Origin of the sequence: Capnocytophaga sp. H2931, assembly GCF_002302535.1 — a bacterium.
In the GTDB taxonomy this organism is placed as follows: domain Bacteria; phylum Bacteroidota; class Bacteroidia; order Flavobacteriales; family Flavobacteriaceae; genus Capnocytophaga; species Capnocytophaga canis.
This window is the reverse complement of the sequence record NZ_CP022381.1, coordinates 1,101,201-1,158,871: the sequence shown is the minus strand read 5'-3', so window position 1 is coordinate 1,158,871 and position 57,671 is coordinate 1,101,201. Positions and strand designations below refer to the sequence as shown.

The 57,671-nt window shown below is 36.5% G+C and carries 47 protein-coding genes and 1 tRNA gene (2 of these 48 cut by a window edge); 38 read left to right on the top strand and 10 right to left on the bottom strand.

Features of this window, described 5'->3' with window-relative positions; translation table 11 throughout:
- Positions 1-83: the 3' portion of a hypothetical protein gene (locus CGC52_RS04920; RefSeq protein ID WP_095893611.1), read on the top strand. The gene continues 1,180 nt to the left of window position 1, outside the view; the window shows 83 of its 1,263 coding nt (coding positions 1,181-1,263); its start codon lies off the left edge, out of view; it ends in the stop codon at positions 81-83.
- 167 nt (positions 84-250) lie between these two features.
- Here CGC52_RS04920 and CGC52_RS04915 read toward each other — a convergent pair whose 3' ends face one another.
- A complete protein-coding gene (locus CGC52_RS04915) occupies positions 251-1,879 on the bottom strand; it encodes an acyl-CoA carboxylase subunit beta (RefSeq protein WP_095893610.1) in 1,629 nt (542 codons plus the stop codon).
- A 164-nt stretch (positions 1,880-2,043) separates the two neighbouring features.
- Here CGC52_RS04915 and CGC52_RS04910 point away from each other — a divergent pair, with 164 nt between their 5' ends.
- The 3 genes from CGC52_RS04910 to pdxA all read left to right on the top strand — a co-directional run bounded on the left by CGC52_RS04910 (position 2,044) and on the right by pdxA (position 6,588).
- The gene (locus CGC52_RS04910; RefSeq protein ID WP_095893609.1) at positions 2,044-3,729 is read left to right on the top strand and encodes a glutamine--tRNA ligase/YqeY domain fusion protein; all 1,686 of its coding nucleotides are present in this window, start codon (positions 2,044-2,046) and stop codon (positions 3,727-3,729) included.
- A 130-nt stretch (positions 3,730-3,859) separates the two neighbouring features.
- The gene (locus CGC52_RS04905) at positions 3,860-5,155 is read left to right on the top strand and encodes an erythromycin esterase family protein (protein WP_095893608.1); all 1,296 of its coding nucleotides are present in this window, start codon (positions 3,860-3,862) and stop codon (positions 5,153-5,155) included.
- A 383-nt stretch (positions 5,156-5,538) separates the two neighbouring features.
- Entirely contained in the window at positions 5,539-6,588 is a 1,050-nt protein-coding gene (pdxA, locus tag CGC52_RS04895; protein ID WP_095893606.1) for a 4-hydroxythreonine-4-phosphate dehydrogenase PdxA, read from the top strand.
- A gap of 117 nt (positions 6,589-6,705) precedes the next feature.
- Here pdxA and CGC52_RS04890 read toward each other — a convergent pair whose 3' ends face one another.
- Positions 6,706-7,161, bottom strand: coding sequence for a hypothetical protein (locus CGC52_RS04890; RefSeq protein WP_042343080.1), 456 nt, complete (start codon positions 7,159-7,161; stop codon positions 6,706-6,708).
- A gap of 460 nt (positions 7,162-7,621) precedes the next feature.
- On the opposite strand from CGC52_RS04890, the gene atpB reads away from it, so the two are divergent.
- From atpB to CGC52_RS04805, 17 genes are all read left to right on the top strand, one after another.
- A complete protein-coding gene (atpB, locus tag CGC52_RS04885) occupies positions 7,622-8,698 on the top strand; it encodes a F0F1 ATP synthase subunit A (protein ID WP_095893605.1) in 1,077 nt (358 codons plus the stop codon).
- Between the two features lie 79 nt (positions 8,699-8,777).
- Positions 8,778-8,978 carry an ATP synthase F0 subunit C gene (gene atpE, locus CGC52_RS04880; protein WP_042347689.1) on the top strand — a complete coding sequence of 67 codons (201 nt, stop codon included), beginning with the start codon at positions 8,778-8,780 and terminating at the stop codon, positions 8,976-8,978.
- 90 nt (positions 8,979-9,068) lie between these two features.
- Positions 9,069-9,560, top strand: coding sequence for a F0F1 ATP synthase subunit B (locus CGC52_RS04875; protein ID WP_042008542.1), 492 nt, complete (start codon positions 9,069-9,071; stop codon positions 9,558-9,560).
- A 6-nt stretch (positions 9,561-9,566) separates the two neighbouring features.
- On the top strand, positions 9,567-10,100 hold the full coding sequence (gene atpH, locus CGC52_RS04870) for an ATP synthase F1 subunit delta (RefSeq protein ID WP_095893604.1): 534 nt from the start codon (positions 9,567-9,569) through the stop codon (positions 10,098-10,100).
- Entirely contained in the window at positions 10,075-10,449 is a 375-nt protein-coding gene (locus CGC52_RS04865) for a C10 family peptidase (protein WP_082021469.1), read from the top strand. The genes atpH and CGC52_RS04865 overlap by 26 nt, the downstream gene beginning before the upstream one ends.
- Before the next feature lie 2 nt (positions 10,450-10,451).
- The gene (locus CGC52_RS04860; protein ID WP_095893603.1) at positions 10,452-10,958 is read left to right on the top strand and encodes a hypothetical protein; all 507 of its coding nucleotides are present in this window, start codon (positions 10,452-10,454) and stop codon (positions 10,956-10,958) included.
- Positions 10,959-11,002: 44 nt separating this feature from the next.
- Positions 11,003-12,583, top strand: a complete 1,581-nt coding sequence (gene atpA, locus CGC52_RS04855) for a F0F1 ATP synthase subunit alpha (RefSeq protein ID WP_095893602.1) — start codon at positions 11,003-11,005, stop codon at positions 12,581-12,583.
- Positions 12,584-12,605: 22 nt separating this feature from the next.
- Complete coding sequence (locus CGC52_RS04850; RefSeq protein ID WP_042008532.1) at positions 12,606-13,328, top strand: DUF1266 domain-containing protein; 723 nt, start codon at positions 12,606-12,608, stop codon at positions 13,326-13,328.
- A gap of 129 nt (positions 13,329-13,457) precedes the next feature.
- Positions 13,458-14,312 carry an ATP synthase F1 subunit gamma gene (gene atpG, locus CGC52_RS04845; protein WP_095893601.1) on the top strand — a complete coding sequence of 285 codons (855 nt, stop codon included), beginning with the start codon at positions 13,458-13,460 and terminating at the stop codon, positions 14,310-14,312.
- A 125-nt stretch (positions 14,313-14,437) separates the two neighbouring features.
- Positions 14,438-14,511: transfer RNA gene (locus CGC52_RS04840), tRNA-Asp, on the top strand.
- A gap of 332 nt (positions 14,512-14,843) precedes the next feature.
- On the top strand, positions 14,844-15,692 hold the full coding sequence (locus CGC52_RS04835) for a metallophosphoesterase (RefSeq protein ID WP_095894455.1): 849 nt from the start codon (positions 14,844-14,846) through the stop codon (positions 15,690-15,692).
- A 76-nt stretch (positions 15,693-15,768) separates the two neighbouring features.
- A complete protein-coding gene (locus CGC52_RS04830) occupies positions 15,769-16,449 on the top strand; it encodes a hypothetical protein (protein WP_232751842.1) in 681 nt (226 codons plus the stop codon).
- Positions 16,450-16,672: 223 nt separating this feature from the next.
- Positions 16,673-18,181 (top strand): F0F1 ATP synthase subunit beta, encoded by a 1,509-nt coding sequence (atpD, locus tag CGC52_RS04825; RefSeq protein WP_042008529.1) that lies wholly within the window; start codon positions 16,673-16,675, stop codon positions 18,179-18,181.
- Between the two features lie 21 nt (positions 18,182-18,202).
- On the top strand, positions 18,203-18,484 hold the full coding sequence (locus CGC52_RS04820) for a F0F1 ATP synthase subunit epsilon (protein WP_095893600.1): 282 nt from the start codon (positions 18,203-18,205) through the stop codon (positions 18,482-18,484).
- Between the two features lie 373 nt (positions 18,485-18,857).
- Positions 18,858-19,238 (top strand): fluoride efflux transporter CrcB, encoded by a 381-nt coding sequence (gene crcB, locus CGC52_RS04815; RefSeq protein ID WP_095893599.1) that lies wholly within the window; start codon positions 18,858-18,860, stop codon positions 19,236-19,238.
- Positions 19,239-19,263: 25 nt separating this feature from the next.
- On the top strand, positions 19,264-21,540 hold the full coding sequence (locus CGC52_RS04810; protein ID WP_095893598.1) for a GH92 family glycosyl hydrolase: 2,277 nt from the start codon (positions 19,264-19,266) through the stop codon (positions 21,538-21,540).
- A 181-nt stretch (positions 21,541-21,721) separates the two neighbouring features.
- Positions 21,722-22,924, top strand: coding sequence for an IS256 family transposase (locus tag CGC52_RS04805; RefSeq protein ID WP_095893597.1), 1,203 nt, complete (start codon positions 21,722-21,724; stop codon positions 22,922-22,924).
- Positions 22,925-23,423: 499 nt separating this feature from the next.
- On the opposite strand, the gene CGC52_RS04800 is transcribed toward CGC52_RS04805, so the two are convergent.
- Entirely contained in the window at positions 23,424-25,808 is a 2,385-nt protein-coding gene (locus CGC52_RS04800; RefSeq protein ID WP_095893596.1) for an outer membrane beta-barrel family protein, read from the bottom strand.
- Between the two features lie 621 nt (positions 25,809-26,429).
- On the opposite strand from CGC52_RS04800, the gene CGC52_RS04790 reads away from it, so the two are divergent.
- The 13 genes from CGC52_RS04790 to CGC52_RS04725 all read left to right on the top strand — a co-directional run bounded on the left by CGC52_RS04790 (position 26,430) and on the right by CGC52_RS04725 (position 44,218).
- A complete protein-coding gene (locus tag CGC52_RS04790; RefSeq protein WP_095893594.1) occupies positions 26,430-27,443 on the top strand; it encodes a TQO small subunit DoxD in 1,014 nt (337 codons plus the stop codon).
- A 135-nt stretch (positions 27,444-27,578) separates the two neighbouring features.
- Positions 27,579-29,921, top strand: coding sequence for an oligopeptide:H+ symporter (locus CGC52_RS04785; protein ID WP_095893593.1), 2,343 nt, complete (start codon positions 27,579-27,581; stop codon positions 29,919-29,921).
- A gap of 102 nt (positions 29,922-30,023) precedes the next feature.
- The gene (locus CGC52_RS04780) at positions 30,024-31,013 is read left to right on the top strand and encodes an aspartate-semialdehyde dehydrogenase (protein WP_095893592.1); all 990 of its coding nucleotides are present in this window, start codon (positions 30,024-30,026) and stop codon (positions 31,011-31,013) included.
- Between the two features lie 232 nt (positions 31,014-31,245).
- Entirely contained in the window at positions 31,246-31,467 is a 222-nt protein-coding gene (locus CGC52_RS04775) for a hypothetical protein (protein WP_095893591.1), read from the top strand.
- Positions 31,455-31,769, top strand: a complete 315-nt coding sequence (locus CGC52_RS04770; protein WP_042006324.1) for a type II toxin-antitoxin system RelE/ParE family toxin — start codon at positions 31,455-31,457, stop codon at positions 31,767-31,769. Before CGC52_RS04775 ends, CGC52_RS04770 begins: the two co-directional genes overlap by 13 nt.
- 913 nt (positions 31,770-32,682) lie before the next feature.
- Positions 32,683-34,455, top strand: a complete 1,773-nt coding sequence (locus tag CGC52_RS04760; RefSeq protein WP_095893589.1) for a hypothetical protein — start codon at positions 32,683-32,685, stop codon at positions 34,453-34,455.
- Positions 34,456-34,545: 90 nt separating this feature from the next.
- On the top strand, positions 34,546-35,310 hold the full coding sequence (locus CGC52_RS04755) for a BT1926 family outer membrane beta-barrel protein (protein ID WP_095893588.1): 765 nt from the start codon (positions 34,546-34,548) through the stop codon (positions 35,308-35,310).
- Between the two features lie 595 nt (positions 35,311-35,905).
- Positions 35,906-37,351 carry an ATP-binding protein gene (locus CGC52_RS04750; protein ID WP_095893587.1) on the top strand — a complete coding sequence of 482 codons (1,446 nt, stop codon included), beginning with the start codon at positions 35,906-35,908 and terminating at the stop codon, positions 37,349-37,351.
- Positions 37,352-37,618: 267 nt separating this feature from the next.
- Positions 37,619-38,914, top strand: a complete 1,296-nt coding sequence (locus tag CGC52_RS04745; protein ID WP_095893586.1) for an anthranilate synthase component I family protein — start codon at positions 37,619-37,621, stop codon at positions 38,912-38,914.
- Positions 38,915-38,957: 43 nt separating this feature from the next.
- Positions 38,958-39,551: a ribonuclease HII gene (locus tag CGC52_RS04740; protein ID WP_095893585.1), complete on the top strand. Its 594-nt coding sequence runs from the start codon at positions 38,958-38,960 to the stop codon at positions 39,549-39,551.
- A 177-nt stretch (positions 39,552-39,728) separates the two neighbouring features.
- Positions 39,729-40,775 carry an endonuclease/exonuclease/phosphatase family protein gene (locus tag CGC52_RS04735; RefSeq protein ID WP_042008949.1) on the top strand — a complete coding sequence of 349 codons (1,047 nt, stop codon included), beginning with the start codon at positions 39,729-39,731 and terminating at the stop codon, positions 40,773-40,775.
- 210 nt (positions 40,776-40,985) lie between these two features.
- Complete coding sequence (locus CGC52_RS04730; RefSeq protein WP_157909107.1) at positions 40,986-41,642, top strand: hypothetical protein; 657 nt, start codon at positions 40,986-40,988, stop codon at positions 41,640-41,642.
- 194 nt (positions 41,643-41,836) lie between these two features.
- Positions 41,837-44,218: an outer membrane beta-barrel family protein gene (locus CGC52_RS04725; protein ID WP_095894453.1), complete on the top strand. Its 2,382-nt coding sequence runs from the start codon at positions 41,837-41,839 to the stop codon at positions 44,216-44,218.
- A gap of 153 nt (positions 44,219-44,371) precedes the next feature.
- On the opposite strand, the gene CGC52_RS04720 is transcribed toward CGC52_RS04725, so the two are convergent.
- From CGC52_RS04720 to CGC52_RS04710, 3 genes are all read right to left on the bottom strand, one after another.
- Positions 44,372-45,136 (bottom strand): exodeoxyribonuclease III, encoded by a 765-nt coding sequence (locus tag CGC52_RS04720; protein WP_095893583.1) that lies wholly within the window; start codon positions 45,134-45,136, stop codon positions 44,372-44,374.
- Positions 45,137-45,256: 120 nt separating this feature from the next.
- Complete coding sequence (locus tag CGC52_RS04715; RefSeq protein WP_042008943.1) at positions 45,257-47,374, bottom strand: peptidylprolyl isomerase; 2,118 nt, start codon at positions 47,372-47,374, stop codon at positions 45,257-45,259.
- A 414-nt stretch (positions 47,375-47,788) separates the two neighbouring features.
- A complete protein-coding gene (locus tag CGC52_RS04710) occupies positions 47,789-47,992 on the bottom strand; it encodes a hypothetical protein (RefSeq protein WP_095893582.1) in 204 nt (67 codons plus the stop codon).
- Between the two features lie 279 nt (positions 47,993-48,271).
- Here CGC52_RS04710 and rpoN point away from each other — a divergent pair, with 279 nt between their 5' ends.
- Entirely contained in the window at positions 48,272-49,738 is a 1,467-nt protein-coding gene (rpoN, locus tag CGC52_RS04705) for an RNA polymerase factor sigma-54 (protein ID WP_095893581.1), read from the top strand.
- A gap of 212 nt (positions 49,739-49,950) precedes the next feature.
- Here rpoN and CGC52_RS04700 read toward each other — a convergent pair whose 3' ends face one another.
- Positions 49,951-50,610: a YceI family protein gene (locus CGC52_RS04700; RefSeq protein WP_042008932.1), complete on the bottom strand. Its 660-nt coding sequence runs from the start codon at positions 50,608-50,610 to the stop codon at positions 49,951-49,953.
- Between the two features lie 247 nt (positions 50,611-50,857).
- On the opposite strand from CGC52_RS04700, the gene CGC52_RS04695 reads away from it, so the two are divergent.
- Positions 50,858-51,124 carry a TM2 domain-containing protein gene (locus tag CGC52_RS04695; protein WP_042008976.1) on the top strand — a complete coding sequence of 89 codons (267 nt, stop codon included), beginning with the start codon at positions 50,858-50,860 and terminating at the stop codon, positions 51,122-51,124.
- Positions 51,125-51,213: 89 nt separating this feature from the next.
- Here the strand turns inward: CGC52_RS04695 and CGC52_RS04690 are convergent, their stop codons facing one another.
- Positions 51,214-51,909, bottom strand: a complete 696-nt coding sequence (locus tag CGC52_RS04690; protein WP_082021476.1) for a PAS domain-containing protein — start codon at positions 51,907-51,909, stop codon at positions 51,214-51,216.
- Between the two features lie 261 nt (positions 51,910-52,170).
- Positions 52,171-54,345 carry a DNA mismatch repair protein MutS gene (locus CGC52_RS04685; RefSeq protein WP_095894452.1) on the bottom strand — a complete coding sequence of 725 codons (2,175 nt, stop codon included), beginning with the start codon at positions 54,343-54,345 and terminating at the stop codon, positions 52,171-52,173.
- A 284-nt stretch (positions 54,346-54,629) separates the two neighbouring features.
- Here CGC52_RS04685 and CGC52_RS04680 point away from each other — a divergent pair, with 284 nt between their 5' ends.
- Complete coding sequence (locus CGC52_RS04680) at positions 54,630-55,295, top strand: uracil-DNA glycosylase (protein ID WP_042347834.1); 666 nt, start codon at positions 54,630-54,632, stop codon at positions 55,293-55,295.
- Positions 55,296-55,355: 60 nt separating this feature from the next.
- Here the strand turns inward: CGC52_RS04680 and CGC52_RS04675 are convergent, their stop codons facing one another.
- On the bottom strand, positions 55,356-55,907 hold the full coding sequence (locus tag CGC52_RS04675) for a hypothetical protein (RefSeq protein ID WP_095893580.1): 552 nt from the start codon (positions 55,905-55,907) through the stop codon (positions 55,356-55,358).
- Between the two features lie 516 nt (positions 55,908-56,423).
- Here CGC52_RS04675 and CGC52_RS04670 point away from each other — a divergent pair.
- Positions 56,424-57,671: the 5' portion of a M81 family metallopeptidase gene (locus tag CGC52_RS04670; protein ID WP_042008927.1), read on the top strand. Its footprint extends 324 nt past the window's final position; 1,248 of the gene's 1,572 nt are visible here — the first part of the coding sequence; the start codon lies at positions 56,424-56,426; its stop codon lies beyond the right edge, outside the window.

The following is a 57,671-nucleotide window of genomic DNA, read 5'->3' as shown; positions in this document are numbered from 1 at the left end:
ATCGTCCTATATTCGATGCTACCACCAAAAAAGTGGATTCCCGAAAGGGAACTTATGTCATTCAGTATCAAATAGAAATTTAATTAAAATACTGAGAAATAGTATTGTAAAGATGATATTGTGTAAAATCGAAGATTTTGGACAGAATCTGATACAAGCTATTGTGTTGAAAACTGCTAAGAATTATTTATCAAAATATTTTTAGCAGTTTTTTTGTTTACTATTGCTTGTGTGGGTTTGTCATCTTTTCTTAAACTTGTAAGACCCCCAAGCTAAAAGACTTTTCAATAGGAGCATGATTAGCGGCTTCAATACCCATTGAAATCCATTTTCGGGTTTCCAAAGGGTCAATAACGGCATCTGTCCATAAGCGGGCAGCTGCGTAGTAAGGGGAAATCTGCTCATCGTATTTTGATTTTATTTGATTGAACAACTCTTCTTCCTTTTCTTTTGAAATCGTTTCTCCTTTCTTTTTGAGAGATGCCGTTTCAATCTGTAAAAGCACTTTAGCAGCTTGAGCTCCACCCATTACGGCAATATTTCCACTTGGCCATGAGACAATAAACCGTGGGTCATACGCCTTGCCACACATCGCATAATTTCCTGCACCATACGAATTTCCGATAACAATGGTAAACTTAGGCACAACCGAATTTCCGACTGCGTTTACCATTTTAGCACCGTCCTTGATGATGCCCCCGTGTTCGGATTTTGAACCCACCATAAAGCCCGTAACATCTTGTAAAAACACCAATGGAATTTTCTTCTGATTGCAATTAGCTATGAATCGCGTAGCCTTATCGGCACTGTCCGAATAGATAACTCCTCCGAATTGTAATTCACCTTTTTTGTTTTTTACTACCTTACGTTGATTAGCAACAATACCCACCGCCCAACCATCAATACGAGCATAGCCCGTGATGAGTGTCTGCCCGTAACCTTCTTTATATTCGTCGAACTCTGAATTGTCCACCAAACGCAGGATAATTTCCTTCATGTCGAATTGTTCAGTGCGTGAAATGGGCAAAATTCCGTAGATTTCTTTCGGGTCTTTGAGCGGTTTTTGTGGTGTTTCGCGGTTGAATCCAGCCTTTTCGTAATTGCCTATTTTTGATATTGTTCGCTTAACTCGGTCTAAGGCATCTTTATCGTCCTTAGCCTTATAGTCGGTAACACCGCTTATTTCGCAGTGCGTAGTTGCTCCACCAAGAGTTTCATTATCAATATCTTCGCCTATGGCAGCTTTTACTAAATAGCTTCCTGCTAAAAAGATACTTCCCGTTTTATCCACGATCATAGCTTCATCGCTCATTATTGGCAGATAGGCTCCACCCGCCACACAACTTCCCATCACAACAGCGATTTGGGTGATTCCCATACTGCTCATTACCGCATTATTACGAAAAATGCGTCCAAAGTGTTCCTTATCAGGAAAAATTTCGTCTTGCATTGGCAAATACACTCCCGCACTATCCACCAAATAGATGATAGGCAATCGGTTTTCGATGGCTATTTCCTGAGCTCGTAGGTTTTTCTTTCCAGTGATTGGAAACCATGCTCCAGCCTTTACAGAAGCGTCATTAGCTACCACAACACATTGTTTCCCAGAAACATATCCAACAACTACGACCACACCTCCAGAAGGACAACCTCCGTGCTCAACATACATTCCCTCACCAACAAATGCTCCGATTTCAATAAAATCACGGTCTTTATCCAGCAAATAGTCGATACGTTCACGAGCCGAGAGCTTACCTTGATCGTGCAACCGTTGGATACTTTTCTCTCCGCCTCCTTTTCTGACTTTGGCTAATCGTTTGTGTAAATCACTTACTGACAGTTTATTAAAATCTTCGTTTTTGTTGAATTGAATATCCATATTCTATTCTTTTGAAATAGTGTTTGTTCTTAAATATTGCTTTTTCATTGCGTTTTTAACGCTTTTCAAATGTCTAAATTTCGGCTAAAATACGAAGAAAGTTTTAAATGACTATATAAGCAATCAAAAAATCCTTATTTTTGCATTTTAAAATTTGAAGTACGATGTCAGAAGAACAAAAATCAAATAATTTTATTGAAAATATTATTGAAGAAGATTTAGCAAATGGATTTTCTTCCAGCAAGTTGCGTTTTCGCTTTCCACCAGAGCCTAATGGCTATTTGCACATTGGTCACGCCAGTTCAATATGTTTGAACTTTGGATTGGGGTTGCGTTATCAATCGCCTGTAAATCTGCGGTTTGATGATACCAATCCGTCCAAAGAAGAACAAGAATACGTTGATGCTATCAAACGCGATGTGGAGTGGCTCGGATTTGAGTGGGACAGAGAGTGTTACGCTTCCGATTACTTCCAAGAATTGTACGATTGGGCGGTGCAGCTCATCAAGCAAGGAAAAGCCTATGTAGATGGACAAACTTCTGAAGAAATAGCCAAACAAAAAGGAACGCCTACCCAAGCGGGTACTGAAAGTCCGTATCGAAATACTTCCGTTGATGAAAATTTACAACTTTTCGAGCGAATGAAAAACGGCGAATTTGAAAACGGAAAATACGTACTTCGTGCCAAAATTGATATGGCGTCGCCTAATATGTTGATGCGTGACCCAATCATCTACCGAATTATGCATTCAAGTCATCATCGTACTGGAAATCAGTGGTGTATATACCCAATGTACGACTGGGCTCACGGCGAAAGCGATTATTTGGAGCAAATTTCGCACTCGATTTGTACGCTTGAATTTTTGCCACACCGCGAATTGTACGACTGGTTTTTAGACCAAATTATTGACAAGGATAAAGTCCGTCCCAAACAGCGTGAGTTTGCTCGTCGGAACCTATCGCATACCATTGTGAGCAAACGAAAATTGTTGCAATTGGTAAACGAAAAACACGTTTCGGGTTGGGACGACCCGCGTATGCCTACCATATCAGGCTTACGCAGAAGAGGTTACACGCCCGAGTCTATCCGAAAATTTGCCGATACTATCGGAATTGCCAAACGCGAAAATTTGATAGATGTTTCATTATTAGAGTTTTGCATCCGTGAGGATTTGAACAAAAAAGCCAATCGCGTAATGGCGGTGCTTGACCCTGTTAAAGTGTTGATTACCAATTATCCACAAGGGAAAGAAGAGTGGCTTGATGCTGAAAATAATCCTGAAGAGGAGATTTTGACATTCCGCAAAGTGCCTTTCTCTCGTGAAATTTACATCGAACGAGAAGATTTCAGAGAAGAAGCGAATAATAAGTTTTTCCGCTTGAAATTAGGAGGCGAAGTTCGCTTAAAAAATGCGTATATCATTAAGGCAGAAAGTGTTGTGAAAGATGAAAACGGAAATATCACCGAAATTCATTGTACGTACGACCCCGAAAGTCGTAGCGGAAGCGGAACCGAGGCCAGCAAACGCAAGGTGAAAGGAACTCTGCATTGGGTGTCTGTGCCACACGCCATTGAAGCCGAAGCACGCATTTACGACCGTTTGTTCACTGTTGCCGAGCCTGACCGCCAAGAAAAAGACTTTTTGGAATACGTAAATCCCGATTCACTTAAAGTGACAACCGCCTATGTAGAACCGAGTTTGAAAGATGCCAAAGTAGGTGAAGGTTTTCAATTCCAACGATTGGGTTATTTCAGTCTTGACCCTGATTCAACCCCCGAAAAATTGGTTTTCAATAAAACCGTTGGGCTAAAAGATACTTGGACGAAGGTTGAAAATGCTGACATATAATAAAATGAGATAAAAAAGCTGTCTTCAGAAGTTGTAAGGCAGCTTTTTTGGTTTTCAATATCTTTCTGTTAATAGAATTACTCATGATGGCTGTCATTTTGAATTGAAATGTTAATCTAAAAAATAAAAAATGAAAAGAATACTGTCGTTTATCACTCTCGTGTTTTTTGTAACTGCTTCTGCACAAGTACAAACCATTTCAAAGTCGGATTACGAAAAAGCCGATTTTACAAACTTAACAACCCTGCAAAACGATTTGAAAAACGTCCGTATTGTAGGGCTTGGTGAATCGAGCCACTATATGGGTGAAACCTATGTGTCTAAAATTAAAATGGTAAAATATATGCATCAACATTGCGGATTTGACGTAATAGCTATAGAATCACCTTTATATGATTTGAGAAAGTATTATAACGAAACGGTTAAAACCAATCAAGTTAAAACACCTTGGCATTTCACAGAAATTTCCAGTGTGTGGATAACCGATGATATGTACGAGCTTTTTGACTATATTTTAGAAACTCAAAAAACAGACAGACCGCTAATTTACACAGGGTTTGATGAAAAATTATTTTATAGGTCTGATTATAAACTCAACGATGATTACAATGAATTTCTCGAAAAACTAAATGCCGACACGGATTCAAACATCAAAACGGATTCGTTGTTCAAAAAAGCATTGGATTTTACGGCTGACTACTGTTATTATTTTACCAAAGTTCCTCCAAAAGACACGCTTGTTCTTCACAATACATTTAGTGAAGTTAAGAAAGCATTAAATAAATTAGAAACCAAAAACGGCTACTATTATTTTTGGGAACGAATGACCGAGAACATAAAGTCGTTATACAGATTCAATTATAAAAATCTATCAACAAATAGAGATGAGCAGATGGCTAAAAATGTGAGTTATTTAGCCAATCACGAATTTCCTGATAAAAAGATTATTTTATGGGCGGCTTCCATACATTTGATGGATAATATTACCAATATTGAAAACTATAAAAAGAATCCTAAAAATTCAACAATGGGCTATTTTCTTCGGGAAGAATTTAAAGACCAATACTATGTAATAGGCTTTGTGCCTGCCACAGGGGTTACGGGTTTCAAGGGATATTTGGGATTGGGAAAATTCAAACCCAAAGCTAAAAAAGGAAGTATTGAGCGGCATATTTTGGATAATTACAATCCCGATTACGCTTTTATTTCACTACGGAATGAACCTTCCCGAAAGGAAATAACAGAAAACAATATTAAAAAATCAAATCTTTTAGGATTAACTCCTTATGAAATGGATATGCTTTCTGTGGTCGATGCATTTTTTTATCTAAAAGAGGAACATTTGGTATCTTTCGAAAAACGAAAAGCGTATTTTAAAAAAGAACGCGAGGATTTGGAAAGAACAGCTGATACCTCAAACAAATGATTTATAAAATTATCCTTTCGTTAGTTGTAAGTATTGCGATATGTAGTATTTTTACAGTCCTATTTTACCAATTCTTGCTGTGGTTAAACCCTCCTTATGTAATTGTTGATGGTCAGATACGTTACACAATGCCTTTAGGAACAGTTATTTTTTCTCTGTTGTTTGGTGTAATAGTAGCGATTGTTACCTTTATACTTTGTCTGTGGAAACTAAAAAGACAGAATTGAGTAGATATTTTGAAAGTAGTTAATTTATTTGTAATTTTGGAGACTTAACGAGATGGTAGCGCAGCGTAAAGCTATAATTACCACTGCTTTAACATAGGAAAAGTGATGTTGAAGACAAAAATAACAAATCTAAAAAATATTTTACATAAGACATAAATGAAAGATGAATTAGTTAGAGTAGGTATTTCCATAGGAGATATCAATGGTATTGGAATGGAAGTGATCTTAAAAACTTTTGAAGATCCAAAGATTTTGGAATTATGCACACCTATCATTTTCGGTTCCAATAAAACGGTTTCATTTCAGCGAAAACATTTTGAGTTAAATACCAATTTTCAAGGTATAGACAAGATTGAAGATGCCATTGTAGGGAAGCTCAATGTGTTAAATTGTTGGAAGGATTCCCCCAGCATTGCTTTTGGACAAGTGACAGAAGAAGCTGGAAAATATGCTTTTTTATCGCTAAAAAGGGCTGTTGAAGCTCTCAAAAAAGGTGATGTAGATGTGTTGGTAACAGCTCCTATCAACAAAAATAATATTCAGTCTGAGGAATTTACATTTCCTGGACATACTGATTATTTAGCCAAAGAACTTAACGGAAAGAGTTTGATGTTTATGGTCAGTGAAGACCTTAAGGTAGGACTTTTCACAGATCATGTTCCGTTAAAAGAGGTTAGCTCACACATTACTGAAAGCCTTATTTTTGAGAAAATCAAAGCAATGAACGAATCGTTGCGTAAAGATTTTCGTTTACATCGACCGAAAATTGCGGTTTTAGGACTCAATCCGCACTGTGGTGACAATGGAGTCATAGGTAACGAAGACGATGAAGTGATTCGACCTGCCCTGAAAAAATTGTTTGAACAAGGAATATTGGTTTTTGGGCCTTTTTCAGCCGATAGCTTTTTCGCTACTCAAAACTATCGCAATTACGATGCAGTCATAGCTCCTTATCACGATCAAGGATTGATTCCTTTCAAAACACTTTCATTCGGAAGTGGCGTAAACTATACAGCAGGATTGAGTAGGGTACGCACCTCTCCCGATCATGGTACAGCTTATGAAATTGCAGGAAAAGGTATAGCCGATGCGGATTCGTTCCGACAAGCTGTTTTTACAGCGATCGATATTTTCAAAAATAGGATTGAGTACGATGAATTAAATCACAATCCACTGAAAATAAATGACCTGGAGGCTGAAAAATAGGTATTCTCATTTTTGGGAACAAACTGAAAAGACACGGCCGAGCCGTGCCTTTTCAGTTTTTCAAGCCTACCATAATAAAAAAGAACCGAGATAACATTTTTTACGGGGTTTAACTTTTTATTTTACTAAAAAATCGTTTTCAATTTTTACGCCATCGACTCTTATTTCTTTCACTTTAGCAACTGGGCAACATCCATTGTGGCTGACCATAGCTCCTTCTACTTCTATTTTGTACGTTCTTGAAGCGTTTTTGAGATAAAGGATTTCTTTTTTTCCCGTATAAACATCATTTATACGATCAAGATGAGTTCCTACTGAAAGGTAATTTTCCTGCAACAAAGGGGAAACCTGTGCTACTGGGTATTCTTTTTTTACGTTACCGTTCATGCGGTATAAAGAAACATTTTTTGTGTCAAACTTACCTTCTGAGTCCAAAAACTCTTTGTAGGAATCGGAACTTTTGTTTATATATAAATTAAAAATAGGAGGAGGAGAGCAACAAAGTTTCACGTCTTTTTCTTTGCTACAAGCCAATGCTCCCAGAAGTACACTTAAAAATAAAAACTTTTTCATAATATGATATTTTAGTGAATATTTACTGGATAATGTTTAAAATCAAAAATAGCACACAGACTTAGGTTCCGTCTTCTTCCAATTTTCAGAAATAATAGCATAGTTCAAAAAAATAAAAGCGAAAGTTTTAGTAATTTGAAAAAAACTAAAATTCTGAGTTTTTATGGTTTACATGATACCTAAGAGACTACGAATTTTCAGTTACAAAGGTATTGAAATAAGATGAAGAAATCAAGCAAAAAAATATTTTTAGACAAAATGTTTTTTCCTGCTGGTGTGAGTTTTAGAAATTAAGATAAAAATTTATAAGAACAAAAATAAACTTGATTATCAGTGTTTTATAAAAAAATATAAATTGGACTAAAAAAAAATACTCCAAAAATTTTCTTAATTCCGATTGAAAATGTAAATTTGCCCAAATAAGGAAAAATACAAATTTTATATTTTTTACAAAATAATAATGGTAGCTAAAAACATAATTCAGAAATTCGTTTTATTTTTGTTATTTTTCATTCCGTTTCAGGGATTTTCTTCTGATGCCAATAAAGACAAGGAAGAGGCTTTTGACCCTGTTTCGATGATTATGCACCACATCAGTAACTCGCACGAGTTTCACATTACCGACTTTCAAGGAAAATCTATTTCAATGCCACTTCCTGTAATTCTTTGGACGGATAACGGATTGATAACTTTTATGTCAAGTGAGTTTCACCATGACAATGATGGAAAGGTAGTGGTTGAGAAGAAGGGAATGAAGTTTGCTCGTTTTCATGAAGTAATTCACTACACAAACCCTGATGGAAGCCTTTCTTTTGATAAAGACGGACATGTGACTAATACTCGTCCGTTGAACTTCTCAATAACGAAAAACGTTTTTTCAATGATTTTAGTGTCGATTTTGTTGTTAGCAATCTTTATTCCAATGGCAAAATCTTACAAAAAGAATCCAAAAGCACCTAAGGGAATGGCAGGTTTCTTAGAGCCGTTGGTATTGTTTGTACGCGATGATATTGCTATTCCACAGATAGGAGAAGAAAAGTATGCTCGTTACATGCCTTATCTTTTGACGATTTTCTTCTTGATTTGGTTCGGAAACCTTTTCGGATTGATTCCGTTTTTCCCATTCGCTAGTACATTGACCAACGATATTTTGTTCACAGGATTTTTAGCGATTATAACATTTTTTGTAACTGTCTTTAGTAGCAACAAAAACTATTGGAAACATATTTTTGCGACTCCAGGAGTGCCATTTTGGTTATTGCCAATTATGATTCCGGTAGAAATTTTGGGTATGTTTACTAAGCCTTTTGCTTTGATGGTGCGTTTGTTTGCGAATATTACTGCAGGACACATCATTATCTTGAGTTTGATTTCTTTGATATTCATCTTTAAAACAGTATGGGTGTCTCCAGTGTCAATTGCTTTTGCTTTGTTCATTAACGTACTTGAATTGTTGGTAGCAGCTTTACAGGCCTATGTGTTTACTTTGCTATCAGCTTTGTTTATTGGACAAGCCGTGGAAGAACACCATCACTAATATCAAAAAGGCATATCGCAAATATTTGAAATTTAAATATTTAATTATAATTTTTTATTAACACTTAATTTTTTTTATTATGGTTTTAGGAGGAATTGGAGCTGCTATCGCAGCATTGGCAGCAGGTTTCGGCATCGGTAAAATTGGAGCAGCCGCAATGGAAGGTATTGCTCGTCAGCCGGAAGCAGCTTCGAAAATTCAAACTGCAATGATTATTGCAGCGGCACTTATCGAGGGTGTTGCCCTTTTCGCCGTGGTTGTTGCGTTAATCGCAAAATAATTAAGTTAAAATCATCTTACAGCGGTTGGCTGTAAGGTGGTTTTTTCGTAAAAAAGAAAAGTCGAATCATATTTAAATATATTTAGAACAATGAATTTTACAAATCCTGAAAGTTTTCTGTTTTGGGGAACGTTGATTTTTGGAGTTTTACTTTTTTTACTAGCAAAATTTGCTTGGAAACCGATTCTTTCAGCGGTTAAACAGCGCGAAGAGTCTATTAATAATGCTTTGGAAGCAGCAGAGGAGGCACGTAAGCAAATGGCAGATTTGAAAGCTGATAACGAGCGTTTGTTAGCAGAAGCAAAAGCAGAGCGAGACGCTATGTTAAAAGAAGCGAAAGAGTTAAAAGACAAAATCGTTGCTGAAGCTAAAGAAGAGGCTCAAAAAGAAGGACAAAAATTGATTGACCAAGCAAAACAAGCTATTGATAATGAGAAAAAAGTAGCGGTTGCTCAATTGAAAGATAAGGTTGCTTCGTTGTCAATTGAAATAGCTCAAAAAGTCATCAAAAACGAGCTTTCTGACAAGGAGAAGCAAACCACTCTGATTAATGAATATTTGAAAGGAGCTACTTTAAACTAATAAAATATGTACGGATTCAGAGCAGCTAACAGATATGCTAAGGCACTTTTGGAATATGCCCTACAGCAAAATGCTGTGGAGAGTGTTTTCCGCGATATGTCTTCGATTCATAAAACAATAGACGAAAATAAAGAACTGGACAATCTTTTGGTTTCGCCTGTCGTAAAAACTGTGGTTAAGAAAAATGTATTGGATAAAGTGTTTGTAGGAGTTTCACCAGAGGTACAACGCTTATTCACCTTGCTTATCGAAAATCGACGATTGCCGATTTTGAAACAAATTGCAGAGAAATTTGTAATTCATTATAATTCATATAAAAATAACCAAACGGCTGAGGTAACCACAGCAATCCCTCTTACGGAGGAAATGAAAAAACAAGTGTTACAAAAGGTAGAAAGTTTGAAACAAAGCCGAAATATTACCTTAGTGAATAAGGTAGATGAGAGCATCATCGGGGGATTTATATTGCGTATTGGCGATATTCAATACAACGCCAGTGTAGCTTTCAAACTCAATAAATTACGACAAGAGTTCCAATAGTTATAAATCAGCTATATATACAGAACATGATATCCTGTCCAAAATTGAGAATGAAATTAAAAATGGATATCCTGTTATTTTAAGAGGAGGAGAAGAATTTATTTTTAATGGACAATCTATATATACAGGGGGTCACGCATGGGTATGTGATGGATATCAAGAAGTTATGATTGAAATATGTATAAAAGTTGGTCGCTGGGGCTATGACTGTCATGATAAAATCGTACCTTCATACTATATGAATTTTGGCTGGGATGGACTTTGGAATGGGTGGTATTTATCTCCCTTTAAAGGAGATTATGGAACCTTTGATTACAAAAATGGAATAATTTATAATATACGAAAATAGCTATGAGAAAGAGTTTATTTATTATTATCATGGGAGCATTGTTTTTTTCTTGTAACAAAAATAATGAAAAAATAAACAATGAGGAAAATAGTGAAGTAGGTTGTTGTAAACACTTAAGTAGTAGTGCCTCCTTTTCTGTTGTAGATAATCAAGGGAATGATTTACTAAGTCCTTTTAATGAGAAATTTGACCCTAAAAATATTAAAATATATTACAAGGATAAAAACAATAAATTAGAACTGTTCGACAGACCAAATTTAGCTGAATCTAAGGGCTTTACATTCATAGCCCCAGAAAAAGAGGGTCAGAAGTATCTGATAAACGTGTTTATAAATTCTTTATATATCGAAGATAAAATTTCTCATACAGTTATTGACTTGGGGTATAAAAAATACGAAATCAAATCCGAATTCTCTGTAACCACAAACGCTATCGTATTACAAAAAATATACGTGGATAATAAATTGATGAATTTTCAAAACAATAGGATAGTTACTATTGTTGAGTAGTTATTACAAATAAAGATTTATAAATAAAAAAATATAAACTAAAAATGGCAGAAATAAAAGCGGCTGAAATTTCAGCAATTTTAAAAGAGCAATTAGCTAATTTTGATGCCACAGCTTCTTTGGAAGAAGTGGGGACGGTGTTACAAGTGGGAGACGGTATCGCTCGTATTTTTGGTCTGTCGAATGCGCAATACGGAGAATTGGTAAAGTTCGACAACGGACTTAAAGGTATCGTTTTGAACTTGGAAGAAGATAACGTAGGTATTACTTTATTAGGACCTTCAACAGATATTAAGGAGGGAGATACAGTTAAAAGAACTGGATTGATTGCTTCCATCAATGTAGGGGAAGGTATTGTAGGTCGTGTGGTAAACACTTTGGGTCAGCCAATTGACGGGAAAGGCCCTATCACAGGTCAGTTATACGAGATGCCATTGGAGCGTAAAGCACCGGGGGTAATTTTCCGTCAGCCAGTAAATGAGCCGTTGCAAACAGGTATCAAATCCGTAGACGCCATGATTCCTATTGGTCGTGGTCAGCGTGAGTTAGTTATTGGAGACCGTCAAACAGGAAAAACAACGGTTTGTATTGATACCATTCTTAACCAAAAAGAATTTTATGATGCAGGAAAACCTGTGTACTGTATATATGTAGCTATTGGGCAAAAAGCATCGACCGTAGCTGCAATTGCTAAAACATTAGAAGATAATGGAGCTTTGGCTTATACCACTATCGTAGCGGCAAATGCTTCTGATCCAGCACCAATGCAGGTATATGCGCCATTTGCAGGAGCTGCTATCGGGGAATATTTCCGTGACACGGGTCGTCCAGCTTTGATTATCTATGATGATTTGTCGAAACAAGCGGTGGCCTACCGTGAGGTGTCGTTATTGCTCAGAAGACCACCTGGACGTGAGGCTTACCCTGGGGACGTGTTCTACTTGCACTCTCGTTTGCTTGAGAGAGCAGCGAAAGTAATCGCTGACGATAGTATTGCTCGAAAAATGAACGATTTGCCGGAAAGCATCAAGCATTTGGTAAAAGGAGGCGGATCGCTTACTGCTTTGCCAATCATTGAAACTCAGGCAGGTGACGTTTCGGCATATATTCCAACGAACGTAATTTCAATTACAGATGGACAGATTTTCTTGGAGTCTGATTTGTTTAACTCTGGCGTACGTCCAGCGATTAACGTAGGAATCTCGGTATCACGTGTAGGAGGTTCGGCTCAAATCAAATCAATGAAAAAAGTTGCTGGGACATTGAAACTTGACCAAGCTCAATACCGTGAGTTAGAGGCATTTGCTAAATTCGGTTCAGATTTGGACGCAGCTACAATGAACGTTATCGAGAAAGGTAAACGTAACGTAGAAATTCTAAAACAATCGCAAAACGACCCATATACGGTTGAAAATCAAATTGCGATTATCTATGTAGGTTCTAAAAACTTGTTGCGTCAAGTGCCTGTAAATAAAGTGAAGGAATTTGAAAAAGAATATTTGGAATTCTTGAACTTACAACATCGCAACGTTTTGGATGAACTTAAAGCGGGACAGTTCAATGATAAAATTACAGCAACGCTTGAAGATGTAGCTAAGGAAATCGCAGAAAGATACACGAAATAATTAGTTTTAGGTATATAGTTTCATGACATCATCATACGTATACATACTCGTTGGAGTAGGAGCAGTCCTTTTAATTGGGTTACAGATTTTTATCAGTCGTAAGTACAGTAAAAATAGATTAGCCAAGCAAACGGGGCATATCAATCAAAACCCTCTGAATGAGGAACAAAAACGGTTGCTTACTTTTGGAGCAATTTTAGCTCATTACCGAGGTGAAAATCTTTTGAATTTGATGCCCAATGAAATATTGGATGTTTATCAGCAAGGATTGCGCCAACAATGGGAAATTACTAATAGAGAACAAGCTATACAAACCATTGGGGAGCTTTTGCATTTGAAATCAACCTTTCGGTTTGCTCCTATTTTCGAGCAAAAACCTGAGGAACTTTCCAAAATACAAAAAGCAATTGCTAAAGGGTTAGATGTAGAAGTTGAACAAGTTCAAGAGGTAAATTCTGTTTATGGATGGGACTTGTGTAGAGCGGCTTCTTTAGCCAAATGGTGCTATTGGTGCAATTTAATAACGGAAGATGAAATGTGGACAATATTGCAAAAAGTATCCGATATTGCTCATGAACACGGTAAAAGTTGGAAAGAATACACCATTTCTTTTCTATTAGGGAGAACTATACAAGGATTTGATTTGGATGACATCATTATTGAAACTGATCGTGTTTTCAATAGCAAAAATCCGATGTTAGGAAAAGTAGAGGGGATAGATGTTTATAAGACATACTCTTTTTAATTCTTAACAGAGGTATGTTTCCTCAGTTGAAGCACAGGAAGCATGCGTCCTAATCGCACTTCTTTTCATTTAAGGAAAGAATAACGTAAAAAATAAATAACAAAAAATAAACAATTTAGTCGTTTATTTATGGCAAATTTAAAAGAAATACGAAGTAGGATTTCATCGGTAAGTTCCACGATGCAAATTACTGGAGCGATGAAAATGGTGTCGGCAGCAAAACTCAAAAAGGCTCAAGATGCCATCATCGCGATGAAACCCTATGCTTATAAGCTAAAACAATTGTTGGAACAACTTAGTTCTGCTTTGGGTAACGACAGTATCTATAACGAACGTCCTCAAGTGGCTAAAAATATATTGATTGTTCCAATCACCTCTAATAGAGGTCTTTGCGGAGCTTTTAACTCTAATATTATCAAAAAAACATTAGAATTAGAAAGTACTGTTTATAAAAATCAAAAGGTGGAGTTTTACACCGTAGGAAAAAAAGGAAACGATGTTTTGAAAAAAACTGACAAAGTTTTCAGATATGAATCCCATATTTTTGATAACCTAAACTACGCGGATGCGGCTGAGTTGGCATCAGAATTGACGGAATTATATACATCAGGTCGATTTGATAAGGTTGTTTTGGTCTATAATAGTTTCAAAAATGCAGCAACACAAATCGTTATAGAGGAAACTTTCTTACCTATTCAGACTGTTGCAGAGGAACAAGAATCTTCAGTGGATTATATTTATGAGCCTTCCAAAGAAGAAATTGTTAAGGAATTGATTCCTCGTTCATTGAAAACGCAGGTGTTCAAGGCATTACGTGATTCGGTAGCTTCTGAACACGGAGCTCGAATGACAGCAATGCACAAAGCAACGGATAATGCGAGTGAACTTAGAAATCAATTGAAATTGACTTACAACAAAGCTCGTCAAGCAGCGATTACTGGCGAAATATTAGAAATCGTTGGAGGTGCAGAGGCTTTGAATTAGGAAAAAATTTAATATTTGAATTTGATTTTCAGCAACTTATAAATGAAGTTTAAAAAGAGTGCTAAAAAAAATATTTTTTCTTTGGAAAATATAAAGAAAATAGTATCTTTGCACTCGCAAAATGAGGTCTGGTAGTTCAGTTGGTTAGAATACCTGCCTGTCACGCAGGGGGTCGCGGGTTCGAGTCCCGTCCAGACCGCGAAATCAAAAGTGTTGCACATCTAAAAGCCTTTCTGTTAAGAAAGGCTTTTGTTTTTATCAAAGTTTTGATAATCATCTATCTGTATTAATTTACAGACTTTCGAATACAACTTTTTATGATAGTATGAGTAGGAGTCAAGAAAATCGTATCGATATTATAATTGATGTTTTTTGTTAATAATAATCTGGTACAGAGTTTTTTATGTCAAATAACTTTTGCTATATTTCTCCGAATAAATGTATAATTCTTGTAAACATTTCACTTTTTCTTTATGAGTCGTTTTACCGTTCAGTAAGAGAAATCAGTCGGAAGTGAAAATATTCAAAAGCATGAAGTCACGAAAAATCATAAAAAAAATCATTTTCATACCAACGGTGATATGTCTTTTTTTGGTTCTATATGCTTGGCAAATAGAGCGTCATTGGGTAGAAGTTGTTTCAATGAAAATGCCTATTGAGTATTTACCAAAACATTTGGAGGGGAAAACCTTGATGCAAATTAGTGACCTCCATACGGGACGTTGGGTAAGTAACGATTATCTGATTTCAACTTTTGAAGAAATGAGAAAATATGATCCTGATTTTGTGGTTTATACAGGCGATTATGTTACTTATAAAAACAAAAAAGTACTGTACGACAAATTGGAAGAGGCTTTGCAACATTGCGTGAAGGGAAGATTAGGAACGATAGCTGTTTTAGGGAATCATGATTACGGAGTGAATTGGCGTGAGCCTAAAGTGGCAGATAGTATTGTTCAGTTGATGCGTTCACACCAAATTGTTGTTTTGAGAAATGAACGTATTCAAATTGAGGGGTTGACCTTTATTGGATTAGACGATTTGTGGGCAGGTGAATTCAATGCGAGTAAGGCTTTTGAAAATTATGATGCAGCACAAGCTAATGTAGTTTTGAGTCACAATCCTGACACTTGTGATTTGGAGGTTTGGCAAAATTATCAAGGTTGGATTCTTTCGGGGCATACCCATGGAGGGCAGTGTAAACCTCCTTTTCTTACACCTCCCGTACTTCCCCTAAAAAATAAGGAATATGCGTCAGGAAAAATTGAATTATCCAATCAAAGAACGCTCTATGTCAACCGAGGAATAGGGCATTCCATTCCTGTTCGGTTTAATGTACGCCCTGAAATTACGATTTTTGAGCTGGAAAAGCGAAAATAGCAAGATTATTTGAAATTTCTGAAGGCTTTTTTATTTTGAAAAAATGGGTTATATTTGCCACAAAATTGATATGATTATGAAGCAAATCGGTATTTTATTAGGTATTTTATTGCTGTTTTCGTGCAAAAATAGTGTTGATGAAATCAAGGTTTCAGAAGAAGCTTTGTTGAATACACAACAAGCGGAGGCATTGTTACAAAGTAGCCAAAATTCATCTGTTTTTGATAAAAACTTAGGACTTCTGAATGCAACAAGTGCTTCTCAGTTGCCTACCACAGGTTCTTCGGGAGTGATTTTGAATCCTCCGCATGGTGCACCTGGTCATCGTTGTGATATTCCAGTAGGAGCACCGTTACCAAATTCATCAAATATATCACAGAATATTAGCCAACACATTCCAGTTTCGGAAAACGAGGCTTTGCCACAAGTGTCGTCTGAGGGTTTTGCAGTTCCTCAGCCCGCCTCATTATCGGTGGATTCCCGAGGTGTGAAATTAAATCCACCGCATGGTGAACCAGATCATCGTTGTGACATTCCAGTGGGGGCTCCATTAGATTCCAAGCCAATGGGACAAGTGGTTAACCAGCAAAATCAAAGTGTTGAACCTCAGGTTGCTCCTCAACAAATAGTTGTAGATCCTCAAAGCACACAGCAAAATGTAGGAGTTACTGCCGAAGGATTTTCAGGAAAACCTAATCCACCACATGGTGAATCAGGACATCGTTGTGACATTGCTGTCGGAGCAATTTTGCCATAGTTTATAACTGAGATGATTTTTCGAGAAAAATATTGTATTTATTTAATACACAATATGTTGAAAAAAATAAAATCTGTTTTAAAGGTTTTTAGTGAATAAATTTATACATTTTTTTTTCTTTTATTAAGAAAAATCATATATTTGCAGACAAACATAAAAACACTTTATGTTTTGCGTGAACAAAATATAAATCAAATAATTAAACATAACAATTATACAGAAAATGTCTCAAAAAGGTAAAGTATCACAGGTAATTGGACCAGTAGTGGATGTTGTTTTTGCTGCTGAGAGCGAACTTCCTAGGATTTATGATTCATTGGAAATTATTAAAGCTGATGGTTCAAAATTAGTTTTGGAAGTACAGTCACACATAGGTGAGGATGTTGTTAGAGCGATTTCAATGGACTCAACAGAGGGTTTAAGTCGTGATACAGAAGTAATTGCAACTGGGAATCCAATTCAAATGCCTATCGGGAAAGACATTTATGGGCGTTTATTCAATGTTATTGGAGATGGAATTGATGGTTTAGGAAACCTACCAAAGGAAGGTTCTAATGGACTACCGATTCACCGTGAAGCTCCGAAATTTGAAGATTTATCAACTTCAACAGAAGTGCTTTTCACAGGAATCAAGGTTATCGACCTTATTGAGCCATATGCTAAAGGAGGGAAAATTGGTTTGTTTGGAGGTGCGGGAGTAGGAAAAACCGTTTTGATCCAAGAGCTAATTAACAATATTGCCAAAGGTCACGGAGGACTTTCAGTTTTTGCTGGAGTGGGTGAGCGTACCCGTGAAGGGAATGACCTTTTGAGAGAAATGTTAGAATCTGGAATTATAAAATATGGTGATGAGTTCATGCACTCTATGGAAAATGGAGGATGGGACTTAACCAAAGTTGATAAAAAAGCAATGCAAGACTCTAAGGCGACATTCGTTTTCGGTCAGATGAATGAACCACCAGGAGCTCGTGCTCGTGTGGCACTTTCAGGACTTACCATTGCTGAATATTTCCGTGATGGGGCTGGAGATGGACAAGGAAAAGATGTTTTATTCTTCGTAGATAATATCTTCCGTTTTACCCAAGCAGGTTCTGAGGTATCGGCGTTGTTAGGTCGTATGCCATCAGCAGTAGGTTATCAGCCGACATTGGCAACTGAGATGGGGGCAATGCAAGAGCGTATTACCTCTACAAAGAGAGGTTCAATCACATCCGTGCAAGCAGTTTATGTTCCTGCCGACGACTTGACTGACCCTGCACCAGCGACAACCTTTGCTCACTTGGATGCAACTACCGTATTGTCACGTAAAATCGCTGAGTTGGGTATCTACCCTGCCGTTGACCCATTGGATTCTACTTCAAGAATTTTGACTCCTGAGATCTTAGGAAAAGAACATTACGAATGTGCTCAACGTGTTAAGAAATTATTACAGCACTATAAAGAACTTCAAGATATTATCGCCATCTTAGGTATGGAAGAACTTTCAGAAGAAGATAAATTGGCGGTAGCTCGTGCGCGTCGTGTACAGCGTTTCTTGTCACAGCCTTTCCACGTAGCTGAACAGTTTACAGGTATACCTGGAGTTTTGGTTGATATTAAAGACACGATAAAAGGCTTTAATATGATCATTGATGGAGAGTTAGATCATTTGCCAGAAGCTGCGTTCAACTTGAAAGGAACTATTGAGGATGCTATCCTTGCAGGAGAAAAAATGTTAGCTGAGGTTCAATAATATTGAAAATTCAATACGGATATGAAAGTAGAAATTGTCACCCCTGAGGAAATTTTGTTTAACGGAGAAGTGAATGCGGTTTCTGTTCCTGGAGTGAACGGAGAGTTCCAAATGTTGGAAAACCACGCACCTATCGTGTCAGTTTTGACGAAGGGATACGTGAAATTATACGGAAACATTGAACTTCGAGAAAGCGTTGCTTCTCGTTTTGAAAAAGGATATAAAAAAAATGAATTTTTATTGGCTATCAATGGCGGAACTTTAGAGTTAAATAACAATAGAGTAGTCATTTTAGCAGATTAAGATAGTTTTTTGATTTTAAATTTTATTATTGAATTAAAACGGCTGTAAGGGATTACGGCCGTTTTTTTATGATATCTGGATACTGCTCAGACTATTAAAATATGCCATTTATGTTTTAAATTTTTTGTTTTAAAAGCATATATACACATCGGTTTTTTTCATTACGAACTCTGAAAAAAATCACAATTCTAAGTATGTCTATAAACTTCTGAGAAGTAGATTGTAATTTTATTCTTCTATATTCGTTGGGATAAAAAATATAATCTGGTTTTAGACTACAATTTATACAACAATCTGTATTTTTTGACTTCCTAACTTCTTTGTTTTTATGATTATTTTTGCTACTTTTGTTGTGTTCGGTTAATCAATAAAAATGATAAGATCAATTATGTACGTAGGGTTAGGCAGTGCCATAGGAGGTATGTTTCGCTTTTTGTGCTATGGACTGATAAGCATACGAATAGTCAAAATGTTTCCTTTTAACACTCTTTTTGTCAACGTATTAGGTAGCTTTTTGATTGGGGCACTGTTTGTATTATTTCAGAAGAAAAACTTTTCTGCGGAATGGTTGTCTTTCTTTATTACAGGAGTATTGGGCGGATTTACTACCTTTTCGGCATTTTCCTTAGAAACCTTCCAACTTATCGAACAGAACCAAATTGGAAAAGCCTTTCTTTACGCTTTGTTGAGCGTGTTTTTAGGCTTGTTGGCTTGTTGGGGAGGGTATGTGGTGACATCTTTATTAAGCAAATGAAATTTTTAATAAAATATTTTAAACAATGATAAGAAAATACATTTCATCATTGGCGCTTTTAGGGCTGATGGTGACTTCGTGCCAAGAAGTAAAACAGCCTACAACAGAGCAAGAAACACAGCAAAAACCACTCACCACGTACGTTGATCCTTTCATCGGTACGGGCGGACACGGACATACCTACCCTGGAGCTACCGTTCCGTTCGGAATGTTGCAAGTGAGTCCTGTGAATGGCATCAGCGGTTGGGATTGGTGTTCGGGTTACCACCACAGTGACACTTTACTAATCGGTTTTGGACATTTGTCGCTCAGTGGAACAGGTATCGGTGATTTGAACGATATTTTGCTGATGCCTGTCAATAAAGAGTACGATTTATCGCAACTTTCTACTGGGAAAAAAGACCAATATCCGAAGGCTGCTTTGGACTTCCGCAATCAAGTCACGTACAAGTCACGTTACTCGCACCAAAACGAAAAAGCAGAACCTGGCTACTATCAAGTTTTCCTTGAAGACCCCAAAGTAAATGCAGAACTTACAGCAGACCAATACGTTGCTTACCACAAATATACCTACCAAAAAGGCGACACACAATCCGTTATTTTGAATTTAGGATTTGCCATCAATTGGGATAGCCCTACGGAAATGTTTATCCAACAATCCAATCGAAAGTTGGACGGACAAAACGACGGAAACATCATCACAGGACATCGATTCAGTACAGGTTGGGCAAAAAATCAAAAAGTGTTCTTCGCTATTGCATTTTCTAAACCTATTAAAGATTTACAACTTCAAAATAGTGGAAAACAAATCTCATCAGGGCAATTCTTCTTTGATAATTCCACAGGGGAGGAATTGGTGGTGCGCGTGGCGGTTTCTTCTGTAAGTGAAGAGAATGCGTTGGCGAATTTGGATTTATACGACAAACGCACCTTTGCCGAAGTACGCCAAAAAGCTCACGACACTTGGGAAAAACATCTTTCTTCTATCGAAATTGAAACGCCTATCGATTCGCTTAAAACGATTTTCTACACAGCTTTATATCACACGCAAGTAGCTCCCGTGACGTTTTCTGACAAGAACGGACAATTCCGTCAGCAAAACGATGAAATTTATTCCACCAAAGATTTTACAGCCTATTCTACCTTGTCACTGTGGGACACATTCCGTGCTGAAAATCCGCTAATTACTTTGCTTCAACCTAAAAAATCTTCGGATATTATTAGCTCAATGTTAGCGTATTCCGACGTTATCAATAAACTTCCTGTTTGGACGCTCTACGGCAACGAAACCGATTGTATGACCGGCTATCATTCTATCCCTGTGATTGTTGAGGCTTATCTCAAAGGCGTTCGTTCGTTCGACGCCGAAAAAGCCTTCGAAATGATGAAAAAAACGATGATGGGAGACGAACGCGGACTGAAATTCTACAAACAATACGGCTACATTCCGTACGACAAATGGGACGAATCGGTAACCATTACCTTGGAATATGCTTACGATGATTGGTGTGTAGCACAAATGGCAAAAGCCTTAGGAAAAACCGATGATTACGAGTTCTTTATGAAACGAAGCGAAGCATACAAACATTTGTTTGACCCCACAACAGGCTTTATGCGAGGCAAATCGGCAAGTGGTAAATGGCGTGAGCCTTTCGACCCGAAACACTCCAATCACCGCGAAGCTACCGATTACACTGAAGGAAATGCTTGGCAACATTCGTGGTTTGTTCCGCAAAATCCGCAAGGGCTTATTGAGGCTTTCGGCGGAAAAGAGAAATTCACAACACATTTGGAAAAACTATTTACCGAAAGTTCTGAAATTACGGGCGATAACGTTTCGGCGGACATTACGGGACTCATTGGGCAGTACGCTCACGGCAACGAACCGAGCCACCATATTGCGTATCTGTTTAACAAAGCAGGGAAGCCACATCGCACACAATATTGGATAAATGAAATTTTGAAAACGCAATACAATACCACACCTAACGGATATTCAGGAAATGAAGACTGCGGACAAATGTCGGCTTGGTATGTGTGGAGTTCCATTGGTTTGTATCCGATGAATCCTGTTTCGGGTGAGTATGAAATTGGGCGTCCGTTGTTCCCGAAAGCGAAAATCAATCTGCCTAACGGAAAAACTTTTACCATCATTGCTGAAAATGTGTCTGCGGAAAATATGTACATTCAGTCGGCAACACTTAACGGCAAACCACTCGACCGCACTTTTATCACTGATGAAGAACTTAAAAACGGCGGAGAGTTGAAATTCATAATGGGGTCGGCACCGATAAACAACTAATTTACAATGTAAGGAGGCTGTCCGAAAAGAGTTGTTTTGAGCAAAATATTAAAAATAAAGGGAGTATCCCATAATCTGTGTAAGTTAAAAAGTTATTCTGAAATTTTTTGAGCCCTTAAAAGCTCAAAAAAAATTTCGGAAATAACTTTTTAACTATTTTTGACCCATAATTTAAACAGATATGATTAACAAGGAAGAATTGCTCAACAGCAAAGAATTTTACAAGTCATTTAAGACTGCTGAGGACTTGACAGGTTTCTTTAAAGAACTCCACAAAAAAGCGGTGGAACATATGCTCAATGCCGAACTCGACGTTCACTTGGACAACGAAAAACACGACAAAACTAAAGATGGAAATTATCGTAACGGACACACTTCCAAGAAGATAAAAACTTCCTTTGGCGAAGAACAAATCCAAGTTCCTAGGGATAGAGACGGTAGTTTTAACCCAATGTTAGTCCCTAAACGCAAGAACGTTATCGATGGTTTGGAAAACATCATCGTATCGTTCTATGCCAAAGGAATGAGCGTGAGCGACATCGAAGAACAAATCCAAGAAATGTACGGCTTTGAAGTATCAACTTCCACAATATCAAGGATTACCAATGCGGTTACCAATGAAATGGTCGCTTGGCAGAACCGCCCGTTGGACGAGCTGTATCTGATTGTTTGGATGGACGGCATCGTTTTTAAAGTTCGTGAGAACTCAAAAGTTGTCAACAAAACCATTTACCTTGCTGTGGGCTTGAATCGAGAGGGAAAAAAGGAAGTTTTAGGAATGTGGCTCGGAAAGAATGAAAGTTCCGCCTTTTGGATGAGCGTTCTCACTGATTTAAAGGCTCGTGGAGTGGAAGATATTCTCATTACTGCCACCGATAATTTAAACGGATTTACGCAAACCATTCGCACGGTTTTTCCCCAATCACAAACGCAAATATGTGTGGTTCATCAGATTAGGAATGCTTGTAAGTATGTGGTTTACAAAGATAGAAAAGAATTTACAGCCGATATGAAACACATCTATACTGCCCCTAACAAGGAAGCTGCCAAGGTTGCTTTGGAAGATTTTGCCCAAAAATGGGAGTCAAAATACGGCTATGCTATCAAATCTTGGTATGACAATTGGGACGAATTGACCGTATTTTTCGATTTTCCGTTAGAGATAAGAAAAATTATTTACACAACCAATCTTATTGAGAATCTGAATGGTAAGATTCGGAAATACACCAAAAACAAGCTGTCTTTCCCAACAGACGAAGCTGTGCAAAAGTCCGTTTTCTTGGCTTTGAGAGAAGCTACCAAAAAGTGGAGTATGCCTATCCAAAATTGGGGGATTGTCTTAAACCAATTTATGCTTATATTTGCACAAAGACTCAAACTATAAAAACTTAACCCCAACTTTTTAACTTACACACTTAGAGGGATAGTGTCAAAATAAAATGCTTTTATTCAATAGATTAAGTTTTATGAAGTTGCTAAAAATTTGACTTTTCGGACAGTCTCTTTCTTATATCTTTCAGGTTATTATATTGAGTTCAATCTCGACTTTTTATTTTGTTTAAAACTTGTACTCTACGTCTGCTAAGCTCCTTTTTCACATAGTTTTGGTAATGTCTAAATGCAGTTTTTAGCATGAAATAGCTTCTGAAAATAAATGTTAAATAAATTTAACAACCTTATTAATAGGCAATTAAAGTTTAAATTCTCTTTTCCTTTTAGGTAAATACGAGATAGTTTTTTATTGGCTACTCTTAAACATTTTGTTAGTTCTACCCTATCTTTATACAGTATTACAAACAAGGTTTTAGGTTTTTATGCTTTTACCACAAAAATCATAATCCCTTGTTTGTTTTCAAAAATTTACCTTTATCAATTGAATGTAGCTAACTTCTTCCGCGTTCTTCTGCATTTCCTCCCTCTCTTTTTTGTACTGAAATTTTGTTATTTCCAAATTTATAGGTAAGCGAAAGACGTAGGTAACGCGTGTCGTAGTATTGACGATAGCTTTCTGTAATGCCTTGTTGTTTGATTTTTCGGGTATAAGTCATTATATTGGTTTTGAAGATGTCGTTTGCGTTGAGAGCAATAGTTAATTTTTTATCGAAAGCTAAATATTTGATACCCAAATCTAAACTTGAAACTTCCGAGCTTTTTGATGTGTCATTATCCCACGGAAACTGATATTCATACGATACACTTGCTTGTAAAGTTTTGTTTTCATTCAGCATAAAAGTATTTCCCAAATATTGATAACCTCCCCAACTTTTCATTGGGTCGGGAAATGCAGCAACATAAGGTTTTGCATTTTCGTAAGTTACAATCATATATGCCGAAAATTCCCACCACCAAAACAAACTTTTATTGACATTTACCGAAGCACTCCACTCATTACTATTAGCAAAATTTTCCCATTGCATTTTAGTTTCCTCCAAAGCAGGATTGTGATACGTAATTTGAGTTCGATTATCCTGTATGTTGGAATATGTTAGCTGGAATGTTAACCAATGTTTATAGGAATAGTTCAGCGTTGCTCCTAATAAATAGGTAGGTTGCAAAAATGGGTTGCCCACTACATACGATTTCGGATTCATATATAATCTTCCTGGGTTAAGTGAAAAGAATTGCGGACGATGAATGCGACGGTTTACATTTGCCGAAATGTTGTGGTTCTCATCAATTTTATATTGAATATATAATGTCGGGAAAAGCTTAAAGAAATTTCGTTTGTGTGTTTCATTATTTGCTAAAACGGAAACTCCTTTGGTCTGTGTATTTTCACCTCGAACACCTGCTTTTACGCTCCATTTCTTTCCGAAAGATTTCGCCCAATCGGCGTACAAGGCTTGGGTGTCTTCCGTATAGAGAAAATGGTCGTTGTGAGCAAGAGTTTGTATTTGATTTTCATCACGAAAATCGGATTCGGCTATATTATCAGTCTGTGTTCGGGCAATTTTCGCTCCGAAAGAAAGATTTCCCCACGAAACGGGTAGCTCCGCATCAGTTTTAAAGGAATAATTGTCTATTTTTTGTATAGAAAGCGAATTTACATACGACTTTGGTTGTGTGTTCAACTGATAATTATGGAAAATAGTATTTAAGTTGTCATTTCTATCTTTTTTATAATGGAAATAATCGGCATCAAAGGTGAGTTTTGCTCCTTTATCTCCGATTTTTTGTAAGAAATTCACATTGACAGACAAATTTTGAGTGTTTTCAGGTTCAATTTGATAGGTAATATATTCTTTCATCAATTTCGGATTATTGTACATATACGCACGATTTGCTGTCAAGCCATTGTTGATATTATCCGAAAAACTTCCCATAAATTGTACACCAAGCGTACTTTTTTTGGTTACATCGTAGTTCAAATTCACAAGGGGTACCCACGTTTTGCTTTTCCCTTCTATATCCAACCGATTGACCCAATATTCCTGTGGATACCAAAAATGAATGTCGTTTTCGTATTTCGATTTTCCGTCTGTATAGCCCAAATCAGCCAAAGCGGAGAACTTATTTTTTCGATAGGAAAAGTTTATGCCGTTGCGTAATTTCCCAACAATTCCCTGCTGATAGGAAGTTCGAAGTGTAGTGTTCCAATGATCTTCCTTGGCTTTTTTAAGTACGATGTTGATTAGCCCCGCATTGCCTTCGGCGTCGTATTTGGAAGGCGGTGTGGTGATAACTTCAATTTTTTGGATATTGTCGGATGCTATGGATTTCAGATAGTTAGTGAGTTCTTCGCCCGAAAGTTGTATTATTTTATCGTTGACCATTACGCGTAAACCATTTTTGCCAACAATAGAAATATCCTCGTTACGCACCTGAACTCCTGGGGTAGATTTTAGGGCGTCAAGGGCATCTCCACCACTTGCTTGAACAGAATTTTCTACGTTGAAAACAATTCTGTCCACTTTTTGTTCTACAAGTTTTTTACGACCTTCAACAGTTACGGCTTCCATCTGAATAGACTCATCAATTTTTATAACTCCTAAATCAGTATTTTTGGAAAGTGATACGTTTTTGCTGAAAAGTTCCGTTCCGAATTGTTCCAAGATGAGCGTATAATCACCTTTCGGGATTTTTACAGAAAATTTTCCCGAAACATCAGTAAGTGCTCCGTGTACGGGTTTTCCGTCTTTCTTTAAGATGACATTCAGAAATTCAGCGGGTTTTTGCTGTTGATTTTTCACTTCTCCCGAAAGGGTGATTTCTTGAGAGTAAAGAACAGTAGCAAAAAGTAAACATAAAAAGGATAACGTGGTTTTCATATGATATTGATTATTGGTTTCTACCCTTAAAGACGCAGAAAAACGGAAAATGTTACAAAAAATCAGAAATTTTATTCAAAAAAAATGTACATTTGCCCAATAACGCATTCTCAAAATCCGTGAAAGAGTTGTTGTTACATATCAAAAAAGTTAAACTCCTTTTTTGGGGAGTGTTCATTTTGTTTTCGCTTACGCCCTGTACTGCGAAAGGAGTTCTTTTTGATAGTGCTGAAATATCATTTTTTAAACCGCTTCATAAAAATAGAACGACTACCTCTTCATTTCAATGTCAAAATCTCGTCTCTGCGAATAAAAAACTTCGTACGGAATGTGTTCTAAATGTTTTTGATAATCAGGAGAATGATTTGCTTTGTTCTACTGAGATATTTGTTTTTGATGCGAAAATAAAAAAGGAGTATTTTTACCGAAATTCTTCAAATGCTCCTCCTAAGTATATTCTTTTTAGGTGTTTAAGGATTCATTTAAGCTAACTTTTTTAGATGGCAGGCATCGCAGATTGAAAATAACTGTGAGAAGCCTATTATGTTAATTATTTTTACTTTTCTGATTAGGAAAGTAAGCTATTTTTGTAATAAAATTTTAATATTAAAAAGAGTTTAAATGAAAAATAATACATATCAGGAGCAATTCTCCTCTTGGACAGGGTTGTTCGCTTTGTCTTTACGTTTGGTTATCGGTTGGACGTACTTTTCTGCCTTTTGGCGACGCGTGGTTTTAGAAGATAAACTTTCTCCAGAAGTGGCAGGTTATGTAGGTGAGAAGTTTAATCATTTTTTACCTAATGCATTGGGAATAAAACCTTTAATTGAATACTTAGTCTCTAATCCCGATAAATTAGAATTTGCTATGATAGCCTTTACCATAGTGGAAGCGATTGTGGGCTTGTTCATTATGTTAGGGCTATTCACACGCTTGATGAGCATTGGAGTTTTTTCTTTAGCAATGGGAATTTTGTTGGGTTCAGGATGGTTGGGAACCACTTGTTTAGACGAATGGCAAATCGGCGTTTTGGGCTTGGCAGGAGGTTTTACCATTTTCTTAACCGGTGGAGGATTTTATTCACTTGATGATTTCTTTATACGAAAAAAATACGAGTTTACCTCCAAAAAATGGTTTAACTACTTGGGTTCAGGTGTCTTGCCAACCGAAAAACTGAAGCCTTTTGTGTTGGTATTTTCGCTATTTATCTTCGCTATTACGTTATTCACAAATCAGTATTTTCACGGAGGCGTGTTTGGGAAACTTCATAATAAATCGGTAAAACCTAAAGTAGAAATTTCAAATGTGGTGTTAGCTGATAATGAACTCACTTTTGAAGTATTTCGGATAGAAGGAGCCGATGTGTATGGTTCTTTTTTAATTGAAGTACAAATTTTAAATGAAAAAGGAGAGGTTTCTAAAAGTTGGAATATGAACTATTTATCAAAATTCCCTCAGGAAAAAATCAATAACTATTATGTAGCAAAAGTGAAGCCAGGGAAGCATAGTTTGATATTGCCTTTGGGAGCAAAAGCAGATTTGTCAGTTTCGTTAGAAGGATTGCCTAAATCAGAAATTAAAACCTTGAAACTTATTGATATTAGTGGAGCTGAATGGACTGCCGAAATACATTGATAGCAATGAAATTAACTGTAAGTGATTGACTTTACTTCTGATAATAGAGACAAGCATGTTAAGTGATTCGTGTTTGTCTCTTGTTTTTTTCAAAAGAAATGGTATATTTGCCCTAATCAAAAATATTGACTAACAATGGAAAAAGCGAGATCGAACTTTTTTGACACGCAAGTGCTAGGGCATCCAGCAGGGTTGTTTGTGTTATTTTTCACCGAGATGTGGGAACGTTTTTCGTTCTACGGAATGCGAGTGTTGCTCATTAACTTCCTAACAATGGCAATGATAGGCTATAATCCTGGGTGGCAATGGACAACCGAAAACGCAGGAGCTTTGTTCGGCACGTATGTGATGTTGCTGTATTTGACTCCTATTGTGGGAGGGATCATCGCTGACCGATTTACTGGCTATCGATGGGCTATTGTCATTGGAGCAGTCATTATGACATTAGGACATGCTGCGATGGCGGTGGAAACCGAATTTTGGCTATATGTCGGACTGGGGTTATTGGTCGTTGGAACAGGTTTTTTTAAACCGAATATGACGTCCATTATCTCACACATGTATAAGGATTTACCAGAAAAAAAAGATGGAGCGTATACCATTTTCTATATGGGTGTGAACGCAGGGGCTTTTTTCGGGATGATGCTTTGTGGCTATATTGCTGAAAAAGTGGGCTGGAGTTGGGGATTTGGTTTAGCAGGTGTTTTTATGCTGTTGGGAACCTTGCAGTTTTGGTTGGCTCGTCCGCTATTTGGAACCGTAGGTGATGTGCCTTCGAAAGCTCGAAAGGAAATTTCTGAAAAACAGCATGTTAATAAAGAAATCAATGACCTCGAAAAGCGTAATCCATTTACGATGCTTGATAAAGTTTTGATAGCCATTGCAGCAATTATTGGGTTAGGGTATGCTATTAACGATCCACTATCAAGAATTGGTGGGATCGACTTATTTAAGTTTTTAGAAACTCAAAACATCAAAGGGCAATACATTGCTGTAGTCTTCGGGCTTTTTGTGTTTCTTTTTGTAGTCATCTCTCGTATTTCTCGTTACACGAAAATCGTTCGAAACAGAATGATTACTGTAATTATCTTTGCGTTTTTTACTGTATTTTTTTGGTTGTCGTTTGAGCAAGGAGCTTCATCTTTAATTATTTTTGCTCGTGATAACGTACAGCGTGAGCTGTTGGGTAGTCAGGCAGTTATTTTCAACGTGGTTAATGCGTTACTCACGGTTATTCCGTTGTTGTTAATCACGTATGTGTTGTATCTGTTAGGTAAGAAAACGTTTTCAAAGATATTTGCATCGAATATTGTACTTTTAGTATGCTTCGGTTTGGTGTGGGTAGTTGTTGGTTGGATGCTTAAACGCGATTTTAATACTGTTGCTTATAGCGTGAGTTACGATGCATTTCAGGTGTACGATAGCGATGGTAAGAATTTGAAAATCAATGCAGAAGGTGATTTTATCCTGAAGCATGTTCCTTTAGCGATCGATGATACTAAATTAGCATCGGAGGTGCATATTACCACCAAAACCCAGAAAATGTTCAAAATCACGGAAGTTGATGTATCTGGAAAAGCTATTACAAAGTATGTGCCGTTCACGGATAAAAACATCCCAAAAGGGAAATATGAAATTGTAGAAAAAGCAATTCCAACCATTGCAGTTCCACGAGTAAACCCTGAAACGGGAGCCATAGTTATGGATAAAAAAGGGGAAAAACTATATGATTTTTACGCTACTGAAAATAATACATATTCATTGGTAAGTAAAGAAACCATTATTGGTGAGACCGATGCTCGTTTTGAAATGGGGCAGGATATTTTTATGCTACCGCGAAATAATGATTTCTCATCGTTTGGGTATGTAGATGCTGAAAAAATGGAATGGGCAAAAGAACGTGCTGCAAGTCTTCATGCTAACAGTGGAGTGGTCAAGGCTGTGGTTCGCGAGGAAAAATCCAACTGGGTGGAAATCACTACCTCATGGTTTTCTATTCTTAATTCCTTTTTTATAATTGCGTTGGCAAACCTTTTCTCTCGTTGGTGGGATAGTCGTTACAATCCACCTGCGGCTGTGAAATACGGACTTGGACTAATCATCATGGCAATTGGTTTTGGATTGTTAGCCCTTGGAGCTCATGGCGTTACCGAGGGAGTTAAAGTAAGTATGGTTTGGTTGGTATTGGCGTACTTGTTCCATACTATGGGAGAGTTATGTATGTCGCCTGTAGGTCTATCCTATGTGTCGAAATTGGTTCCAGCTCGGATGATTGCCTTTATGTTTGGAGTATGGTACTTGGCAATTGCCATAGGCAATAAGGTTGCAGCCATCCTTGGGGGGCAAATTGAGAATATAACGAACCAGTATAGCTTGTCGACTTTCTTTCTTATATTTACCATAGTTCCTGTAGTTGCAGGATTGTTAATAATATCTCTTAACCCATTGATCAAGAAATTGATGCACGGAGTTAAGTAGGTAATAGGCTTACAGCTTATAGCTTACAGCTTATAGCTTATAGCTTACAGCTTATGGTTTGCCTTATCAAACTTTAAATTAATTTTTCAATATAAAAAAAGCATGAGAGTAGCAGTTGTAGGCGTTACGGGCATGGTCGGTAACGTGATGTTAGAGGTTTTGGAAGAGCGTAATTTTCCAGTAGCAGAATTGATTCCTGTGGCATCAGAGAAATCTGTAGGTAAGAAAATTACCTTTCGAGGTAAAGAATATGCAGTAGTTGGTATGCAACAAGCCGTTTCGTTGAAACCAGACATTGCGTTGTTTTCGGCAGGAGGAGGCACTTCTTTGGAGTGGGCTCCCAAGTTTGCACAAGTTGGTACTACAGTTATCGACAATTCCTCAGCTTGGCGTATGGACCCTACCAAAAAATTAGTTATCCCCGAAATAAATGCGGACGTGCTTACTAAAGAAGATAAAATCATAGCAAATCCCAATTGTTCTACCATTCAGATGTTAGTAGCTTTAGCACCTTTACAGCAAAAGTACGGCATCAAGCGTGTGGTGGTTTCCACCTATCAGTCTATCACAGGAACAGGAGTCAAGGCTGTAAAGCAACTTGAAAATGAATACAATGGAGTAGAAGGGGAGAAAGCATACCACTATCAGATTCACCGCAATGCTATTCCTCAATGTGATGTTTTTGAGGACAATGGCTACACCAAAGAAGAAATGAAATTAGTACGCGAAACGAAAAAGATTATGCGCGATGATTCCATTGCTGTAACGGCCACAGCCGTACGCATCCCAGTGGTTGGAGGGCATAGTGAGTCCTTAAATATTGAATTACGTGACGATTTCAACCTCGAAGAAGTCAAACAATTACTATCAACATCGGCAGGGATTCAAGTCTTAGATGATACCACTACGAACAGTTACCCTATGCCTCTTTACGCACAAGGTAAGGATGCCGTATTTGTGGGACGTATTCGTCGTGACGAATCACAGAAAAATACTTTGAATATGTGGGTTGTTGCCGATAACCTCCGCAAAGGAGCCGCTACCAACACCATTCAGATTGCTGAAGCCCTCATTCAAAAAGGACTTGTGTAGTATTAATTACGAATTACGAATTACAAAGAAAATTACGAATTTCAAAGAAAATTACGAATTTCAAATTACGAATTACGAAATTATCCAGTCCCGTAATTCGTAATTATTCCCGTAATTCGTAATTTGTAATTTATAATTTATAATTTATAATTTTTCATTCCCCATCGTAATTCGTAATTAATAATTAATCATTCGTAATTTATTTTTCTTACCTTTGCAGAAAACAGAAGTGATGAATACACATACCATACAATTCAAAAAAGCACTCTCTTTTGAACAGTATCAAATGGCAGTGAGAGTTTTAGAAGCCATTGGCTTAGAGGTTTATGATGAAACAAGACTTACTGAAAAACAAAGAGAAAATATTTTGCGAGGAATAAAACAAGCAGAAAAAGGAGAAGCCAAATCTTATTTAGAAGTAAGAGAAAAAGCAAGAAAAATATGCGGAGTATAAAGTGGTCTTATGTCGCAGAGCAGGAATATGTAGATGTTTTACAGTTTTGGATAAGCCATAATTCATCAAATACATATTCTCAAAAGATCATGAAAGCTGTAGAGGAAGCCGAAGATATGCTTATGAAAAATCCTTTTATAGCAGAAGAAAAAGAAGATCATAAAGATGGGAATGTGTTAAGGTATAGAAAATTAATTATTCTTCAAAACTTCTCTTTAATCTATATTGTCCGAGATATGATTGAAATTGTATCCTTTTGGGATAATCGACAAAATCCAAAACAATTAAAAAGCATTCTTTAACGCACACGTGGTGAAACAATTACGAATTACAAAGAAAATTACGAATTTCAAATTTCGAAGGTGATGTAAAAAGTATGATGCCCTTAAAAAAAGAAGTGTTTTTGTCAGGCTGAGCGTAGTCGAAGCCTTATCATTACAGGGCTTCGACTACGCTCAGCCTGACAATCAAAACCAGCATCATACTTTTTATAACACAACCCAAATTTCAAATTACGAAATTATCCAGTCCCGTAATTCGTAATTCGTAATTTATAGTTAACTTTGAATCTTTGAATCTTTGAATCTTTGAATCTTTGAATCTTTGAATCTTTGAATTTTTGAATTTTTGAATTTTTGAATTTTTGAATCTTTGAATCTTTGAATTTTTGAATCTTTGAATTTTTGAATCTTTGAATTTTTGAATCTTTGAATTTTTGAATCTTTGAATCTTTGAATCTTTGAATCTTTGAATTTTTGAATTTTTGAATCTTTAAACCTTGAACTCTTGAACCTTTTAACAATTCCAAATCTCTCGCACTGCATTTGTTAATTTTATCCTAAAAAAATGACCGTTCGCGATATGTTTTTGACCGTTCACGCTAATATTGTTATAATTAAGTTAAAAATATCCGAAAAGAGTTTTTTTTTGCATATCTTTGCCCAAAATAATAGTTACGTATTAAGAGTTCATAGTTACGAATTGTTATTGTATAGGTAATTAAATACGAGTAGTGGGTGGTTAGCGATTAAGAAATTTTTTTTAAAACTTTTTTGCGTATAAAGAAAATTTATTTACCTTTGTCCCGTGCAATGAAAGTAGTGGCGTAGCTATTGCGAGTAGTTCAGAACAGTTAAGTAAAATCAAATGGCAGTAGTGCCATGAATTTATTATAGTAAACAAATTAATTATTAACTTTAATTTTTTTTTAAGACGATGAAAAAAAGAATTATTATTCCAGCGATTCTTTCAGCGGTGTTAGCGACAGGTTTAACATCGTGCGTGAAAGATAACGAATCAGACTCAGTAAAGAATTTGCGTGAAGCAAAAGCTGAGGAATTGAGAGGTAGTGCTGAGCACAAAAAGGCTGAGGCAGAGAGAGAAAAAGCTGTTGCGGCCAAGAGATTGGCAGAAGCTAAAAAAGTAGAATGGGAAGCTAAGGTGCAGGAGCATGAAGCTGCTATTAAGGAATTTGCCGTGAAGGCTGCTCAGCGTTCAGAGACATTAGCTGCTGCAGGGCATGACGACAAAGTTAAAGCAGAACTAATGGATGCTGAGGCTAAAAGAATTTTAGCTCAGTCTGCGGTAGCAAGTGCTACAGCAGCGTATGAGCAAGCACTGGCAGAAGTTGCTGAAAGTGCCGCTAAAGCCGTTGTAGCTGCTGAAAAAGCAAAAACGGCACTAATGGAGCAAAAAGCAGACGCTTACAACGAGGTGCTTGCTGAGTACTATGGTGTATTGACTGGTATCGCTACAGCTACAGTAGAGGTTTCTAAGATTGAACAAGAAATCTTGAAGTTAGAGCAAGGAGTTGTAAAAGCTGAGGCTGTTAAAGAAAAGACTATTGCTGCACAAAAACTTAAAGTAAAAGGATTAGAGACTTATATTGCTGAACTAACGACTGCGCTTGGAGATAAAGATGTTGTTACAAAGGTTGAAGCTGAGAAAGCAAAAGCTAAATGGGAGGATTTGAAGTTTAAAGCAGAAACCTTTACTTTAGGTAGAGAGTACGAAGATCTTCTTGAAGCGGTTGTTGATGCTGAAAAGGCTTTCGATGAAACGAAAGAGGGTACGTTTTATAACAAGGTACAAGATATGATAGGTATTATTTGGAATGTTGTTCCTGCAGGAGATCCATACTACTATTTTGCGGACACTTCATATTTTAAGAATCTCGTTAGTCTTGAAGATGCTGAAGCTATAAAAGATGACGTTATGGGAGTATCTACCCCATATGTGAAGACTCCTAAAAAATTAGTTGTTAATTTAGAAGAATCCGCTTCTCACGGTTTTTATAGAGCGGTATATAAGTCGAGAGAATATCTTGTGACCCAAGCTCCTATAGCAAAAGTAGAATATGAGAAATTAAACGGAGCTGCTACAGTTTCGGGTAGTGTTGCTGAAGCAGACAAAATCCAAAGAGAAAAGAAAAAAGACTATGAAGATGCTGTTAGAGATTATGGTGTGGAATCTACTCAAGCAAGCACTGCGAGATATACATATCTTAATGCTGTAGAAGATTATAGAAAAAAATATGCTAAGAGAGAGGAGAAGAGAGCGTTCTACGAAACAGCCAGCGAGAAAGTGGATATTTGTGATAAATTGATTGATATTATAGCTAACCCAGAAAATACTGAAATTGTTAAGTTGAAAGCTGATGTTGAGACCTACAACAAAGCTGTTAAGGAAGCAGCAAAACGTTGGTTTGAAGAAGCAAATATTGAGGCTCCTGTTAAGCCAGCAGAAGATGTTTTCAAAGCTTTGGATGCGATACATGGTAAATATGCATCCTTCGATAGCACAATAAAACAAGCTCATATAGATATTGCTAACTCTAAAGCAGAAATTGAAGGATATAATGCACAGTTTACTTCGAAAGAGTTAGTAGAAAAAGAGAAGGTTAAACTTCAAAAGACTAAAAAGTTGATAGAAGCTCTTGAAGCTAAAGCTAAGGCTCTTGAAGCTAAAATGGCTAACTTAAAACCATAATTGGGTTAGGTTTTCCAACACAAAACAAATTAATAACAAGGAAAGGTTGCCTAAGCCCTTTGGGCAACCTTTTTCTAAAATAATTGTTATATGAAAATAAAAAAATTATTATTAATCGCCCTCACCGTTCCTACGCTTTGGATAACAGCGAACGCTCAGGAGGAACAAGCTTCAAAAAGCAATAAGTTCACCTTTGCCGCTACCTTGGGCTACAACAACTATGAAAGCGCTGACGCACCCAATGGATTGGGAAAATCGTTCTCTCCAGTGCAACACGCTACAAGTTGGACAAACAAGGGGTCAATGGTAGGTTTCGAAGCAGGTTGGTTTTTAAATGATGATTGGCGTTTTGTGGGTTCTTTTGGTTTGAGCTATTCGGCATATCCTGGCTACTACGAAGTTCCTGGAGTTACGGGTGATGAGAAGACAGGTGAAAGCTATGAAGTATTTGTTCCTGCGTATGAAACCATCCCTGTACAACATAACTTGTCGTATGCGATGAGCATTGGAGGTGATCGTTACTTCAATATTGAAGGTACGAAACTTTCATGGTTTGCAGGAGGTCGTATGGGATTGGCATACACTCAAAACTCTAAGCGTTACAACGAAGTTGAAAAAATAGAGTTTGGTTCGTCTGTAGCAAGAACATGGAACTACCGCATTGCAGCCGTTGCAGGTGCTGACTATTACTTTAGTGATCGCTTCTTTGTTGGAGCACAAATCGAAGGAATTTCTTACACCTACGCAGTGTCATCAATCAAACCACAACCTGGGTTAGCCAACCGCTCAGCGGATCATTACAACCTGAGTTTCTTTGGTGCACCAACCATTAAAATTGGTTTCGTGTTATTCTAATAAATAACAAAATCTATAAAAATAAAAAGCTGTCTGAAAAGGCGGCTTTTTTTGGTTGTGTTATAAAAAGTATGATGGTAGTTTTGATTGTCAGGCTGAGCGTAGTCGAAGCCTCGTAATTACAGGGCTTCGACTACGCTCAGCCTGACAGAAATATCCACTTTATTAAAGGTATCATACTTTTTACAACACTTTCCTTTTTTTTATAATTACGAATTTCAAAGAAAATTACGAATTACGAATTTCCAATTACGAAATTATCCAACTCCGTAATTCCTAATTTATAATTAATCATTAATTCTCGTAATTCGTAATTTATAATTTATAATTAATTCTCGTAATTCGTAATTTATAATTTATAATTAATTCTCGTAATTCGTAATTTGAAATTCGTAATTTTCTTTGTAATTTGTAATTTGAAATTCGTAATTTAAAATTATTCTCGTAATTTGTAATTTAAAATTATTCCCGAAATGTTATAACTTTGCGAAATAAAGTTTTTTTAGGGTTTGTGTGTTTAAAAGGTGTTGAATTGTAAAAATAAATATGTTTAAATATGTTTATTTTTACAAAAGTAAAATAAATAAGTGTAAAAATGAAAAAGTCAGGGCTTATTCCTACGCCGAGAATTATAGAGCGGTTGCAGTACGAAAACCCTTGGTGGTCGAGCCAAAGGATTCCCGATTTGTACAAAAATATGTCGAAAAGGTTGTATTTCGATTTGTTTTATCCCTTTGTAACAGAGCAGGATATTCGCCGTGCGGTAGTGCTTATGGGCCCCCGTAGGGTAGGAAAAACCGTGATGATGTACCACGCCATAGACCAACTGATTGAAGAGGGGATAAATCCGCAAAAGATATTTTTTGTTGGAATAGACAATCCTATTTACTTACATTTGGGATTACAAGACATTTTGGAGTTATGCAAAGAGGCTTTAAAAATAGAGTATCTGAGAGGTTGCTATGTGTTTTTCGATGAAATTCAATACCTAAAAGATTGGGAACGCCATCTTAAAGTGTTGGTTGACACTTATCCCGAAACTAAATTTGTCGTTTCTGGTTCGGCGGCAGCAGCACTCCGTTGGCACAGCACAGAGAGTGGAGCAGGAAGATTTACCGATTTTATGTTGCCTCCGCTCACATTTCAAGAGTTTATTCACTTAAAAAATAAAAATCATCTTATCCGAGAAGATGTTATTCAATACGGCGGACAATCAATACCGTATCATCTGCCTTTGGATATAAATGAACTGAATGAAGAATTCCAACAGTATCTCAATTTTGGTGGTTATCCTGAAGTGGTTCTCTCTGAAAAGATTCAGAAAGATATGGGACGGTATGTGAAAAACGATATTGTGGATAAGGTGTTGTTGAGAGACTTGCCGAGTTTGTACGGCATCAAGGATGTTCAGGAGCTGAACCGATTTTTTACCTACATTGCGTACAACACGGGCAACGAATTTTCTTTCGAAAAAATGTCCAAAGAAAGTGGCATACAGAAAGAAACACTCAAAAGATATTTGGAATACCTCGAAGCGGCTTTTCTTATCAAGGTACTTAATAAGGTGGATATCAATGCCAAGAGATTGAAACGGATAACGAGTTTTAAGATTTATCTGACCAATCCGTCGCTTCGTACGGCTCTATTTTCCCCCATAAAAGCCGTGGATGACGAAATGGGAAATATGGTAGAGACTGCTGTTTTGTCGCAGTGGATGCACAGAGAAAATTTAGCCCTGACTTATGCTCGTTGGAAAGACGGCAGAAAAGAAGGCGAGGTAGATTTGGTATTGGTAGATGATGTGCGATTCAAACCCATTTGGGGAGTGGAAATCAAATGGAGCAACCGCTATTTCGAGAAACCACAAGAGTTACAAAGTCTAATTCAATTTTGTAAGTCCAACGGGTTTAAAAGTGCTTTGGTTACTTCAATCGACAAAACTGGAACCAAGGAAATAGAAGATTTGTACTTTACTTTTGTACCCGCTTCGGTTTATGTGTACAACATTGGAAACGTTACCCTGAAAATGAAAACAGATTAATTTCAAATTACGATATTTAATTACGAATTTCAAAGAAAATTACGAATTACGAATTTCCAATTACGAAATTATCCAACTCCGTAATTCGTAATTTATAATTTATAATTAATCATTAATTCCCGTAATTCGTAATTTATAATTAATCATTAATTCTCGTAATTCGTAATTTATAATTTATAATTAATCATTAATTCCCGTAATTCGTAATTTATAATTAATTCCCGTAATTCGTAATTATTTTTGTAATTTATTTTTAATCGTAATTTTATGCGAATAGAGAAGTCTTTTCATATCACTGGAAATATAAAACAGCAGATTGTCCATTGGGCAAATAACCAAGGAGAAACCACGATTTGGTTGGATTCCAATGCGTATGCTGATGTTTATCATAAATTCGATGCTGTTTTGGCATTTGCTCCTAATGCAATTCTGAGGCTTGATACTCCTTTGGGAGCTTTTGAAGCTCTACGATCATTCGTGGATAAGACCCGTGATTGGATTTTTGGTTATCTGTCCTATGATCTGAAGAATGATGTAGCATCTTTGAAATCTAATAATTTCGATGGATTACAATTTCCTGAGCTTTACTTTTTTCAACCTCAAAAGTTACTTTTCTTTAGAGAAAATATGGTTATGTTTAGCTATTTGAGCTCGGTTTCATCTGAAATAGAAGCTGATTGGAAAGCCATGCTTACGGCGGAGATGTTTCCTTTTTCAGAGATCTCAGAACCAAATGCGATTACCGCCCGATTGTCCAAAGCGGATTATATGGACAGCGTAAGGAAAATGCAGGAGCATATTGCCCGAGGTGATATCTATGAAGCGAATTTCTGCCAGGAATTTTATGTAGAAGATGTTCAAATAGACCCTATTTCCACCTATTTTCGATTAAATTCTATATCAACGCCTCCCTTTGCGTGTTATTTAAGGTTTGATGATTGTTTTGTAATGTCGGCATCACCAGAACGATATTTACAGCGAACGGGAGAAACGGTCATTTCACAGCCTATCAAGGGTACAGCAAGGCGATCGTCAGATGCTGAAACGGATCGGAAATTGCGTGATGAGTTGGAACAAAATCCAAAAGAACGCTCTGAAAATGTGATGATTGTAGACTTGGTTCGCAATGATTTATCTATGTACGCACAAAAAGGAAGTGTGGAGGTTAGAGAGCTTTGTAAGCCCTACACCTTTAAGCAAGTACATCAACTCATATCCACCATAGCAACGAAGATAAAAGACGGTACACATGCCGTTGATGTGCTGAAGAGTACTTTCCCGATGGGAAGTATGACAGGAGCTCCTAAACTGTCGGCAATGCAAATTATTGAAAAATTAGAGGCTTCAAAACGAGGTATTTACAGTGGAGCAATTGGTTATTTCACCCCTACTGCCGATTTTGATTTTAATGTGGTCATTCGCAGTATTTTTTATAATCAGAAAAAAAAGTATGTATCTTTTTCTGTGGGGAGTGCTATCACAGCTGTTTCTGACCCTGAAAAAGAATATGAAGAATGCCTTGTTAAGGCTAATGCCATGAAAAAGGTGTTGGAAGAAAGGTGATTTTTTGCATATAAATGCGTATCTTTGCAACAGGAAATCAAACATGCAGTTATTTTATCATACACATAAAGAAGCGGGAACGGATGAAGCAGGTCGAGGGTGTTTGGCGGGGCCTGTGACGGCTGCTGCGGTAATCTTGCCCGAAAATTTTAAGAATGAACTGCTCACGGATTCCAAGCAACTCACGGAAAAACAACGCTTGATTTTGCGAACTGTCATTGAACAACAGGCTGTAGCTTTTGCTGTGGCACATGTTTTTCCCGTTGAAATTGACGAATTGAATATTTTGAGGGCTTCCATTTTGGCAATGCATAGGGCTTTAGAACAGTTATCACAAACTCCTGATTTTATTGCTGTTGATGGGAATAAATTTGTGAAATACGATACTATTCCTCATGCTTGTATTGTCAAAGGTGATGCCAAAATACAGACCATTGCGGCAGCCTCTGTGTTAGCGAAAACCTATCGAGATGCATATATGGAGCGGATTGCAGATGAATATCCCATGTATCAATGGAAAAAAAATAAAGGTTATCCCACAGTAGAACATCGCAGAGCAATACAAGAGTACGGGATTACTCCCTACCACCGAAAATCGTTTCAGCTATTGCCGGTTCAAATGAAATTAGAGTTTTGACAACGAATAATTAATAATTACGAATTGTGAATTACGAATTACGAACTGTGAATTGCGAATTACGAACTGTGAATTGCGAATTACGAATTTCTAATTACGAAATTATCCAATCCCGTAATTCGTAATTTATAATTTATAATTAATCATTAAATAAAATATCCTTTAAATCTCACTTCCATGAAACATAAATATTTTATACTATGGATACTTGTCTTTTGGCAATTATCGTTTTACGCACAAGAAAAGAAATACATGGTCAGAACAATTGCTTTTTACAATGTAGAAAATTTATTTGATACTATCAATGATCCAAGGACTTTTGATGACGATCGAACTCCACAGGGTGCTGACCGCTGGACATCCAAGGTTTACAACGATCATGTGCAGAAGATAGCTAAGGTAATTGCAGACATAGGTAGCGACGTGTCCAAACAAGCACCAGATATTGTTGGGCTTTGTGAAATTGAAAATGAGGATGTTATCGTTGATTTAATCAATACCGATTACCTGAAAAAGTACAATTATGGTATTGTGCATTACGACTCCCCAGATAGTAGAGGCGTTGATGTAGCGTTGATTTATAAAAAAGGGGTGTTTCGTCCCATTTCAACATCCAAACATGTTTTGAAAATTTTTGAACCCAATGGAAAGCGTCGTTACACGCGCGACCAATTATTGGTCAGCGGTATGTTTGATGGTGAAATGATGCATTTTATTGTCAATCACTGGCCTTCGCGTAGTGGAGGTGAGGCAGCAAGTCGTCCAAAACGAGAGGCTGCCGCTGCATTGAATAAAAAAATCATAGATTCGTTACTCGCAAAAGATCCGAAAGCTAAAATTTTTAGTATGGGGGATTTTAATGACGATCCTACTAATGCGAGTTTTAAAAAGATTTTAAAAACCGAAGGTAAAAAGAATAAAGTTAAGGCAGGAGGTTTATACAATCCTATGGAAGAGATGCTCAAAAAAGGTATCGGGTCACTTGCTTACCAAGATGCATGGAATTTATTTGACCAGATATATTTTACACAAGAATTATTAGAAGAAGATAAATCAACTTATCGCTACTGGAAAGCGGGAGTTTTTAATAAACCTTATTTGGCCAATCCTAAAGGTAAGTTTAAAGGCTATCCGTTCCGAAGTATGTCCAATGGGAATTATACTTGGGGATATTCAGACCACTTTCCCGTCTATCTTTACTTGATAAAAGAAATGAAATTATGATTGTGCGTAACCGCTAATTCATGCGAAGTGAAGAAAAAAATACAATAATCACGTAAGAGTATCGCTTTTTATATGTTTCCGCATGGGTTGTTTTTAATGCTTTATGTAGCTTTTTCTTATTTTTAGAGAAACGTACAGATTGTAATTGCTTTTATTGTGCAAAACGGATAATCATAAATGAAGTAGGAAGAAACAATAAAAATAAAACGTATGAAAAAATGTCTTTTTTATCTTGCTATTGGAATCGGGTTGGCGTCCTGTTCTCAAAAGAAACAAAAGCCAGTTACAACGAATGTTAAATCGAGCGTTGAAAATATTACACAACAAAACCAAGAAGCCTTGGATGACGCCTTGCTTACTTCCTTTATAAATGACGTAGGTTTTGATTTTCTTAATAAATGTTACTACGAAAGAAATCTGAATACCTATATTCGAGATGAACATGATAATCTAAAGGAATTTATGGATCCTGCTATCGGTTTGCGCCGTTATCATTTGCCGGGGGCGATGGTTTATTTGTCAGGGAAAGATGAAAATTATGGATTTATGGATTTCGATGATTTTGAGTTTGAACCGACCAGTCAAGGAGAATCTACACTTTCCGTAATGGATGTTAATCAAGACCCTTGTGAACTTGATTTCAACCAAGGAAGAACAGCTTATCTCCATTTGGTGAAAGAGCTGCCCGAATACTTCAGTCAACAAACAAATGAGATTGAAAAAGTGGTGCTTCCCTATAAAGATGCTAAGATTATCGTTATGTATGTGATGGACAAATACGAACGACCTAAGGCGTTGTTTTTTATCGACACTCCTAAAGGCATGAAATTAGGTTTTGTTGACGATGCCGTTTGTGGAAATAGGTAGATTCTCAGAGTAAAAATAAGTGTGAAACTTGGCCAAAGTCACCTGTGTATGGGTGGTTTTGGTCAAGTTTTTTTATTAGAGAAAAAAAATAAATCTGTGAAATGTAACAATTCGTTTGTTTTTGCATCTTTGTAAAAAACGAATTATGAATTAACCATTAAACAATTAATAATTAACAACTAACATATATGAAAATGAACCGATTAACATTTTTGATTTTCTTTCTTTTTACGACTGTTGTTTTTGCTCAGACTGGTACAGTTTCAGGACGAATTGTAGATGCTGAAAGTAAAGAAGTATTGCCATACACAGAAGTTTCGCTTTTCTCCTCCGATAATAAAAACCGAAATTTTGGAGTTATTTCTGATGAAAACGGAAAATTTTTATTAAAAAACATTCCTTTCGGAGAATATACATTGAAAATCAGTTTTGTTGGATATGAAGATGTTACTAAACCTTTGTCAATCAATGCTTCAAAAACAAATTTGGGTGATGTTTTATTGCATCTTTCCGTTCAACAAATTGAAGAAGTGGTGGTAGAAGGTCGAAAAGCAGCTTTCTCGTATCAAGTAGATCGTAAAACTATCAATGCCTCGGCTTTTCCAGAGGCGAATACAGCAATAGATTTGCTTACCAATGTGCCTTCATTGAACGTAAGTGTAGATGGTAGGATTACGTATCGTGAGGGAGGAACTTTTACTGTATATATTAATGGAATCATCGCCAAAGATGGGCAGGAACGCCTACGAACGCTCGACGCCTCACAGATTGAGAAAATAGATATCATTACCAATCCGTCTGCTAAATACAGTGCTTCGGGAACGGCAGGAATCATACGTGTTGTGCTGAAAAAGAATAAATTGGAAGGGTATGCTATCAATCTTTCAGCTGAATTTAATACATTGGAAAGAAAAAGCTTTTCTTATTCCATTGATAAAAAGGGCAAAAAAGGAGGTTGGCATGTTTCGGGAAATATTGCTGATCACCATTGGGGAGATTCTCGTTCACAAGGAATAAGCAATGTGTATGCTCCCGATGGGAAGCGTTTTGAAACTTTATTCAATAGTGAATACAAAGCCAATATGAATAATTCCTTCATTGATTTTGGATTTAATTATGACATCACCGATCGCGATTTTATCGATGTTTCAATAGACTATGTTCCTTTTAGAAAGAAAGAAAAAAAGATAGATAAAACACAAATTTCTGAAAATACATTTGATAAAGAGGGTAATTTACTTTCGTCAAAGGATTTTCTTATGGATGTTGATAATCAATTTTTATATCAAAATTGGGGTGCTAATTTAGAATATTCGCATTTTTTTAATAAGGATAAATCCCATTTTTTGAAGTTAAATTCAGGATATACCTTTTTTATTGGAAGTAGTGATGATTTTACTAAAGGTCATGTCATTAGCCCAAAGGAAAATACGGTTTTTGGAAATAAAAGTTCAGAAAAAAATGAAATTTTCACTAAAAGTATTTTGGAATACGAGCTACCACTAACTGACGCTACAAGTATCGAAGCTGGGGTAGATATCGAAACCGATCATATTCCAGAAATTACTACTGAAAGCGGGTTTTTTAAAGGAGATCGTATAGTAGAAACTTCGAAAGATGTTTCTGAAAACCAAGTTATTAACTACAAGGAGAATATCTATGCAGGGTATTTTAGCTTTAAGAGTTCGTTCGGCAAATTTGAATATAAATTAGGTCTACGTTCGGAACATACAGCTCGAGATATAATATATTCTTTTGATAATCAGCAAGGGGTAAGGAAAAATGATCGTTTTAAAAAGAATTTTACAGATTGGTTTCCATCAGTGCATTTGCTGTATAGTTTTTCTCAGAACAGTCAAATTAGTGGAAATTACAGTCGTAGAATCAGTCGTCCAGAGTATTGGGTATTGGTACCAGCTTTTGTTTGGAATGATAGATATTCGTTCTTAACAGGGAATAGTCGTCTGTTGCCCAGTTACACGGATTCCTATGAATTAGCGTATAAAAATTCATGGGGGAAGGATTTCGTTTCCATAGAAATGTTTGCTCGTAATCAACACGATATAATGAGCCCTTACAGTCGAGTGTATCGAGATAATATGCTGCTCATCACACGAGAGAACGTAGGCTCTTCGTGGGCTACAGGAATAGAGCTTATGGCAGGAGTTGATGTTTTTAAATGGTGGAATGTCAACGCTTCGTTTACCGCCTATCATTACCGTCAAGATCTTGAAGTAGACGCAAACTCGTACCCTATTGAGCAATGGCGATTCAATGCTAAACTCAACCATACGCTGCGGTTACCGCGTAATTTTTTACTCCGTGTGAATATGGGATATCAGTCGCCAACAAAAGACTTGCAAAACAATGTAGAAGCAATATTCCTGACCAATGCCTCCTTTACAAAAACGTGGAAGGACAACCGATGGAGTTTGAGTTTGTTTGGAAGTAATGTCTTTGATTCGTATCGATATACCAAAACTAATGTTGGTGAGAATTTTTCAAAACAAACTAAAATGACATATCGCCCATATGTAGGTTTTTCTCTGAAATATCAGTTTAATAATCAAAAATAGATAATTCCTGTAGGCTATTTGTATTCTTCTGTGAAGTATAGAAGATTCCGATAAACAACGAACAGTGAGTAGTCATTCTTGTCCTTTGGAATGATTGCTCACTGTTCTTTTTGATAGTCTTTTAATGTTGTATGTAGTAATTGAAATCGATTGTTAATCTGCGACTTCAACTAAGATAGGGCAGTGGTCACTATGTTTTGCTTCGGGTAGTATGGTAGCCCGTAGCAAACGATTTTCAAGAGGTTGAGCAACTAAATTATAATCAATACGCCACCCTTTGTTATTGTTACGAGCGTTGGCTCGGTACGACCACCACGAATAATTGTGTGGCTCGTTATTAAAATATCGGAAACTATCAATGAACCCACTTTTCATAAATCCATCCAACCATTCCCGCTCTACAGGTAAAAATCCAGATACATTGGCATTTCGGATAGGGTCGTGAATATCAATCGCTTGATGGCAGATATTATAATCTCCGCAGATAATCAAATTAGGGAAAGACACTTTTAGATTGTCTATATATTTCTGAAAATCGGCCATAAAAGTGAGTTTGAAGTCCAAACGATCAATGTTCGTCCCCGAAGGTAAATATAAGCTCATCACCGAAAGACTGTCATAATCAGCACGGAGGATACGCCCTTCTTTGTCCATGTAATCCAAACCACTTCCAATCTCTACATGAGTAGGTTTCGTCTTAGAAAGAATAGCTACGCCACTATATCCCTTTTTTTCGGCACTATGCCAATATTGGTATTTATAACCCAAAGCCTCAAAGGCTTCTTTTTCAATTTGAGACTCTAAAGCTTTGATTTCTTGTAAGCAAAGTACGTCGGGATTTGCACTCTGTAGCCATTCGATAAGACCTTTAGTCATTGCGGCACGTACGCCGTTTACATTGTAAGATATGATTTTCATTTTTTGTTAATTGTCAATTGTTAGTTGTTAATCATTACTCTTTTGCTAAAGCATAAAAAACAAGGACTTGTTAATATCAGTATTAGCAAGTCCTCGTTTTTCTGTAAATCTCCAAAAATATTAATAGAAACTACTTAGATTTTCTTTGATTTCAGCTGCGTTTTTAAGTGCGTTGTACACCTCTTGTGATGCACGACTCACTTTTAGAGTCTCTAAACTTTTGCGTTGTGATTTTAAATCACTTGGAGCTTGAGCAGGAGAAATTGCAGTAACTTCTACTACGTACACAGCATTCTCACCCTCAATAGGTTTGGAGGTTTGTCCTTGTTTCAAAGCAAACACTGTTCCTACTACTTTTGGTTCACGACCTTCACCGATGATAGTTGGATTATTCATTGACAGACCTGTAGCAGTTCTTACTTCAGCATTATTTGCAGAAGCAATTGCATCTAAGGAAGCTCCTTTTGCTTTTTCAGCTAATATTTGAGCTTTTTTCTCACGTATAAGAATTGGTTTTACAAATGGAGCCGCATCTTGGACAGAAGAAACGCCTTTCTCTCCTTTTTTTGTCAATTGAGCTACGATGTAGCTTCCTCCTGCAGTGAATTTGCGGATGTCACCCACTTTAGTGTCTTCTTGGAAAAGCCACTGTACAATTTGTCGGTTGTTGCCTAATCCAATGATGTATTCGTCATTTTGTTTTAGGTTGTCAGCACGAAGCACTGTTAAGTCTGATTTTTTAGCTACTTCACCAAAGTTTTTAACATCTGCTAAAGCGTCCATTTCAAACTTAGAAACCTTTGTGAACAAATCGTTTAGTGTTGTTTCTGACGGTTCAATATTTCTTGTGATGGTTGCTATTTGTACGGCATTTGCTTTTTCAGTAACTCGTACAACGTGGAATCCGAAATCTGTTTCAACTACTCCAATGTGTCCAACCTTATTTGTAAATACGAAATCTTCAAAAGGCTTAACCATGCGTCCGCGGGTAAAGAAACCTAAATCACCACCACTGTAATTTGCTCCTGGTTCTTCTGAGTTTTCTCTTGCCAACTCAGCAAAATCAGCTCCTTCCTTCCGAGCCTTTGCTAAAATTTCGTTAGCTTTTGCAAGAGCCTCTTCTTTGGTGCGTGTTGTATTCTCATTTGCTGCACGACTTCCTGCGTAAGCTATCAATATATGACTTGCCTTTACAGCACCGTTGGTTTCTTTGTCAACCATGCGTGATAGTTTCAGCACTCCGTTATCATCGTAAGGTCCAAAAGTTTTTCCTACTGGTAGAGCAAATAAGGTGTCAGCATATACAGTTGGTAATTCTGACTTAGTTACGTATAGCGAGTCATAAGGAGAATCAGAATTTTTCTCAATAAACTCACGGATGTTTTTTACGTTGGCAAATCCTCCAATGGTGTCATTTGAGTTTGTGGTGCTGTTGTATACCACTTGTGGCTCCAATAAACGTAATAAGGATGCTTTGTCAGCTTCAATATCCTCAGCAGAAGCTTTTTCGTTCACTACAATGTACTGGATGTTTCTGAAAGCCTCTTGCTCGAATTGTTTTTTGTTTTTGCTGATGTATGCTTTTATGTCGCTGTCACTCACCGATACAGTGCTGTCAGGGATTGAACTGTACTGCAAGGCTACGAATTTTATGTCGGCTTTGTCTTGTTCTTGGTGATAAGCGATTTCGGCTTCAGCGTTTGTAACTCCTAATCCAGCACGGATTAAGTTAAAGTACATTTGTTGCTTCGCAGTTTCAACAAGTGCATTTTCTTGCATTTTCCATTCTTGGTAAGCTTGCGGGTTACTTGCTTTCAGTGTGGCTAAATAGCTGATAAATTTTGAAGGATCAAATACACCAAGATCATTCGTAAATTCAGGGCTTTGAGCCAAAGGACTCTTAGCTAACACTGACAAAATTTGATCTTTTTCAATGCTTAATCCCAATTTTTCAAATTGTTGTTTTAAAAGGATGCTACGAACGTTTTGTTCCCATACGTATTTTGCAGCTTCAAGGCTACTTGCTTGTCCACCTGCTCCTTGAACAGCGTTTTCCACCTGAAAGCGGAAAGCATCAATGGAAACATCTTCTCCGTTTACAGTTCCAATTTCAGTAGTTTGCCAATTACCGAATCGTCCTGAACCAATGAAGTCAGAGATTACGAAAGCGAAAAGAGCTAACCCTATAATCGCAATAAGAAATACGGTACGGTTTCTAATTTTTTCAAGAATTGCCATTTTTGTTATGTCTAATTTAGTATTAATAATCAATCGGCGAAGTTAATACTTTCTGTGGAATTATAAAAATATCTTACTAAGTTTTTTTTCAAAGCGGATTTAATTCTCAAATGCATCTTTTGTTAAACAAAATTATTACATTATTTTTTGTGTTATTTAAAGCTCCGTGTAGATACTCTATCGTTTTGAAATGAGGTGTTAGAACTATTTCGTTAGACCTTTGAGTATATGTTTTGTGTTCGTGTGTTTGCTATTAATTTTGAGTGTATTTTTTATTTTTTTTTATTATTTTATAACAGGTCTGTTTTTAGAGATGTGCTACAGGTTAATCCATTGATTTTTTTATTCTTATAACAAAAAGGGCAGTCCTAAAAACTTGGACTACCCTTTATTTGTACTAAGAAAACCGAATTATTAACCTTTAATAAATGTAAAAGTAAAATATCCGTCTTTATCTTTAGTTGTTAAATGACTTGCTTCAGATTCTAAGTCTGCTTTGTTTTGGTAATAACTGTCTATACGAAGTTTTACAAATTTTTCATCATGAGTTCTTATCACAAGAATCTTTCCAGGCGTAGCTTTAATTAAATGTGTAGGATGGCCTGTGTATGTTGCCATATGAAAGTTGCTCCTGTGTTCTGTTTTTTAGAGAAATTTATCGAGGATAGTTATCTTTATTATACGAAACAGAAGGTAGTGTTTTTTATATCTGCTTATGTGCGAATGTTAAATAGAAACAAAATATATTTTAGAGATATTGATCTTTGTTTTTCTCATTTATTGAGTTAATAATCAAGGTTAAGTTTCTTTTGATTTTTACTGAATAATACTGTTATATTCATTTTTTTTCTCCCTTTTTTTGCGTATTTTTGCCCCTAAATTCATTCAATATACAATATGTTAAAGCAAAATTTACAACTGAAACTTTCGCAAAAATTATCACCTCAACAAATTCAATTGATGAAGTTGGTGCAATTGCCTACGTTGGCTTTTGAACAACGCATCAAACAAGAATTGGAAGAAAACCCTGCTTTGGAGTCGGGGCGTGAAGAAAGTGAATATGACGAATTTGCAGATGAATTTGATAACTCTTCAGACGAATATAACGATAGTGAAGTGATTGATATGGAGGATATTAATATTGATGAATACCTCAGTGATGATGAAATTCCCGAATATCGATTGCATACCAATAACTACAGCGATGATGATGAGGAAAAAGAAATTCCTTTTAGTGCCGAAGTGTCTTTTCATCAATCACTTTTAAATCAATTGAATACGTTTACTCTTTCCGACGAAGACTATTTCATTGCTGAATTTTTGGTAGGGAGTATTGACGATAGTGGGTATATCCGTCGCTCTATCCAGGATTTAACTGATGACTTGGCTTTTACACAAAATATTTATACAGAAGAAGATAAGGTAAAACAAATCCGTGAACAGATTATCTTTCAGTTAGATCCTGCGGGTGTGGGTGCATTTGACTTACAAGAGTGTCTTTTGATACAACTTCGCCGTAAAAAAACGACTCCATCTGTCGATTTGGCTATAGAAATTATCGAAAAGGCATTTGAGCTATTCATTAAAAAGCATTATGCTAAACTGCAACAAAAGTTTTCTATCTCAGAAGATGAACTCAAAGAAGCTATACAAGAAATTGAACGTTTAAACCCTAAACCAGGAAGTTCGTATTCGGGGAGTAATGTTCAAGTAGAGCAGATTATTCCTGATTTTACCATCCGAGTGAATGATAATGATTTGGAACTCAGTCTTAATGGGCGAAATGCTCCTGAATTGCATGTTTCGCGAGAGTATTCCGAAATGCTTGATACCTACAAAAAAGCCAAAGAAAAGACCTCTTCGCAGAAGGAAGCAGTTTTCTTTATTAAACAGAAGTTAGATTCTGCTAAATGGTTTATTGATGCCATCAAACAGCGTCAGCAAACACTTCTAGTTACCATGGACGCTATCATGCAACACCAACGCGAGTATTTTCTTACAGGAGATGAACTGAAAATAAAACCGTTGATTTTAAAGGATATAGCTGATAAAATAGGAATGGACATCTCTACCGTTTCAAGAGTAGCGAGTAGTAAGTATGTAACCACACCTTATGGTACCAGATTGATTAAAGACTTTTTTTCCGAATCAATGAAAAATGATCAAGGAGAAGACGTTTCTACACATGAAATTAAGCAAATACTACAGCGCATCATCGCTAAAGAGGATAAAAGCAAACCTTATCCTGATGACGATTTGGCACAATTGCTTAAAGAAGAGGGATATCCAATCGCAAGGCGAACAATTGCTAAATACCGTGAACAGCTCGATATCCCGGTTGCAAGACTTCGAAGGGAGTTGTAAAAGCTATTGTTGTAGGATCTTTTTCACGTTACCAGTTGTTATAAACGATTTCAGGTTCAAAAGGTACAGCAATTTTAGACAGTATTCTTATAGCTGTTTACTTCTCTCGTACTCCATTTGCAAATCATTACTTTAGCCATAAAATAAATAAAAAAGACCGACTGGGTTTCCCAATCGGTCTCTTTTATTAGGACTACTAATAAAAAATTAGATTATTTTGTAGCTTTTACTTTAACAACCAATTCGATATCGTCGTTAATGAATTTGTCTTTAAGGTTGTCGAAAATTGATTTTGAAGCGTAATTTACACCGAAATCAGTACGGTTAATTGTAAAAGATTGAGAGTCAATAACTACTTCTGAGTCTGTTACAGAAACTGTTGCAGGGAAAGTTACTTCTTTTGTAATTTCTTTCACTGTAAGATCTCCTGTTACGTTTGTTCCGTCAAATGATTTGAAAACAAATTTAGCAGTAGGGAATTTTTTTACGTTAAAGAAGTGATCTTCAGCATCTTCTTTACCGGTTCCTTTTAAGTGGCCTTCTAAGTCTTCTTTTCCATCTCCAGCAGCTAAGTCTAAAACAACGATAGAGTTCATGTCTAAAACAAACTCTCCTGATACGATTGATTTATTTTCAACGTTTACTGTACCTTCTGAAACGTTCACAGTTCCATTGTGTTTTCCTGCAGGTTTTGATCCAACCCATTCAATTACAGAGCTTGGAGCTACTGTATAAGCCACAGAGCCAACTGGTTTTTCTGTTGAAACAACTTCTGTTTGTTCTGTTTGAGTTTCGCTTTTCTTTGCGTCACTTTTACAGCTTACGGCGATCAATGAAGCAATTACTCCTAATCCTAATACGATTTTTTTCATGTTAAATGTTTGTGTTTAAATTTTAAATTTGTAAATTGGGGCAAAGCTATCAATTATCTCTTTACATGTTGTCTAAAAAAAATGTTAATTAACATATTTTAATATTTTAAAAGTAAATGTAGTGATTTTGTTGTTGTATTTCCCACTGAATTTTAACGTTTTGATATACTTATAATTTTGTCTTTTTCTTTTGTGTTATAAAAAAAATCCTTACTTTTGCCTATGAATTAAGTAAAAAATAAAAGTTATGAGTACAGAATTAAACAACAGTACTATCTCTAAGCAAGAAAATAAGAAAGTACTTGCAGGGGTTTTGGCCTTGGTATTAGGCTCAATAGGAGTTCATAAATTCTTTTTAGGATATACGAAAGAAGGAATTATACAGATTGTATTGACAGTCGTTACTTGTGGGATAGCTTCTTTAGTGCCTCTTATAGAAGGCATCATTTACTTAACTAAGTCTGATGAGGAGTTCTATAAGATTTATCAACAAGGGCGTAAACCTTGGTTTTAAAAAATTAAAAGTTAGCAAACGAAAAAGGCTGTCTCACGACGGCCTTTTTCAATAATTAATTAAAATCTAATATAGCATGAAAAAACTTTTTATGACACGATTTTAGACAAAAAACCACCTTTTTCAGCAGATTTATCGTCTTCAGCTTCCTTACTTACCTCTTTTGAAATAACGCTTTCAATTTCTTCCTTATAGGTTTTTAGTAAGTTTGCTACAAATTCGTAATATGAAACTCCCATATCTTCCAAATACCCCATAAAATATTTCTCGCTAACCTCCAAACCATTAACTTGCTCAATTTTTAGCAAACGTCTGTATAGCGGTTCAATGGACTCTTCAATAATGCTCTTGGGCAATGCTTTGCGATAGGATACAAATCCAATAATTTTATCTTCAGCGTCTTTTTTGATTTCAAAGTTCGTAATCACCCAATAGTATTTCCCACTTTTTGACATGTTTTTGATGATGGCGTGGAAATTTTCACGAGTTTTTAAGTTGTCCCAAAGGATTTTAAATACAACTTTCGGCATGTCTGGGTGACGAATGATGCTATGTGGTTGCGACATCAATTCGTAAGCTTCATAGCCAGAAACATCAATGAAATCATCATTGGCGTACTCAATATTTCCAAATTTATCGGTTCGGCTCATCAAAGTTTTTGATTTATCCCACTGTACCTCTTCATTAATAGGCGTAGGGCGGACAACGCAATTTTTCTTAGCTCCGCCTTCAGTTTCTTTAAGAGAGTTTGTGTTTGTTTTTGTTTCGTCGCTGTTGTTTTTCATCTTTCCGACCTTAATTTTTAAAAGCACATCTGTTGTGAGATTTTCTATTCCTTTTTTTTGACTAAGTTGCCACATTATCCTGTCATAGAAAAACATTGTCATTCTATGTCTATTACATTGCAAATCAGTAATCAAGCCTAAATGAGTTTGATAGAAAAAAACTTTGATGTGGGCAAGTTATAATAAAATGTAAATATTTACAAATTCATTAAATGTTAATTAACTTTTTTTAACTTTTGTGTTTTTGTAATGTTCTGATTTTTAGTTTTTTACTTTTTCAACCAATTCTAATTCTGAAATAGCTACAGTGGTGGTAAACATGCCGTAATTCACAATAGCTTTTCCCTTCTCAATTTTATCGATGACACCAACGCTACGACTATCTTTGATGCGTACTCGGTCATTGATTTTTAACATGCGTTGCATTCGTTCTTTGGCGGCTTCCTCCTGAGTGATTTTTGCCTTTTTTTCAGCTTTTTTCTGAATTCTGATAGCTTTAATTTCTTTATTAACTTCAGTCTCTATGGTCTTTTTTTGCTCTTTTTTTTGTGTTTTTTCAACTTTGGAGAGTTGCTTTCGTTTAGCGTTTTCACCCTCAATAATTCGCAATATGTCAGATACTAATGAACGTCGCTTGCCGTCATAAAAATAACGCTCTGCTACTTCGTCAATTTTATTTCCTAAGTAAATCATTCGTTGATTATGATCGTAAAGCTCTTGATAATTTACCAGTTTAGACTTTATGCGTTCGTTTAACTCCTCCAAGCGTTTGGCTTCTTCACGTGCTTTAGCTTCTTCATCTTTCAGATTTTCAGCGGTTTTTTCCATTTTGCTTCTTTCTTTTTGAAGCTTCGCAATGGTAGCGTCAAAACGAACTTTTCCTTTTTCAATTTTCTTTTTAGCACGGTTTATCAGTCCAAAAGGAATTCCATTTTTTTGAGCGACTTCAAAGGTGAATGAACTTCCCGCTTCTCCTACGATAAGTTTGTAAATAGGTTCTAAGGTTTTATCATTGAACAACATATTAGCGTTGGTAGCATGAGGCAATTCATTGGCTAATATTTTTAAATTAGCATAGTGGGTGGTGATTACTCCAAATGCTTTCCGGTGGTAGAACTCTTCCAAAAAGGTTTCGGCTAACGCGCCTCCAAGCTCGGGATCACTACCAGTTCCAAATTCATCAATTAGGAATAGCGTACGTTCATTGCATTTTCGTAAGAAATAGTTCATATTCTTCAAGCGGTAGCTGTATGTACTCAAATGGTTTTCAATAGATTGGTTGTCGCCTATGTCTGTTAAAATCCGTTCGAATAAACACATTCGACTGCGATGATGTACAGGAACGAGCATACCACTTTGTAGCATCAGTTGTAGTAATCCAATGGTTTTTAATGTGATACTTTTTCCTCCTGCATTAGGGCCTGAAATCACGATGATGCGTGAATCATCTGTGAGTTCAATATTTTGTGGATAGGTTGGTTTACCTTTTTTTTGATTGTTCAAAAACAAGAGTGGGTGATAGGCTTCCTGCAAAAATAGCACCCTTTCTTCTGTGATTTCAGGAAGTAGCCCATTCATGATTAACGCATATTTTGCTTTCGCATAAATGATGTCAATGGCTGTGATGTAGCGTTGGTAATCTTTGAAAAGAACTACATATTGACTCAAATAGGTTGTGAGTTGTTTCAAAATACGTTGAATTTCTTCTTTTTCATCGTATATTAAATTGGTCAATTCTCGTGAGTACATTTCTGTTTGTCTCGGCTCGATATATACGATGCTTCCCGTTTTGGAACTACCCAGCACTGTTCCGAGAACTTTTCTGCGATACATTGCTTTGACAGCAAGTACCCGACGATTATCCACCACGGTCTCTCGGATGTCATCCAAATAGTCCGAAGCATTGTACTCAGCTAAGGTTCGATTAAAACTTTCATTGATTTTTCCTTTTAAAATGCTGATTTCCTTACGTATATTCCCCAAGGTTTGGGAAGCGTCGTTTTTGATTTCGCCAAATTTGTCAACGATTTTATCAATAGCTTCGGTAATATCGGTAGTGTAATGGATGCTTTCTGCTGTTTCGTGTAAAATGGAATATAGTTCTTTAAATTTACGAAAAAACTGAATATGCGTATTCACGGTTTGCGATATCAAATAGAGTTTTCGTATAGCAGAGAGTTCGAGCGTTGTGTTTTCTACTTGTAATAGCCGTATTTCTGAACTAATTTTCTCACAACTATGTCCTGGGATAGTATTGTTATTTTGAAATGAAGCTAAATATTCATTAGTTTGTTGCAATGCAAAGAGTAAAGTTTCCTTATCCTCAAAGGGTTGCAAACGCAAGGCATATTTTTTCCCTAATTCGGTGTGACATATTTCAGAAATATGTGTGAGAACAGTTCCGAATTCTAAATCTTCAAGTGTTTTATTGTGAATCATTTAAGGTACAAATATATATGTTTTTGTGAGGCGTATCGTGTACGTCTTTTCTATATGTTGAGGTTGTTCGAAAGTTTTGTTTTTAACTGCATCTGTTTGAAATTCAGCTTACTTTTAGGTTTCTTATCTGCTATAAATTAGGTATTCACACATATTAAAAGCTATTTTTTTGGATACTTCTCTTGCAAGTGGTACTTCTGAATTCTTATTCGGAAAAATTCAAGTTTCAAAATTAATTGTTATTTTTGTTCTTCATTTTGACGTGCAAAAATATTAAAAAAATGGAAGTAAACATTCATTCTTCATGGAAACCTTATTTAATTAGCGAATTTCAACAAGATTATTTTCAGAAATTAGTGAGCTTCATTAAACATGAATATACACAAGGGGTATGTTATCCGAGAGGGCAACAGATATTCGCAGCTTTTGATTATTGCCCGTTTGAAAATGTGAAAGTGGTTATTATAGGTCAGGATCCTTATCATGGTGTAAATCAAGCTAATGGGCTGTGTTTTTCAGTACAAGACGGTGTCGATCATCCTCCATCGTTGATAAATATTTTTAAGGAATTGCAACGGGATTTGGGAGTACCTTATCCTTCAAGTGGTAATTTGGAACGTTGGGCAAAGCAAGGAGTACTGTTGCTCAATGCTACGTTGACAGTTCGAGCTAACCAAGCAGGAAGCCATCAAAACCAAGGATGGGAAACTTTTACAGATGCTGTAATACGTTTGGTCTCTGAACAAAAACAACAGGTGGTGTTTATGCTTTGGGGTGGTTACGCTAAAAAGAAAGCTAGTTTAATAGATGCTTCCAAACATTATATTTTGACTTCTGGGCATCCGTCGCCATTGAGTGCGAATCGAGGGTATTGGTTTGGTAATAAGCACTTTAGTAGGGCAAATCAGTACTTAGTATCTGTTGGAAAAGGAGAGATACAATGGTAAAAAGAGAGGCTGCCTTTCGGGACAGCCTCAGATGTAAGTTATGCTATATTAGATAAATGCTTATTTTGAATATTTATTAACTTGCTCTTTTGCTTTTATTGCTTTGAGATTCAATTTGTTAATTTCTTGTTCTTTTTTCAGAATTCGATTTTTGTATTTCAATTCGTCTGATGAAGAAAGATTTCCTTTTGTTTTTTTACTTTCAAATTTATTCTGCTCTTGAGCCAATTCGTTTTGCTTCATTTTAACTTGAGCTTCAATTTTTAGAACTTGTTGTTGAGCTTTAGCTAAATTTTTTTGTTTTTTCTCAGCTTCTTTTTTGGCACGTTCCTCTGCTTTTTTAGCTTTTTCTTCAGCCCGTTTTGCTTTTTCTTCAGCTTTTTTAGCTTGGATTTGAGCTTTTTCCTCTGCTCTTCTTGCTTTTTCTTCTGCTATGAGCACCTCCTTTTGGGCTTTTTGAGCTCTTTGTTCTGCTTTTAAGGCTTCTTTTTCAGTCTTTAGTTCAATGTTTGAGGGGACGGTTTGTGTCGATGTCCCTGTAGTTACTGTAGTTTGAGCGAATGATATTTGTATCAAAAAAAGCCCAACTACTAAAGCGTAAAGTTTTTTCATATTCTAATGTAATTTGTTTTTTTCGATACAAAAGTATGTATTTATATCTGTTAAATAAAATTAATTACAAAATTTTAAGAGTTTCATTAAGAATTAATTAATCGTAGGTTTTAAGTTTTAATTATTTTAAGGAGCTAACATATAGCTGTTTACCGTATAAAATAGCTCTTGTTAGAATTTGTAGATTTAACAATTTAAAGTGCGTTGTTTTTTCAAATTTTCAATTTTTCTTGTGAATGGACAAGTGAAAAATTCGAAGCATAAACAAATCAAGTGGATGTATTGTAATTATTTGCTTTTTTCCGATAGATTAGACCTCTCGGGTGAATTATGTTAAGCCCGAATCTGCAGAAAAATTTGTACAAAGTTACTTAGGGTTTGCTCTGAATAAGAAAGATAGTTTTTAAACTCATAAATGATTAGCAGTGAGGAAAAATAAGTTTCTTTGGGAGATTATTTTGTATTTATTTCATTTTTTTTGTATTTTTGTGCTATTATTAACCTAATTTTGTAGTTATGAGATACATAAAAAGCATTCTATTTCTTTTGGGGTTGTCCTTTTTTATAGGTTGTTCCTCAAAAACAGAGAAAAAACTACCTCGTATTGCTATTGCAGGTATTGCCATTGAGTCAAGTACGTTTTCACCCGCTGTTTCCGATGAAGACGCTTTTCCGTTGCGTATAGGTGATAGCATTTTCTCGTATTACAATTTTTTTGTTCCCGATTCGTCCGTTGTGCAACGGGCTGAGTGGGTGCCTACTTTGCGTTCACATGCTATGCCTGGAGGTATTGTAAAACGTGAGGTTTATGAAAAAATGGTAAACAAGACACTTGAAATGCTCAAAGAATCCTTGCCTATTGATGGTCTTTTCTTCGATATTCATGGAGCGATGAGCGTTCAAGGATTGGAAGATCCTGAGGGAGATTTAATAGTTCGAATTCGTGAGGTAATCGGTGATAAAGTTCTGGTGTCTTCTTGTATGGATTTACATGGAAGTGTTTCACCTCGTTTGGCACAGCATGTAGATATGATGACTTGTTATCGACTTGCACCGCATGAAGATGCGATGATTTCTAAAAAACGGGCTTTGGTAAATTTGATTGACCGATTGGAGAGTGGCAAAGGCAAACCAGCCTACAAAGCATGGATTCCTGTGCCAATTTTGCTTCCAGGTGAAAAAACAAGCACACGCATTGAACCTGCCAAAAGTCTTTACGGACAAATTCCGAGTCTCATTGACGGAGATAAGGTCATTGATGCTTCCATTTGGATGTCATATCCATGGGCAGATGAGCCTCGCAATCACGGGGTTGTTTTGACTTATGGTGATGATAAAGAAGCTGTAGGCAAAGCGGCAGAAACCTTGGCGAAACATTTTTGGGATGTACGCGATAAATTTGAGTTTGTAGCACCAACAGCCTATTTGCCCGAGTGTCTTTCACAAGCCTTAGCGAGTACAGAAAAACCGTTCATTATCAGTGATATGGGAGATAACCCGACGGCAGGAGGAGCAGGTGATGTTACATGGACACTTACCGAGCTTTTCAAACGTCCTGAATTTAAATCTGAAAAAGGAAAAAGTGTTATTTACGCCTCTATTCCTGATGCTGAATTTGTAAGACAAGCACAAGCTATTGGAGTAGGAGGTAAAATTGATGCTTTGGCAGGAGCCCGTGTTGACGATCGTTACGCTCCGCCAGTGCGTGTGTCAGGAACCATTACAGCTATTGAAAAAGACGATAAAAACAATACGATTGTAGTA

Bases quoted from the DNA above. Each gene is read 5' to 3' on its own strand.
- CGC52_RS04915 (WP_095893610.1), bottom strand. From the start codon at position 1,879: ATGGATATTCAATTCAACAAAAACGAAGATTTTAATAAACTGTCAGTA.
- CGC52_RS04910 (WP_095893609.1), top strand. From the start codon at position 2,044: ATGTCAGAAGAACAAAAATCAAATAATTTTATTGAAAATATTATTGAA.
- CGC52_RS04905 (WP_095893608.1), top strand. From the start codon at position 3,860: ATGAAAAGAATACTGTCGTTTATCACTCTCGTGTTTTTTGTAACTGCT.
- pdxA (WP_095893606.1), top strand. From the start codon at position 5,539: ATGAAAGATGAATTAGTTAGAGTAGGTATTTCCATAGGAGATATCAAT.
- CGC52_RS04890 (WP_042343080.1), bottom strand. From the start codon at position 7,161: ATGAAAAAGTTTTTATTTTTAAGTGTACTTCTGGGAGCATTGGCTTGT.
- atpB (WP_095893605.1), top strand. From the start codon at position 7,622: ATGGTAGCTAAAAACATAATTCAGAAATTCGTTTTATTTTTGTTATTT.
- atpE (WP_042347689.1), top strand. From the start codon at position 8,778: ATGGTTTTAGGAGGAATTGGAGCTGCTATCGCAGCATTGGCAGCAGGT.
- CGC52_RS04875 (WP_042008542.1), top strand. From the start codon at position 9,069: ATGAATTTTACAAATCCTGAAAGTTTTCTGTTTTGGGGAACGTTGATT.
- atpH (WP_095893604.1), top strand. From the start codon at position 9,567: ATGTACGGATTCAGAGCAGCTAACAGATATGCTAAGGCACTTTTGGAA.
- CGC52_RS04860 (WP_095893603.1), top strand. From the start codon at position 10,452: ATGAGAAAGAGTTTATTTATTATTATCATGGGAGCATTGTTTTTTTCT.
- atpA (WP_095893602.1), top strand. From the start codon at position 11,003: ATGGCAGAAATAAAAGCGGCTGAAATTTCAGCAATTTTAAAAGAGCAA.
- CGC52_RS04850 (WP_042008532.1), top strand. From the start codon at position 12,606: ATGACATCATCATACGTATACATACTCGTTGGAGTAGGAGCAGTCCTT.
- atpG (WP_095893601.1), top strand. From the start codon at position 13,458: ATGGCAAATTTAAAAGAAATACGAAGTAGGATTTCATCGGTAAGTTCC.
- CGC52_RS04835 (WP_095894455.1), top strand. From the start codon at position 14,844: ATGAAGTCACGAAAAATCATAAAAAAAATCATTTTCATACCAACGGTG.
- CGC52_RS04830 (WP_232751842.1), top strand. From the start codon at position 15,769: ATGAAGCAAATCGGTATTTTATTAGGTATTTTATTGCTGTTTTCGTGC.
- atpD (WP_042008529.1), top strand. From the start codon at position 16,673: ATGTCTCAAAAAGGTAAAGTATCACAGGTAATTGGACCAGTAGTGGAT.
- CGC52_RS04820 (WP_095893600.1), top strand. From the start codon at position 18,203: ATGAAAGTAGAAATTGTCACCCCTGAGGAAATTTTGTTTAACGGAGAA.
- crcB (WP_095893599.1), top strand. From the start codon at position 18,858: ATGATAAGATCAATTATGTACGTAGGGTTAGGCAGTGCCATAGGAGGT.
- CGC52_RS04810 (WP_095893598.1), top strand. From the start codon at position 19,264: ATGATAAGAAAATACATTTCATCATTGGCGCTTTTAGGGCTGATGGTG.
- CGC52_RS04805 (WP_095893597.1), top strand. From the start codon at position 21,722: ATGATTAACAAGGAAGAATTGCTCAACAGCAAAGAATTTTACAAGTCA.
- CGC52_RS04800 (WP_095893596.1), bottom strand. From the start codon at position 25,808: ATGAAAACCACGTTATCCTTTTTATGTTTACTTTTTGCTACTGTTCTT.
- CGC52_RS04790 (WP_095893594.1), top strand. From the start codon at position 26,430: ATGAAAAATAATACATATCAGGAGCAATTCTCCTCTTGGACAGGGTTG.
- CGC52_RS04785 (WP_095893593.1), top strand. From the start codon at position 27,579: ATGGAAAAAGCGAGATCGAACTTTTTTGACACGCAAGTGCTAGGGCAT.
- CGC52_RS04780 (WP_095893592.1), top strand. From the start codon at position 30,024: ATGAGAGTAGCAGTTGTAGGCGTTACGGGCATGGTCGGTAACGTGATG.
- CGC52_RS04775 (WP_095893591.1), top strand. From the start codon at position 31,246: ATGAATACACATACCATACAATTCAAAAAAGCACTCTCTTTTGAACAG.
- CGC52_RS04770 (WP_042006324.1), top strand. From the start codon at position 31,455: ATGCGGAGTATAAAGTGGTCTTATGTCGCAGAGCAGGAATATGTAGAT.
- CGC52_RS04760 (WP_095893589.1), top strand. From the start codon at position 32,683: ATGAAAAAAAGAATTATTATTCCAGCGATTCTTTCAGCGGTGTTAGCG.
- CGC52_RS04755 (WP_095893588.1), top strand. From the start codon at position 34,546: ATGAAAATAAAAAAATTATTATTAATCGCCCTCACCGTTCCTACGCTT.
- CGC52_RS04750 (WP_095893587.1), top strand. From the start codon at position 35,906: ATGAAAAAGTCAGGGCTTATTCCTACGCCGAGAATTATAGAGCGGTTG.
- CGC52_RS04745 (WP_095893586.1), top strand. From the start codon at position 37,619: ATGCGAATAGAGAAGTCTTTTCATATCACTGGAAATATAAAACAGCAG.
- CGC52_RS04740 (WP_095893585.1), top strand. From the start codon at position 38,958: ATGCAGTTATTTTATCATACACATAAAGAAGCGGGAACGGATGAAGCA.
- CGC52_RS04735 (WP_042008949.1), top strand. From the start codon at position 39,729: ATGAAACATAAATATTTTATACTATGGATACTTGTCTTTTGGCAATTA.
- CGC52_RS04730 (WP_157909107.1), top strand. From the start codon at position 40,986: ATGAAAAAATGTCTTTTTTATCTTGCTATTGGAATCGGGTTGGCGTCC.
- CGC52_RS04725 (WP_095894453.1), top strand. From the start codon at position 41,837: ATGAACCGATTAACATTTTTGATTTTCTTTCTTTTTACGACTGTTGTT.
- CGC52_RS04720 (WP_095893583.1), bottom strand. From the start codon at position 45,136: ATGAAAATCATATCTTACAATGTAAACGGCGTACGTGCCGCAATGACT.
- CGC52_RS04715 (WP_042008943.1), bottom strand. From the start codon at position 47,374: ATGGCAATTCTTGAAAAAATTAGAAACCGTACCGTATTTCTTATTGCG.
- CGC52_RS04710 (WP_095893582.1), bottom strand. From the start codon at position 47,992: ATGGCAACATACACAGGCCATCCTACACATTTAATTAAAGCTACGCCT.
- rpoN (WP_095893581.1), top strand. From the start codon at position 48,272: ATGTTAAAGCAAAATTTACAACTGAAACTTTCGCAAAAATTATCACCT.
- CGC52_RS04700 (WP_042008932.1), bottom strand. From the start codon at position 50,610: ATGAAAAAAATCGTATTAGGATTAGGAGTAATTGCTTCATTGATCGCC.
- CGC52_RS04695 (WP_042008976.1), top strand. From the start codon at position 50,858: ATGAGTACAGAATTAAACAACAGTACTATCTCTAAGCAAGAAAATAAG.
- CGC52_RS04690 (WP_082021476.1), bottom strand. From the start codon at position 51,909: ATGAAAAACAACAGCGACGAAACAAAAACAAACACAAACTCTCTTAAA.
- CGC52_RS04680 (WP_042347834.1), top strand. From the start codon at position 54,630: ATGGAAGTAAACATTCATTCTTCATGGAAACCTTATTTAATTAGCGAA.
- CGC52_RS04675 (WP_095893580.1), bottom strand. From the start codon at position 55,907: ATGAAAAAACTTTACGCTTTAGTAGTTGGGCTTTTTTTGATACAAATA.